53 protein-coding genes, 2 tRNA genes and 1 other RNA gene (1 of these 56 running past the window's edge) are annotated in these 57,671 nt (G+C 29.6%); 12 read left to right on the forward strand and 44 right to left on the reverse strand.

Translation table 11 applies throughout. From position 1 onward, the window contains the following. The 12 genes from obgE to RWQ73_RS01630 all read right to left on the reverse strand — a co-directional run. Positions 1-1,048: GTPase ObgE (gene obgE, locus RWQ73_RS01575; RefSeq protein ID WP_314406379.1), on the reverse strand; the 1,048-nt coding region annotated here is incomplete at its 3' end. A 179-nt stretch (positions 1,049-1,227) separates the two neighbouring features. Continuing rightward, positions 1,228-1,301, reverse strand: a tRNA-Asn gene (locus tag RWQ73_RS01580). A gap of 20 nt (positions 1,302-1,321) precedes the next feature. Next, a tRNA-Gly gene (locus RWQ73_RS01585) sits at positions 1,322-1,395 on the reverse strand. Between the two features lie 625 nt (positions 1,396-2,020). Next, on the reverse strand, positions 2,021-2,395 hold the full coding sequence (locus RWQ73_RS01590; protein WP_314406380.1) for a protein-export chaperone SecB: 375 nt from the start codon (positions 2,393-2,395) through the stop codon (positions 2,021-2,023). Positions 2,396-2,408: 13 nt separating this feature from the next. Continuing rightward, a complete protein-coding gene (locus RWQ73_RS01595) occupies positions 2,409-2,891 on the reverse strand; it encodes a hypothetical protein (protein WP_314406381.1) in 483 nt (160 codons plus the stop codon). After that, entirely contained in the window at positions 2,888-3,427 is a 540-nt protein-coding gene (locus RWQ73_RS01600) for a hypothetical protein (protein ID WP_314406382.1), read from the reverse strand. Before RWQ73_RS01600 ends, RWQ73_RS01595 begins: the two co-directional genes overlap by 4 nt. 740 nt (positions 3,428-4,167) lie before the next feature. Continuing rightward, entirely contained in the window at positions 4,168-4,329 is a 162-nt protein-coding gene (locus RWQ73_RS01605; RefSeq protein WP_314406383.1) for a hypothetical protein, read from the reverse strand. 54 nt (positions 4,330-4,383) lie between these two features. After that, entirely contained in the window at positions 4,384-5,067 is a 684-nt protein-coding gene (locus tag RWQ73_RS01610) for a hypothetical protein (RefSeq protein ID WP_314406384.1), read from the reverse strand. A gap of 461 nt (positions 5,068-5,528) precedes the next feature. Further along, the gene (locus RWQ73_RS01615) at positions 5,529-8,084 is read right to left on the reverse strand and encodes a phage/plasmid primase, P4 family (protein ID WP_314406385.1); all 2,556 of its coding nucleotides are present in this window, start codon (positions 8,082-8,084) and stop codon (positions 5,529-5,531) included. A 1-nt stretch (position 8,085) separates the two neighbouring features. Further along, entirely contained in the window at positions 8,086-8,328 is a 243-nt protein-coding gene (locus RWQ73_RS01620) for a hypothetical protein (protein ID WP_314406386.1), read from the reverse strand. Between the two features lie 87 nt (positions 8,329-8,415). Then, positions 8,416-8,661: a helix-turn-helix domain-containing protein gene (locus RWQ73_RS01625; protein WP_314406387.1), complete on the reverse strand. Its 246-nt coding sequence runs from the start codon at positions 8,659-8,661 to the stop codon at positions 8,416-8,418. Between the two features lie 257 nt (positions 8,662-8,918). Next, positions 8,919-9,128, reverse strand: coding sequence for a transcriptional regulator (locus RWQ73_RS01630; protein ID WP_314406388.1), 210 nt, complete (start codon positions 9,126-9,128; stop codon positions 8,919-8,921). A gap of 188 nt (positions 9,129-9,316) precedes the next feature. Here RWQ73_RS01630 and RWQ73_RS01635 point away from each other — a divergent pair, with 188 nt between their 5' ends. From RWQ73_RS01635 to RWQ73_RS01645, 3 genes are all read left to right on the forward strand, one after another. Continuing rightward, positions 9,317-10,207 carry a helix-turn-helix transcriptional regulator gene (locus tag RWQ73_RS01635; RefSeq protein ID WP_314406389.1) on the forward strand — a complete coding sequence of 297 codons (891 nt, stop codon included), beginning with the start codon at positions 9,317-9,319 and terminating at the stop codon, positions 10,205-10,207. 67 nt (positions 10,208-10,274) lie between these two features. Continuing rightward, positions 10,275-11,321: an SAP domain-containing protein gene (locus tag RWQ73_RS01640; protein ID WP_314406390.1), complete on the forward strand. Its 1,047-nt coding sequence runs from the start codon at positions 10,275-10,277 to the stop codon at positions 11,319-11,321. A 326-nt stretch (positions 11,322-11,647) separates the two neighbouring features. Beyond that, the gene (locus RWQ73_RS01645) at positions 11,648-12,796 is read left to right on the forward strand and encodes a tyrosine-type recombinase/integrase (protein ID WP_314406391.1); all 1,149 of its coding nucleotides are present in this window, start codon (positions 11,648-11,650) and stop codon (positions 12,794-12,796) included. Between the two features lie 90 nt (positions 12,797-12,886). Here RWQ73_RS01645 and rpmG read toward each other — a convergent pair whose 3' ends face one another. After that, positions 12,887-13,036 carry a 50S ribosomal protein L33 gene (gene rpmG, locus RWQ73_RS01650; protein ID WP_003145675.1) on the reverse strand — a complete coding sequence of 50 codons (150 nt, stop codon included), beginning with the start codon at positions 13,034-13,036 and terminating at the stop codon, positions 12,887-12,889. A 151-nt stretch (positions 13,037-13,187) separates the two neighbouring features. Continuing rightward, on the reverse strand, positions 13,188-13,841 hold the full coding sequence (gene fsa / locus RWQ73_RS01655; protein ID WP_314406392.1) for a fructose-6-phosphate aldolase: 654 nt from the start codon (positions 13,839-13,841) through the stop codon (positions 13,188-13,190). 146 nt (positions 13,842-13,987) lie between these two features. On the opposite strand from fsa, the gene RWQ73_RS01660 reads away from it, so the two are divergent. Next, positions 13,988-14,347: a hypothetical protein gene (locus tag RWQ73_RS01660; RefSeq protein ID WP_314085105.1), complete on the forward strand. Its 360-nt coding sequence runs from the start codon at positions 13,988-13,990 to the stop codon at positions 14,345-14,347. A 105-nt stretch (positions 14,348-14,452) separates the two neighbouring features. Here the strand turns inward: RWQ73_RS01660 and RWQ73_RS01665 are convergent, their stop codons facing one another. From RWQ73_RS01665 to RWQ73_RS01755, 19 genes are all read right to left on the reverse strand, one after another. Then, positions 14,453-15,295, reverse strand: coding sequence for a DegV family protein (locus tag RWQ73_RS01665; RefSeq protein ID WP_314406393.1), 843 nt, complete (start codon positions 15,293-15,295; stop codon positions 14,453-14,455). 21 nt (positions 15,296-15,316) lie between these two features. After that, on the reverse strand, positions 15,317-15,745 hold the full coding sequence (locus tag RWQ73_RS01670) for a DUF1836 domain-containing protein (RefSeq protein ID WP_314406394.1): 429 nt from the start codon (positions 15,743-15,745) through the stop codon (positions 15,317-15,319). Between the two features lie 248 nt (positions 15,746-15,993). Beyond that, positions 15,994-17,355, reverse strand: coding sequence for an MATE family efflux transporter (locus RWQ73_RS01675; protein WP_314406396.1), 1,362 nt, complete (start codon positions 17,353-17,355; stop codon positions 15,994-15,996). An 83-nt stretch (positions 17,356-17,438) separates the two neighbouring features. Continuing rightward, an RNA gene (gene ffs, locus RWQ73_RS01680) (signal recognition particle sRNA large type) lies at positions 17,439-17,703 on the reverse strand. Positions 17,704-17,984: 281 nt separating this feature from the next. Continuing rightward, the gene (locus RWQ73_RS01685; protein WP_314406397.1) at positions 17,985-18,245 is read right to left on the reverse strand and encodes a hypothetical protein; all 261 of its coding nucleotides are present in this window, start codon (positions 18,243-18,245) and stop codon (positions 17,985-17,987) included. A gap of 52 nt (positions 18,246-18,297) precedes the next feature. Beyond that, a complete protein-coding gene (locus RWQ73_RS01690; protein ID WP_314406398.1) occupies positions 18,298-18,747 on the reverse strand; it encodes a threonine/serine exporter family protein in 450 nt (149 codons plus the stop codon). Between the two features lie 10 nt (positions 18,748-18,757). Continuing rightward, a complete protein-coding gene (locus RWQ73_RS01695) occupies positions 18,758-19,528 on the reverse strand; it encodes a threonine/serine exporter family protein (protein WP_314406399.1) in 771 nt (256 codons plus the stop codon). A gap of 27 nt (positions 19,529-19,555) precedes the next feature. Beyond that, positions 19,556-20,236, reverse strand: a complete 681-nt coding sequence (locus tag RWQ73_RS01700; protein WP_314406400.1) for a tRNA (adenine(22)-N(1))-methyltransferase TrmK — start codon at positions 20,234-20,236, stop codon at positions 19,556-19,558. An 18-nt stretch (positions 20,237-20,254) separates the two neighbouring features. Next, the gene (locus RWQ73_RS01705) at positions 20,255-21,463 is read right to left on the reverse strand and encodes a DNA polymerase IV (protein ID WP_314406401.1); all 1,209 of its coding nucleotides are present in this window, start codon (positions 21,461-21,463) and stop codon (positions 20,255-20,257) included. A 272-nt stretch (positions 21,464-21,735) separates the two neighbouring features. After that, positions 21,736-23,595, reverse strand: a complete 1,860-nt coding sequence (locus RWQ73_RS01710; protein ID WP_314406402.1) for a ribonuclease J — start codon at positions 23,593-23,595, stop codon at positions 21,736-21,738. Beyond that, a complete protein-coding gene (locus tag RWQ73_RS01715; RefSeq protein ID WP_314406403.1) occupies positions 23,592-24,365 on the reverse strand; it encodes a ribonuclease HII in 774 nt (257 codons plus the stop codon). The genes RWQ73_RS01710 and RWQ73_RS01715 overlap by 4 nt, the downstream gene beginning before the upstream one ends. Next, positions 24,355-25,233, reverse strand: a complete 879-nt coding sequence (gene ylqF, locus RWQ73_RS01720; protein ID WP_314406404.1) for a ribosome biogenesis GTPase YlqF — start codon at positions 25,231-25,233, stop codon at positions 24,355-24,357. Before ylqF ends, RWQ73_RS01715 begins: the two co-directional genes overlap by 11 nt. A 326-nt stretch (positions 25,234-25,559) precedes the next feature. Then, the gene (locus RWQ73_RS01725) at positions 25,560-26,222 is read right to left on the reverse strand and encodes a methionine ABC transporter permease (protein WP_314406406.1); all 663 of its coding nucleotides are present in this window, start codon (positions 26,220-26,222) and stop codon (positions 25,560-25,562) included. Continuing rightward, positions 26,222-27,235, reverse strand: coding sequence for an ATP-binding cassette domain-containing protein (locus RWQ73_RS01730; protein ID WP_314406407.1), 1,014 nt, complete (start codon positions 27,233-27,235; stop codon positions 26,222-26,224). The genes RWQ73_RS01725 and RWQ73_RS01730 overlap by 1 nt, the downstream gene beginning before the upstream one ends. A gap of 354 nt (positions 27,236-27,589) precedes the next feature. Further along, positions 27,590-28,582 carry a bifunctional oligoribonuclease/PAP phosphatase NrnA gene (locus tag RWQ73_RS01735; RefSeq protein ID WP_314406408.1) on the reverse strand — a complete coding sequence of 331 codons (993 nt, stop codon included), beginning with the start codon at positions 28,580-28,582 and terminating at the stop codon, positions 27,590-27,592. A gap of 16 nt (positions 28,583-28,598) precedes the next feature. After that, positions 28,599-29,906 carry a DRTGG domain-containing protein gene (locus RWQ73_RS01740; RefSeq protein ID WP_314406409.1) on the reverse strand — a complete coding sequence of 436 codons (1,308 nt, stop codon included), beginning with the start codon at positions 29,904-29,906 and terminating at the stop codon, positions 28,599-28,601. 262 nt (positions 29,907-30,168) lie between these two features. After that, positions 30,169-31,551: a bifunctional UDP-N-acetylglucosamine diphosphorylase/glucosamine-1-phosphate N-acetyltransferase GlmU gene (gene glmU, locus RWQ73_RS01745; protein WP_314406410.1), complete on the reverse strand. Its 1,383-nt coding sequence runs from the start codon at positions 31,549-31,551 to the stop codon at positions 30,169-30,171. Next, positions 31,544-32,398, reverse strand: coding sequence for a pur operon repressor (gene purR / locus RWQ73_RS01750; RefSeq protein ID WP_314406411.1), 855 nt, complete (start codon positions 32,396-32,398; stop codon positions 31,544-31,546). Before purR ends, glmU begins: the two co-directional genes overlap by 8 nt. 213 nt (positions 32,399-32,611) lie before the next feature. Then, positions 32,612-33,913, reverse strand: coding sequence for a hemolysin family protein (locus RWQ73_RS01755; protein WP_314406412.1), 1,302 nt, complete (start codon positions 33,911-33,913; stop codon positions 32,612-32,614). A 213-nt stretch (positions 33,914-34,126) separates the two neighbouring features. Between RWQ73_RS01755 and RWQ73_RS01760 the strand changes: the two genes are divergently transcribed. Next, on the forward strand, positions 34,127-35,053 hold the full coding sequence (locus RWQ73_RS01760; protein ID WP_314406413.1) for an alpha/beta fold hydrolase: 927 nt from the start codon (positions 34,127-34,129) through the stop codon (positions 35,051-35,053). 9 nt (positions 35,054-35,062) lie between these two features. Beyond that, positions 35,063-35,890 (forward strand): acetylxylan esterase, encoded by an 828-nt coding sequence (locus RWQ73_RS01765; RefSeq protein ID WP_314406414.1) that lies wholly within the window; start codon positions 35,063-35,065, stop codon positions 35,888-35,890. A gap of 48 nt (positions 35,891-35,938) precedes the next feature. On the opposite strand, the gene RWQ73_RS01770 is transcribed toward RWQ73_RS01765, so the two are convergent. The 4 genes from RWQ73_RS01770 to RWQ73_RS01785 all read right to left on the reverse strand — a co-directional run bounded on the left by RWQ73_RS01770 (position 35,939) and on the right by RWQ73_RS01785 (position 42,534). Beyond that, positions 35,939-37,198, reverse strand: coding sequence for a Glu/Leu/Phe/Val dehydrogenase (locus RWQ73_RS01770; protein ID WP_314406415.1), 1,260 nt, complete (start codon positions 37,196-37,198; stop codon positions 35,939-35,941). 354 nt (positions 37,199-37,552) lie between these two features. After that, on the reverse strand, positions 37,553-40,192 hold the full coding sequence (gene polA / locus RWQ73_RS01775) for a DNA polymerase I (protein ID WP_314406416.1): 2,640 nt from the start codon (positions 40,190-40,192) through the stop codon (positions 37,553-37,555). A gap of 178 nt (positions 40,193-40,370) precedes the next feature. Continuing rightward, positions 40,371-41,573, reverse strand: a complete 1,203-nt coding sequence (locus RWQ73_RS01780) for a glycosyltransferase family 4 protein (protein WP_314406417.1) — start codon at positions 41,571-41,573, stop codon at positions 40,371-40,373. A 232-nt stretch (positions 41,574-41,805) separates the two neighbouring features. Then, on the reverse strand, positions 41,806-42,534 hold the full coding sequence (locus RWQ73_RS01785) for a rhodanese-like domain-containing protein (protein ID WP_314406419.1): 729 nt from the start codon (positions 42,532-42,534) through the stop codon (positions 41,806-41,808). A gap of 146 nt (positions 42,535-42,680) precedes the next feature. Between RWQ73_RS01785 and RWQ73_RS01790 the strand changes: the two genes are divergently transcribed. Then, complete coding sequence (locus RWQ73_RS01790; protein WP_314406420.1) at positions 42,681-44,204, forward strand: chloride channel protein; 1,524 nt, start codon at positions 42,681-42,683, stop codon at positions 44,202-44,204. A gap of 79 nt (positions 44,205-44,283) precedes the next feature. Here the strand turns inward: RWQ73_RS01790 and RWQ73_RS01795 are convergent, their stop codons facing one another. Continuing rightward, positions 44,284-45,081: a Cof-type HAD-IIB family hydrolase gene (locus RWQ73_RS01795; RefSeq protein ID WP_314406421.1), complete on the reverse strand. Its 798-nt coding sequence runs from the start codon at positions 45,079-45,081 to the stop codon at positions 44,284-44,286. 2 nt (positions 45,082-45,083) lie between these two features. Further along, positions 45,084-46,088, reverse strand: a complete 1,005-nt coding sequence (locus RWQ73_RS01800) for a LacI family DNA-binding transcriptional regulator (RefSeq protein WP_314406422.1) — start codon at positions 46,086-46,088, stop codon at positions 45,084-45,086. A 431-nt stretch (positions 46,089-46,519) separates the two neighbouring features. Between RWQ73_RS01800 and RWQ73_RS01805 the strand changes: the two genes are divergently transcribed. From RWQ73_RS01805 to RWQ73_RS01820, 4 genes are all read left to right on the forward strand, one after another. Further along, positions 46,520-47,254, forward strand: coding sequence for an ATP-binding cassette domain-containing protein (locus tag RWQ73_RS01805; protein ID WP_314406423.1), 735 nt, complete (start codon positions 46,520-46,522; stop codon positions 47,252-47,254). Beyond that, positions 47,247-47,918 carry a methionine ABC transporter permease gene (locus tag RWQ73_RS01810; protein WP_314406424.1) on the forward strand — a complete coding sequence of 224 codons (672 nt, stop codon included), beginning with the start codon at positions 47,247-47,249 and terminating at the stop codon, positions 47,916-47,918. Before RWQ73_RS01805 ends, RWQ73_RS01810 begins: the two co-directional genes overlap by 8 nt. A gap of 5 nt (positions 47,919-47,923) precedes the next feature. After that, positions 47,924-48,748, forward strand: coding sequence for a MetQ/NlpA family ABC transporter substrate-binding protein (locus RWQ73_RS01815; RefSeq protein ID WP_314406425.1), 825 nt, complete (start codon positions 47,924-47,926; stop codon positions 48,746-48,748). A gap of 97 nt (positions 48,749-48,845) precedes the next feature. Next, complete coding sequence (locus tag RWQ73_RS01820; RefSeq protein WP_314406426.1) at positions 48,846-49,676, forward strand: MetQ/NlpA family ABC transporter substrate-binding protein; 831 nt, start codon at positions 48,846-48,848, stop codon at positions 49,674-49,676. A 240-nt stretch (positions 49,677-49,916) separates the two neighbouring features. Here the strand turns inward: RWQ73_RS01820 and RWQ73_RS01825 are convergent, their stop codons facing one another. From RWQ73_RS01825 to malQ, 4 genes are read right to left on the reverse strand one after another with little or no spacing between them, the layout of a single operon-like run. Then, on the reverse strand, positions 49,917-51,503 hold the full coding sequence (locus RWQ73_RS01825; RefSeq protein ID WP_314406427.1) for an alpha-glucoside-specific PTS transporter subunit IIBC: 1,587 nt from the start codon (positions 51,501-51,503) through the stop codon (positions 49,917-49,919). Positions 51,504-51,522: 19 nt separating this feature from the next. Beyond that, on the reverse strand, positions 51,523-52,317 hold the full coding sequence (locus RWQ73_RS01830) for an endonuclease/exonuclease/phosphatase family protein (protein WP_314406428.1): 795 nt from the start codon (positions 52,315-52,317) through the stop codon (positions 51,523-51,525). Between the two features lie 18 nt (positions 52,318-52,335). Continuing rightward, positions 52,336-54,591 carry a glycogen/starch/alpha-glucan family phosphorylase gene (gene glgP, locus RWQ73_RS01835; RefSeq protein ID WP_314406429.1) on the reverse strand — a complete coding sequence of 752 codons (2,256 nt, stop codon included), beginning with the start codon at positions 54,589-54,591 and terminating at the stop codon, positions 52,336-52,338. A 1-nt stretch (position 54,592) separates the two neighbouring features. Then, the gene (gene malQ / locus RWQ73_RS01840) at positions 54,593-56,083 is read right to left on the reverse strand and encodes a 4-alpha-glucanotransferase (protein WP_314406430.1); all 1,491 of its coding nucleotides are present in this window, start codon (positions 56,081-56,083) and stop codon (positions 54,593-54,595) included. A 240-nt stretch (positions 56,084-56,323) separates the two neighbouring features. On the opposite strand from malQ, the gene RWQ73_RS01845 reads away from it, so the two are divergent. Then, complete coding sequence (locus RWQ73_RS01845) at positions 56,324-57,031, forward strand: UTRA domain-containing protein (protein ID WP_314406431.1); 708 nt, start codon at positions 56,324-56,326, stop codon at positions 57,029-57,031. A gap of 501 nt (positions 57,032-57,532) precedes the next feature. Here the strand turns inward: RWQ73_RS01845 and RWQ73_RS01850 are convergent. Next, positions 57,533-57,671, reverse strand: the 3' portion of a protein-coding gene (locus tag RWQ73_RS01850) for a glucose-6-phosphate isomerase (protein WP_314406432.1). Its footprint extends 1,211 nt past the window's final position; only the last 139 of its 1,350 coding nucleotides appear in the window; the start codon falls outside the window, past its right edge; the stop codon is at positions 57,533-57,535.

A 57,671-nucleotide genomic window follows, 5' to 3' on the forward strand; every position in this document is an offset into this window, starting at 1 on the left:
CCATACTTTCTTCTTCAGTATCAAGTTCATATAACATATTTGGATCTGTATTATCAAGTATATCACTTACTTTATAAAGTAAATTATCTATATTACTACGTGTAAATGCAGAAATTTCAACGATATCTACTTCTTCACTGTCATTTTCTAAGCGTTTTTTAAACTCTTTAAGATTGTCACTAGCTACTGGAATATCCATCTTATTGGCTACTACTACTTGAGGTCTTTCTAAAAGTCTCATGTTGTACTCTGCTAACTCTTTATTTATAATTTTATAATCTTCATACGGATCACGTCCATCAGTTGCAGACATATCTACTACGTGAACAATAACTTTCGTTCTTTCAATGTGACGTAAGAACTGATGTCCAAGTCCTACCCCATGACTAGCACCTTCAATTAATCCTGGAAGATCAGCCATAACAAAACTTCTGTGATCTTTCGTTTCTACAACTCCAAGATTTGGCGCTAATGTTGTAAAGTGATAATCAGCAATTTTTGGTTTTGCTTTTGATGTTATTGATAATAATGTTGATTTACCAACAGAAGGGAATCCAACAAGACCTACATCAGCCATAAGTTTTAATTCTAATGTAAGATTTCTTTCTTCTCCTGGTTCACCATTTTCAGCAATTTCCGGCGCTGGGTTTGAAGGTGTTGCGAAACGACAGTTTCCACGTCCTCCACGTCCTCCACGAGCTACTACTACTTCTTGCTCATGTTCTACTAAGTCTGCTAATACTTCTCCAGTATCAGTATCACGAATTACTGTTCCCGGTGGTACTTTTAAGTATAAATCCTTAGATTTTCTACCGTGCATACCTTTACTCATCCCGTTCTCACCATTAGGTGCTATGAATTTCTTTTGGTAACGATAATCCATGAAGGTTCTTAAACCTTCATCAACTATAAATACAACGTTTGCTCCACGTCCACCGTCTCCTCCTGCTGGTCCACCTTTTGGAACATACTTCTCTCTTCTAAATGCTACTAATCCATTCCCACCATCACCTGATCGGACGAATATTTTTACCTCATCTAAAAACATAAAAATCTCCTATAAAATTCTCTTTATTTTTCTTAAACTTCAACTTTAAACTATATAAAATTCAACTCGATAAAAGTTCATATACCATGAACTATTATAACATAATTTTTCCTACTATAATAATATTTAGCGAGATTTTAAACAAAAAAATATACGGCTGCATACACAGCCGTACTTTACTCCACAGGCAGGACTCGAACCTGCGACCCTCTGATTAACAGTCAGATGCTACTACCAACTGAGCTACTGTGGAAAAATCTCTAAATAAAAAAATGGAGCGGGTGATGAGAATCGAACTCACAACATCAGTTTGGAAGACTGAGGTTTTACCACTAAACTACACCCGCATAAATATTTGTTATTAACTTATGTATTAATTATATAATAGATATTATAGTTTGTCAATAACTTTTTTAATTTTTTTAAAATTTCTTTTGTTTTTCTAATTTTGTTAGCTTTACTAAAGAATATTCTCTAGAAGATTAGACAATAGCAAACAATCTTTTATTAGATAATATATAGTATAATATTAATTCTATAAAAAGTAAAGACCTTTTTCAAATAATTATTTTCTACTTTCAATCTTTCTTATATTTAGGGAATGAGATTACATATTCTTTGCATAGATAAATTTGCTAAATTTATGGCTTTATAAAAATTACATTGTCAAAGCATTGTCAAAAGACAAAACAAAAAGCCTTAAACGTTGATACTTTAAGGCTTCTCTAACTTTATTATTTAGTTTCTCTGTTTTAGCTTATATACTTTGCTATACACCAGTACAGGATAACACTTGTTAAATTAAGGTTTTATAAAATCTTTCTCCCTGTATCCCTCTATAATATTTTAAATAACATTGTCAAAACATTGTCAACATCTAGCACATATCAAAGGAATTAAGGAATGTAATATAAAATAACTAACTTAGAAATTAAGTCAGTTATTTATTTATTTTTCCTTTAAAAAGAAGTTTTATTTTTTTAAGAAGATATTTGTATTTACTGTTGGTAAGATGATTGCAGATAGATTATCTTGTGTAGTAACGGTAGAGATGATAGCTCTAATATAAGGGTAAAGGATAGCTGTACCATTAACAGCTAGTATCTGTTCTTTATTTTTTATATCGCCGAGACCAAAAAATCCTAAAACTACGGCCTTTACCATTCTTTTATTTTTAATGTCACAGGCTGTAACAGAAATTCTAACTTGTCCCTTACTTTCATCATCTGATACAGCTGTTCCTACCGCTACTTCAAGGTCACTTTCATCTTTATCAGAAACGTCAAAATCCCCTTTATAGATTAACTCAATTATTTTATATCCGTTAAATTCTAAAATTGCTTTCATATTTATAATGCTCCTAAGCTCCAATTTCTTCTTTGTGTTTATTTGGTTCAAATGTATTATCTAAACCGAATAACATACCTTTAGAATTATTAAAGGTATTTCTAATGTTAGGCATTTCATATTTGTATGTTTTGACTTTAGGTTTAGACCGAAACGAATTAACTTTATATTTTTTTATTAAATATAATAATAAGGTATTTAATTGTTGAGATTCATTATTTGTATATGGTTTGATTATGCTCTTAAATTCAGTTGGCATATCTTCAGATGTTTTAATTACATTCTCCATATTTAAAATTGTTGAAAAATTCTCCTGAAAAATATCCTCATTGAGTAGTAGAGGTGGATTATTTATTAAAAAATGATTATCTGAAAATGCTTGTTCAGCTTTTTTTATATTGGCATATTCAAACATCATTCTTATATCATCATCTGTTATATGTTCCTCTATAGATTTTATAAACTCTTCTTTTGTAAAATAAGAATCTAATCTCATAATATCACTTCTTTCATTTCTTTTATAATACTTTCATTTTTTATACAATACTCAGTACCATTCGCAACTAGAGACTTTTCTGATGTACTAACTTGAGTTACAGTCATAGCAATTACACAATCTATAGAAATGTCCTTTATCCTTTTTAGATGAAGCAGAAATAGTTCAATAATAGCTCCCTCAAAACTAGACTGGGCAAAAGAATTTTTAAAATTCTCTTTATTTATTTTATATACTTCTTTATTTTTAATGTCATTTTTAAACCTGTTGAAATAATTGAGATTTACTTCATCACGAAAATCAAGAGTATTTTCATCAGATAATAAGATATCACAACTAAGCATTTTAAAATTTTTTAATTTTTCTTCCCCGTACTGCTTGCACAGATCTTTATCTGAAAAGCCATAAAATCCATAGCCAAGACTCCCCGGATTTTTATTTTTATTAAAATCAATTTTTTTTGTCTTTACACTTTTACTTTCTAGTATATTGTTTAAACAAGTTTCAACTGTAGAATGATATATCGTTGTTTCCATATTAAAGATTCTAAAAATAAATATTTTAATAAATAATTACTTTTATTGTAACTACCCCTTTCTTTATCTTTATATCATTTTACTTCATTTTCCCATAAATTTCAACGAAAAAACATAAAAATTACGAAAATTTCATACTTACTTAATTATGGCATAATATTATGAAAAAATTAAATTAATATATTTTTTATAATTACCCCTTAGTATACTCTTTTTAGAGGAATAGAAATATTGGGTTACCTTTTTTAGGGGTTGGAAATGTTGGTATATTCTTTTTAGTGTCTCCAGTTTCTCCATATTGTTTTTTTAAAACTGCAAGTGTTGTTGATTATTTTGAATATACACGTTGTATTTTACGTTCTAAGCGTTCTGATTATACTTTCCCTTGTGATTATACCCCTTGACCTCTTACAAGGAGAATAAACGCTACTATATTCTCTTTTTTAGGGCCGCCGAAAGTGCCGAATACTTTTAACTTTCTCGGGCTTCGCTCGGAGTTCAACTAAATATTACATCTTTTTAGGGGGGCTGAAAAGGCTGGATAGTTTTTTATTTTCTCATTTTCACTCTTTGTTCGCTCTTGGTTCAACCGCTTCTAAGGATAAATAAAAAAGACACCTATTAATAGATGTCCTTTACTTTTTAGGTTCTCCCGAATGTCCTTTTTTAATATATCACCTTTGTAACCCTTTATATTATGAATTTAGAGACCTCATTTTTCTCTTGATCCTAATCAATAGCTAAAAATTAAGATCTTCAAATTTATCACTCCATAAATTATTAAGCTCTTCAAGATTACGAACCCATTGTTTATCAAGTTCTTCAAAGTCAATGCTTTCATCAATCTCCTTAAGACTTTCTTCTACGTTTATTTCTTTAAGCATTTTTTTCATTTCATCCATGTGTATTTTATCCTTTCTAAATTGCTTAAATTTTATAGCTATACAGAAGCGGTATTATAGTTCAATAAAGTATAAATAGCTATTGTGAAAGATTAATATGCTGTTAAGAGGTTGATTTAATTTATTAGATATTTCTTCCCAACTCTCAAGATGTATGTATCTTCTTTTGAAAATATCTTTCGTAAGCTCATCTGTACACTGCATATTAATAATAGCTTTTAGTATGTTCTGTTTCGCTTGTTCAATCTTAATAAGTAGTCTTTTTCTTCTTCTCTCTAACTCTTCTATCTCAGATATTATATTAAGACTAAAATCAATACTAGCTTTAATACCTTGTACATTCTCCTTTGAATAGTCAACGGCTTTAATACTATTCTTATACTTTAACTTTTCTTTAAGCACTTCAATTTTTACGTTTATCAATCCTACATCTTCTGTAAGTCGTTTATATAGCTCTAACTTGTATATTTTTACTTCTTTTTCATCCTGTTTCTTTCCTAAAACTCCATTTTCTACAAGTAAATTATACATGTTAGCTTTATGCTTTTCTATCCGTTGCCTTTGCCTTTGGCTTTTAATCTCTTTTTCAAATTTGAAATAAATACTTATCAATTCTTCACGATCAGAATCGGTCAAACTTGATAAGTATTCATCTATCAACTTAATAGCTTCTACTGGTCTGCTTTCATCTTCTATGTACCAGTCTAATCGGTTACTCTCTGAAGCTGTTAACTGCATTTAGATAACCTTTCCTATATGTAAAGTAGTTTCTCTTTCATCAGAGAAACAAAATATAGGTATAACTCTAGTAATTTTATACATCTTCTAATCTCCTTTAATTAAATTCTACTGGTAACCAAAGTAACCTTTAGGTTACCTTTTGGGTTACCGTCCTAACTCCAATTATATCAACACTTTTAACCCTCAAGGGAGCAGGTAACCTTAACATCAATGTTATTTTATATTTACATGTGATACCTATATATTTTTTATATAATCTTTCTAAATATAAATATTTAGGTTACTAGGTTACCTTATAATCAATAAACCTTTATATGAAGCGGTTTTAAATGGTAACCTAAACTGAATAATTAGGTTACTTATTCTTTTGAAAATATATCCGTTAAACGTTGCTATAATAACTTTTCTTTAAAGGTAACCCAAACAATAATCAAGGTTACCTTTAACAATCCTTAAAATCATTGTATTTTCACTATACAATGTACTAAGTTATCTGGTATATTTTGACGTTCCACTGGCGGTAAATATTCAACTAACTTCCCACGGTCTTCAACTCTAATTTTTGAACGCTCTACTTTATACTTATATCCTACTTCTTTATAAATGTTATTAAGGTGTACAGCTAGGTCTTTTCCTAAACTACTAGTGATTTTTAAATCATAATAGTTTGCTGTTAAATAATGTCTAAACATATCTTTTATTAAAGGTACTGGTACACGCTCAACTTCATGAAGTTTTTTTTCTGCATACCAATCTTTTGTAAAACTGTATAAATAATCATTGTCTTCTTTATATTCTTCTAACATTTCATCACTTGCTTTAGTAGTAGAGAACTTTTCAAAGTTTAGGTGTAAAGCCTTATATAAAATGTATTCCAGTACGATTTCATTTTTTAAATATTCTTCTTTTATACGTCTATCTTGTACTTTTCCGTTAAAATCTGCATTAAACGGAATTATTAAAAAACGTCTGTAAGCACCTTGGCTCTTATTTCTAATCTTAGGTAGCCTATTAGCACTAAAGATATTCAATAGCTTTAAAACTGCTGATATTACACTTTTACCTTTCCTATTTATTAGTATTGGATCTCCAGTAATTATACTCATTAAATTACTTATATCATCTAAATACTTGTTACTAATATCATCACCAATATTACAAACCTTACCTAATAACATCTCTAGCTTAAATTCTCCACTAAAATCTTGAGGGGTTAAGGTGCTTATATTTTCTATACCGATTAAATTAGTAAGCATTGCTTGAAAACTACCTTTACCGTTATTTCCCTCACCGTAAAGTATTACCATTTTCTCTCTTGTATGATTAGGGTTTACAGCTTCATTTACTATTTCCCAAAGTAATTTAACTATCTCTTCATCACCGTTTGCAATAGATAGAAACCATTTATCAACATCAAAATATGTATCTTTAATAGCTTCATAGTTCTCTATAGCATGTATATTATACTTTATAGCTAATTTCGAGGTTATAAAGTAAGTAGGATTAAATGGCTCAAGCCGTTTTCCTTTATTGTTAAAAACTCCATTATTTACTGCGATTAAGTTCTTACTTTCTAATCTAGGTAAAAATGGTAATTGAGTTTTTAAAAACTTGTAAACTTGTGTATATTTTCTAGGATCAAACCTAAATTCAAGTTTTGCAATTGCTCTATTAATATAGGCTTCTTGACCTGTATATATTCCCTCACTAAAGTTGTAACTATAGATAATAGATGTATCTTCTGTTTCTCCAGTTAACTTCATAGGTATATGCTTTTTTAACATACTGCTAATAATGTTAAAATTCATTACAGGTACTTTTTCGTTTCCGTCCTTATCAATTTTCGTATTTTCCACTCTCCACTGTTCACCAGTAGTAAATAACCTCCAGTGAAGCTCTCCAGTGCTTAAAATAGGTTTATTTAGCTTATATCGTACTAAATATGAAAAGTTCTTGTCTTTCTCATTCCCAACTATCTCAAATCTTTGTAACATTGAATAACTTTTCTCATTATCAAAATAATTAGGGTTATTTTGCCAACTCTTGATAGCGTGGTTTATTTTGTCTTGGTTCTCTTCGCGGTATTTTTCGGGGTCTCTTCCTATGTTTGCTAATAAGTCAGAACACTCACAAGCAACATCATAGCTTATTATGTTGAAACAAAAATCATAGGTTATTGATAACAATATCCCTAAGGCTCGGTTATAGTTGTTATCATCTTCAGTGTTGATATTTTCATAATCTAACTCTAAATACCTGTTAAACATCTTTGTATAGTCTTCATCTGAAATACTAACCCTCTTATCAACGTTATAAAAAGCGGTTTTCTTTTTCTTTTTAACCGCTTCTTGTACTGGATATGGTTCACCATGGTTTATTATAGGTTCATAATCACCACCATTTACTATTAATGGGAGCCCTTGTATTTGATTATAAGTAAAACTTGCTGGGTCGGGGTCAAGTCCTATTAAGTCAACAATACTTTTCAATGTTGCGAGGTTTTCACCCTCGTTCATTTCCCGACTAGTATCTACTATAACCCTAAACCTTGGGTGTACTTCAGTATATGATACTGATTTATATATCATATATGAGTATTTAGACAATTTAGAGCGAATAAGCTCGTAAAATTCTTCTGTATCTACAGATAAGTATTCATAATCTAATACTGCAAGGTACTTATAAACAAAGCCTGTTTTTAACGTTGATATTTCGCCGTTAACTTTATCAAATTTACCTATTAAAAAGTATTCCGCTTCTTTCTTTATCTCATTACATTGAGTAAGATAATGATAGTCTTCATCAGTGTATTTTAAAGTAAAGTTCACGTCTTCTGCCTTTTTAATATAATGCTGTTTACATTCTTCTACCTTTTCATCAGTTACAATAGGTAAATCAAAGTTTTTAGGTTGATATCTCGTTAAAATATCAAATGGTGTAAAATCTACTTGTATTTCTTCCCTACCTTTTTTAGCATTAAAGCCTGTTTGTTTATAAAAGTAGTATTCTCTCAAATTACATCACCTCATTTTGTTCTAAACTATGAAGTAAATCGTCAACATCTTCAAAAAACACTTCTTCAAGTACTGGTATCATCTCACTAATAGATGTTACAAAGTCCTCTTTAAACTGGTCTAATAACTCAACATCATTAGGTACTTGTTCAGCATAATTCTTTAATACACTAAGGTTTATAACTGCACTTCTTACTTTGCTTTCAATCTCTTTTAGTTTTTTAATTTGGTCTTGCTTTTCCATTGTCTTATTATCTCCTGTCTTTATTTTAAGAAGCGGTACTATAACCGCCTTTATTAATTTCTTTGATATGTGCTAGATATCTACTTTTTAAATAGTGTTTTCTCTTAAAAACTTGTTTACTTCACTTTCAAGATAAATATACTGCCTACCTACTTTAGTAGGTCTTAAACCGCGTCTATTAAGGTCTGATAAGGTTTCTAACCCTATACCTAAGTTTTCACATAGTTCTGTTTGATTGTATCGTTTATCTTGCTTTATTTCATCCTGTAAAATGTCTTTGACTATCTCACGAACCGCCTTAATCATTTCTTGTTCAAATTCTTCACTAAACATATAATCACGCTCCTTTAATAAATGCTGTCCATTAGCATAGCTAGTATATAAATAAATGCTGTTATGAATGGTATAAATACCACTGCACAACAAAAAGTATTAATGTATAGATCTTTGTTTTCCATTTTGTTAAGTCCTTTCTTATGATATAATGTAAGAAAGTATTTTTGTTAAATACTTCCTTTGAAACCTTTTAAGTAGTCTAGTTGGTAGCTTGGTACTTGAAAGGTTTTTTCGAAACTTTCGTAACTTTAAAGTTAAAAAAAAATACTTTCTAAAGTCTCATTAGGAAAACTTTCCTTAAAGTAGTTAGTAAGTATAACTTTTTCACTATCGGAAAATCTCTGTTTACGTTCCTTTTTACAATAAGTTCCTTGAGATATATTCAAATAATTAGCCATTTCAGACTGACTTTTATTTAAAGCCTCTCTTAGCGCTTTTATTTTATTAATTTTAACCACGCTCATATAATCCACTCCTTTCATAATATTTAAAAAGTAACTTTCGTAACCTTTTGATTAAATTTTATCACCTGTATTTTAGTTTGTCAATAACAAAAATGAATTTTTTAGTAACTTTCGTAACCTTTTTATTCCGTTTTTAGCAAATATATTGTATAATGATAACAAGAAAAAATCCGAAGGGTGAATAATATATGAAATATAATATAAACAAACTCAAAGTAAGTGAACGTATATTTAGAATAAGAAATAGTCTAAAATTAACATTAGAGCAGTTCGGAAAACTTGATAATTTGAATGCTTCTAAAAGTATTGTTTTACGTTGGGAAAATGGAACATCATTACCTAATCGATCAAGATTAGAAATAATTGCTAAAAAAGGAAATATTACTGTTAATGAGTTGTTATACGGTTCTATTGATGAATTCTTAGAAAACAATTTAGAAAACTTTATATTAAATAATTCTAATATTGCAACTGACTTCCTTTGTTTTGATTTTCTAGAGATTACTAAAAAATATCTTAAAAGTAAATCAAAAACAATTAATGATATATCTGACATCATTAACTTACTTGAAAAGGACTTTGACAAAATACTAGACTATGCACTAGATGACTATATACAATCTAATTTATTTTTATTAGAGAAATATAATCATTTAGTTTTAAATATTTTAGATGATGAACCTGCATTGAAACATGCTATTTATGATATTAGTAAAGATGATACAAGCAAATTAAGTATATATCAAAATGTATTATTAGATGAAAATATACCATATAACTTTACTGAATTACCAAAAGACTTTGATTATTATAAGGCGTTATTAAGTATTTTAAAAGGTGATAATATTAGCAATAAATACCAAATTCTCCCTTTTTTCACTGACTTAATAGACACTATAAAATACCGATTAAGGTTAACTTACAGTAATGATAAAATGTATCAAGAAATACAGGATACTATTGAAAAGGTATTAGAAAATAATGGTGTATTTGAAATACCTTATAAAGAAGCGGTAATAAATAACTTAACTACTGCAATTATAGACAAAGTAATAGAAATAACTGAAGCTAACAATTAATAGTTAGAAGTTTCCCTTATTACTTAAATAAGATATTTCTTAAAACAAAAGAAAGGAACTAACTACTATGAAAGATATAATCGGAACTGATGTTCTTATATTACATTATATTAATAAAAATAGCCGTGCTTCTGAACTTAACCAAAACTTTTGGAAAGAAAAATACTATAACGATAATGAAAAATCATTACAAAGACTTTTAGACGGTGGATATATTGAGTATAGAGAAGATTGCTTCACTTCCTTAAATAAATTAAAGGTAGACGAACTAAAAAATATACTTCAATTAGAAGATTTAAAGACTACTGGAAGAAAAACAGAATTAATAGAACGTATAATAAATATCGCTTCTTTAAACAATTATCAAGAATTCATAAAAAAAGAACGTGTTATAACTTCTAAAGGTTCTAAAATAGTAAATAGTACTGATTTTGTATATTTGTTACATAATTACAATGTAGGTTATCCATGTGATGTATATAACTGTTACTTATCGAATAAAGAACTAAATAAGGTGGATCTAGTTATAAAATTTATTGAAAGTAAATGTACTTTCGAAAGAGAAATATACACAAATTCTAATCATGCTTTTATCTACAGTCAACTCGCAGAAGTATTAATAAAGTATAGTGATGAAAATAAAGCCTTATATTATTTGTTAAAAAGTTGTTTTGAGTACCTTTCTAATGAATTGCTAGACTATTCAACAAATACTTTAAAATCTTTCAAAGAACAAGTAAACGGAATAGATTTTTATGCTAATAAAATTAAAATTTTATTACAAGCCAATTCTGATTTAAAGAATAATTTAACTTTATACTATCAAGAGCTAACAAACCTATATACATTACACTATTTCACTAATGAAGAAATAGAAAGCCTGATTACTGCTTTTGCTTTAAAAAACTCTCATGGGGTTGATAGTATCATAAATAGAATTTACAAAAGGAATAAAGAACAAGGAAAATTAAAAAATCCTTATGAAGAGTTAGACAAAAACTTAGAATTATACAGACAAAAAAAAGAAGAAAAATTATTATTAGAGAATAAAAATAAAGAAAAGAAAAAAGGTTTCTTTAATTCTTTAATGAATTTCATTTTAAAAGAAAAGTGATTAATCTATATTAAGCTAAAGTAGGAATTTAAAAAGCACCAGTAAAAATTACCAGTGCTTAAAAATTGTATAAAATACTTTGATAAATAGTTTCTGTATTAAAGAATATAATAGCATTATACCATATAAACGCTGTTATATCAAGGTTTCCGCTTCTCACTTAAAATTACAAGCCATTTAAACCGCTTCTAAGCGTTCTAATTATCAAGAGGTGTAATTACTTACCTAATCTTTAAAAGTCTCACCACACCCATTATATGATGTGGTTTTACCTAATCATTTATTGATTTCTTTGATATGTGCTAGATAGAAAGGAAATGATAAAAATGATTAAACAATATACAAAAAAATCAGACAGAAAAAAGTACTATACTGTACATATTTATCTTGGAAAAGATGAGATTACTGGAAAAGATAGATATACAACTAGACGCGGTTTTAAAACTAAAAAAGAAGCTCTACTATGTGAAGCTAAGATTAAAACTGAAATAGCTACTAATGGCTTATTAAATACAGATGTTACAACATTTAAAGAAATATATGAATTATGGTATGAGGGTTACCAACATACTATTAAAGAAAGTACTTTAGTTGTAAACTCATACGTGTTTAAACTATTACTTGATAAATTAGAACATGTTCAACTAAAAAAGATAACATTGCCTTTTTGTCAAAAAATCATTACTAATTACAGTAAAAAATTTTCATTATCAACACTTAAAAAAATCAAAATATATGGCGGTATGATTTTTGATTATGCTGTTAAAATGAAAGTTATCTACAGTAACCCTATGAAAGATGTATTACTACCAAAAAAGCAAGTTGATATTACTAGCAATGATAAGGATTTATATTACTCTAAAGATGAATTAAATCACTTTCTAAAACTAGTAGATAGTACAAACGATATAAAGCTTTCTGCAATGTTTAGGGTGCTAGCTTATACTGGTATTCGTAAAGGTGAGTTACAGGCTCTTGAATGGTCTGATATTGACTTTACCAACAATACTATAAACATCAATAAGACTTTAGCTATAAGTAGTGAGTATAAGATAAAAGTTCAGACACCTAAAAGTAAAAGTAGTATAAGAAAAATTAGTATTGATGAAGAAACTAAGCTAATACTTAAACGTTGGAAAGCTAAACAAAGAGAATTGTTTTTCTCTCTAGGTACTAGAGTAAAGAAAAATCAACTATGCTTTACCAACGATATCACAAATGATTATTTATATCTTAACTTTACCAATGATAAATTAAGTAAGATATGCAAGAAACACAAGTTTAAAGAAATAAAGATACATGGCTTTAGGCATACACATTGTAGTTTACTTTTTGAAAGTGGCTTTACTATTCAAGAAGTACAAGATAGATTAGGTCACTCTGACTTAAAAACAACAATGAGTGTTTATGCTCACGTAACGGAAAAACAACGAGATAATATGGCTGACAAATTTGCTAAATTTATGGCTTTATAAAAATATGGCATTCAAATGGCATTCAAATGGCATTCAAGTGGCAAAACAAAAAGCCTTAAACGTTGATACTTTAAGGCTTCTCTAACTTTATTATTTAGTTTCTCTGTGTAAAGTCACTTTTTTTAATCTTGGACAGTATTTTTTAAGTTCAATACGGTCTGGATTATTTCTTTTGTTCTTTTTAGTAATGTAGTTTCTGTCACCACATTCTGTACAAGCTAATGTTACATTTACGCGCATTAATATAACCTCCTATAAAATTTAATCTTAACAACTTTTTCATACAACAAAATATATTATAACATTACTTTATAAATATTTCTAGTATAAAATACAAAATTTTTAAATTTTTTTAAAGAAAAATATTTTTGACGTAAAAGCCCTCTACTGATTATTCACCAAATACTTTATAATAATCTTGCTTAAATTTTTCAATACCTATGTCTGTTAAAGGGTGTTTAATCATTTGCTTAATTACACTATAAGGAACTGTAGCAATATCACATCCCAATTTAGCACATTCTGTAACATGAATTGGATTTCTCACACTCGCTGCAATAATTTGTGTATCAATATCATTATTCGCAAAAATTTCCACTATTTCTTCGATTAATAATAGTCCATTGTGAGCAATATCGTCTAATCTACCTAAAAATGGAGATACATAAGTTGCTCCTGCTCTTGCAGCTAGTAAAGCTTGAGTTGGGCTAAAGATTAACGTAACATTAGTTTTAATTCCCTCTTTTTTCAGTACATTCACCGCTTTTAGACCATCTTCTGTCATAGGAATTTTTACTACCATGTTAGGGTGGATTTTAGCAATTTCTCTTGCTTCATCTACCATATCTTTCCAATCAGTAGTAGTTGCTTTTACTTCCCCACTAATAGGTCCATTAACTATTGCTGTAATTTCTTTAATTACTTCTGTAAAATCTCTTCCTTCTTTTGCAATTAAAGATGGATTTGTAGTAACTCCACAAATTACACCTAAATCATTAGCACTTCTAATATCTTCTACATTTGCTGTATCGATAAAAAATTTCATTATGATATTCTCCTCTCGTTTGTTATTACACTTATAATATCACACTTTATAAGCGATTTCAATTCAACAGCGTATTACTTATATATTTGTTTATTGTTTTTTAACCCAATATATGATAGAATAACACTATAATTAGGAGGCAGATGATGAAGAAATTTTTAGAAAAAGTACCATATTTAATTTTTTCTTTCTTTTTATTTATAATACTCCCTCTGTGTTCTTATTTTATATCAAATAGATCAGGTATGATAATATTACTTTTAATTATTTTATACCCTGTTATTAGTTTTCTAATCTCATTTCTATATGCATATAACAAAGAAGACTTTAGCTATATTTTCTCATTTATTATAGGGATTTTTTATACAATATCTTGTTTAATCATATTAAACTTTGATATTCTTATATATGGTTTAGGGTATATATTCTTCAGCCTTTGTGGTCAAGGGACTGGTTTTTTAATTGGGAAATTTCGAAAACATAAAAAAAGAGCTAAACAGAGTTAGTTAAATTTTAAAAAGAGAAGAAGCCATTACATAACGTAAATAACTTCTTCTCTTTTACTATTTCTAAATACTATATTTTCATATGATACTATTAAGATCTCTTTCCTATATTTCGTATCCTAAAAGCATTCCGCCTTCTTCTCCATAAAAACTACAGATACCAGAAGTAGGAAGAATCATAAACTCTATATTTGAAAACTTTTCTCTTAATTTGTCTTGTATTTTTCTGCAAATATCTTCATTGTTTCTATGAGTGACAACAACTCTTCCACCTTTATATCCCGCTTTTATCATTTCGTCTACTACTGTAGAAATAGCCTTCTTCTCACCTCTGACTTTATGAAGTAAATGCAAAGTTCCTTCATTACTAGCTTCACCAACCATGCGCATATTTAATAATCCTACAACAGTAGCCGCAAGTTTGTTTAATCGGCCATTTTTCACCAAATTATCAACTTTTTCCAATACAAAAATAAGTTTAGAGTTTTCTTGATATTTCTTCATTTCTGATACTACTTCATCAAAAGACAACCCTTCTTTTATTAGCTCATTTATCTTAAGAAGGTATAAATCATTTTCTCCACCAGCAGAAAGAGTATCAATAATATGAATATTAACATCTTTATTTTCTTCTTTTAGCATCTTTTCACCAATAACAGCACTATTATAACTTCCAGACATTGCTCCAGTTAATGTAAGTACTATGACATTTTTAGCCCCTCTATAAGCAGCTAAATATGCCTCTGGACTAGGACAAGCTGATCTTGCTGGTTCTGAACTAGCATACATTTCTTCCATCATTTTATCGATATCTAAGTCTAATGTATCAACAAAAACTTTGTCTTCAATTTGTAGTGAAAATGGAACTCTTTCATAAATAACATTTTCTGCTTTGTTAGGTATTTCCCTAAAATCACAAGCAGTATCAACTACAATTTTCCACTCCATAATATACCTCCAAGTATTATTTTAAATTATTTTTTCTACTAAATCGTGTGTCTTTTTATATAATCTAACCGTGTCACAAGCTGAAACTATTACTTCTGGCAATCCATCTCTTTTTTCTTCGTTCATACACATTACAAAATTGTTGTACATTGTTTCAGAACTTTCTTCGATAGTCAAACTATTAATTGTTTTACTAATTTCTTGAATTGAAAAGACATTTTTTAAACATGTAATAACTATCAATCTTGCTAACTGTCTTCTATTATATTTTTTCTTAATCGGTTTCTCTAAATGACCATTTTTAACATAATTATTAATCATTGCCGAGGTTAGTCCTTTATCATCATCTACGATTGAACAGTTATCTAATTGATTAACATATAATAAAACCTGATCTAGATAAAGATCAATGTTAGGTAATTCTGACCATTTCGGATATACTTTGTTCAAATATATACCTCCCTATAATCTAGTTTTAATAACCATATTATATAGTCTTTTTAAAAAACAGTCAAGTTATTATGCAACTAAAAAAGGAACAGTTCGATAAAATCAATTTTATCAAACCGCTCCTACAAAGATTATATGACACCTAAAAAGCCCATATAAAGCAAATTCAGATATAAATAAATCACCGTATCAATGAATTTTTATATAAATTTTTTAAATTTAAACCTTTATTATCAGCATAATATTTATTAATTAGATAATTTTATTTTTTTCTTAATTTCTCTTCTCATAAAAAGATAATAGAATAGTACACCTAAGGCATAAACAGCAAGTCCAATTATCCAACCAATCCATAATCCTTCTATGCCAATTCCCATTTTGAAAACAAAATAATATGCACAAGGAATTCCAACTAGATAATAACCAACAAACATAACTATACATATTGGTACTACTTTTTTGTATCCGCGTAATACACCTGCTAATGCTGAAGCAAATGAATCACACATCGCAAAACCGATTGCAAATAATAACAACTCAGATGTTAAAGTAATTACACCAGTATCATTACTATATAAATAAGGGATTTTAGTATTAAATAACCAGACGATTAATCCAGCTATTGCAGACAAAATCATTCCCATAATTACTGTTAATTTTGTATACTCAGTTGCCAATTTATAATTCTTAGCTCCTACATGATAAGCTACTATAATAGTCGCAGTATTTGCTACACTAACTGGCAGAGTATATAAAAAACCAGAGAAATTCAACGAAGCTTGATGAGAAGCAATAATTGTCGTATCAAAACGCGACACCATTAATGACAATGTTGAAAAAACAACTGTTTCTAGTGCAGTAGCTATTGCTATTGGAATTCCTAGTTTAAAAATCTCCCACCATTTTTCAAATCTAACTTTTTCTTTCTCAAATATTTTATACTTATTAATTTTAGGGTTTGTTAGTACTATAAATAATGCAATAAAAAATAGTACTGTATATGTTACTGAAACAGAAATTGCATTTCCAGCTCCACCAAGTTCAGGCATACCAAATTTACCAAAAATGAAACTATACGCAAAAAATACATTTACAGGTACTGATATAATCATCATTATCATAGATAATCTAGTTAATCCTAAACTATCTATAAATGAACGTAAAACTACATATAGGAAGATTGACAGTACCCCAAAGCTTTCATAAAACAAATATTTCTTTGTTATTTCCGCGATATTACTATCCAAACCTAATTGATCAACTATTGGTGTAGCTAATGTATTTAGTCCAATAACAAGAATAATACTTATTATTAACGCTATATAAAGAAACTGTCTAACAACTGTAGGAATATCTTCTTCTTTATTTTTTCCTATTAATTGTGAAACTATTGGAATTAATGCTAAAACAATCGCATTTAAAGTGTACATAATTGGATTCCAAATATTAACACCCATACTAACACCCGCTAAGTCTGTAGGACTATAATGTCCCGCCATAAACGTTCCAATCATTCCTGATGAATACGAAATTACTTGATAAGCTAAAACAGGCAACAATAGGTTAATAAAAATACCTGCACGTTCAGAAAAGTTTTTTCCTTGATACATATGTTCTCTCCTTTATATATTTTTCTTTTTCACACAAAAAAAATCCAAAAGTTTATTACTTTTAGATATCATCGATTTATACTATATGCAACCGAGACTTGAATAGATTAAAAAACCGTTAGTCTAATCGCCAACTCAACCTCGACAAAAACTCACACCCACAATAGACTTACTTAATGCTGCTTCCTTCCGGACCTGACATGGTTCATAAGTATTGCGTCGTAAGGTGCCTTAGTCTCAACATTACGTGTTAAACTCGACATTCCCTATTCTACCCGCATCTCGGTATTCGGTCTTGCTAAAGCGGATTGCAAGTACAGGGCACCGCTAACTCCCCACCTAGCATTTTTTAATTATATCAAATTTATATGTAAAAATCAAGAAATAAATAATGTTTCGAGATTAAACACAAAATTACTTACCTTTATATACTATCTAGAGAGTGACTCAAAAATCATGATTTCTAAGAAACAAGATTTTGTCGAGTCACCCCCATGCAGTTTATTTGATATCTAAAAAGCTTTTATAAAGCCGATTTAGATATCAATAAATCACTGCATCTATAAGTTCTCATCTACACTTTGTTAAATTTAAGGACTTTTGGGTCAGCCCCTGAAATTTATTATTGTTTATCTTTTAATATTAGTTAGCCCGTCAATTTCTAATACACATTCACTTTCACTAATAACTAAACAAGGTATACCTATTTTCATATTACCCCTTATTCCTTCAAATTGTGAATATGTATCTCTAACATATAAGAATTCTTTAAAGTTTTTTAACGAAGACATAACTTCTATTTCTTTATATGTTATTTCTAATTCTGATAACTTTTCTTTAAATGGTGCTGTATCCGGACAACTTTCTGCATAATATAAAATATATTCCATAATACTACTTACTTCCTTTCATAAAATTTCTAATATCTCTATTATATCACTTTTATCTTTTTCTTTGAATTTTCACCCTTTGAATCGATGCTGAAAATACAGACGCCAATAATATCCCCATTGCAATTGCACCAGCTTGAAGAATCGTCTCTATTCCCACTTTTGAAGCTACTCCATAATTTTTAGTTACAATATTTTGCATAGTATTATACATTCCATAACCGGGAACTAAAGGAACCATTCCAGTATAAATGAATATCGTAGCCGGTAATTTTAACAATCTAGATGCATTAGTAGATAGAACCCCTACACAGACTGCTCCAAGAAAACTACTTACTACTACATCTGCTAATACTATGTTAGTTACCACTTGAATTAGCCAACCGATAGCCCCTATCAATCCACATGTTGGGAGAGATTTTTTTGGAGCATTGAAAAATATTGCAAAAGATAAACTGACAACAAAACCTGCTATAAATTGAATAAAAACACTGTTCTCCATAGTTTTCTCCTTACACTAATTTTAATCCCATAACAACTCCAAGAGCAATAGCCGTTGACACAAAAATTGCTGCTTGAATACCTATCATACCTGAAAGATAATCTCCAGCCATAAAGTCACGAACTGCATTTGTAACCTGAACTCCAGGAACTAGCGGCATTAAACTTACGATTATTATACTGAATGGGTTATAAATGAGTAAAATCTTACTCACAACCATTACTAGTAATGTTGTAATAAATGCACCTAGAAAATTACTAACAAAAGCTGTTACTTTATACTTTGCCGTATAGTTTATAAAAATAGCTTGTACTGCCATTATTAAAATTGCATATAAAGAATCCTTAAAGGTCCCACCGAACATTATAGCAAAAAATGGTGCTGACATCATTAAAGCAGATATCACAATATAGGCTGGATACCTTCTTTTAGCTTTAATTTCTCTCATTTTTTTAAATGCATAATCTAATGTGCAACCACCCATTACCATTTTTCTAGATATATCATTCAAAAGTGCAATTTTTTCTAAATCACGATCTCCTAAGACAACCCTACGCATCGCTGTATATGTGTTATCATTATATATGAATGATACAATAACAAAATTATACGTAACTAAACTATTTGCTGCCTTAATGTTATCAAATGATTTATAAATTCTATTCACTGTATCTTCGACTCTATAAACCTCTGCACCATAAGATAACATACTCTTCGCTATCTTCACACTAAAATTTAATAACTTTTTAGCTTCCCTTTCATCCTGTAGAGATTGTAACATTCCTTCCCCTCCTTTTTAATCGCAATATTAAGAAATAATTTCTAATATTTTTGCATATCTACTTTTAAATTCAGTAATCTTGTTCTCTTGAACTTCATTTGCTTTTTCTAATTGATTTAAGATATATTCAATCTTCGATAGTTCTTGTTTTTGTTTTTTTACAAACAATTCATTCTTTTCTGCCATCAAATACTTTCCAAAATTAACCTCATCCTCAGATAAACTCATCTCACCTGATTTTGCAACGATAATTTCATAAATATGCCCATCTTCTTCAATTATATTCTCTGCTGTTATCTTATATCCTAATTGTTGCAATTTTTCTCTAACAAAGTTCTCTCCAACATTAGGCTGCAGTACTAAATTTGGTTTATTAGCTAGTTTCTCTTTTCCTTTTTCTAAAATCTCTGCAATTAACTTTCCACCCATACCACAAATTGTAATCACTTCTATATTATCCGCTAATTCTATGGCATCTAACCCTGCTGCCTTGCGACAATCTATAGTACCGACTAAATTCTCTTCTATAACATTTTTTATCGATACTTTATGCGGACCTTCAACTATCTCTCCAGCTACTGCATAATCAATTTTATCCTTTTTAGCTAAATAGATAGGTAAATATGCATGATCACTACCAATATCTGCTAATCTTCTATTTTCTACATACTCAGCCACTAATTGTAATCTTTTATTAATTGCTAACATCTTATCTCCTTCTTTATTTTAGTCTAAAAAATCTTTACTAAAACTTGTCGTAATTACTGTCTTCCCTCTGTTATCAAAATTCTCAAAATCAGTTATTATATTATCACCAAATTCAGCTTTTAATTTTTTAGAGAGTTTTCTATATTTCTCTTCTTCTTTATAATCTTTTTTGTCAAAAATATCGAGTTGAACTTTTAATTCTTTAGATCTTTTAATGTCATTCAATGATACTCCTAAAAGTCTAACTCCTTGACTGAAATCATAATGTTCAAGCAAAAGATCCCATGCATAATTAAAAATATCATTCGCACTAGAAATAAATTCTGGAATCTTCTTAGATCTAGTAATTGTCTTAAAATCACTAAATCTAACCATTATCGAGATATTATTCCCTACATAATTTCTAGATTGAACTCTTAAACTGACCTTCTCGCTCAATTTTTTAATTTCTTTTAAAATATCATCTTCTTCTATTAAATCACTAGAAAATGTTTTTGAATTCCCAATAGACTTTCTATCAACTGTATATTTAAGCTCATTATTTCCTTCTCCATTAGCTTTATTCTTAAGCCTTAACCCTTGAACACCTAATACACTATGAAGAATTACCTCATTAGCTTCTGCAATATCACCAATTGTATTTATCCCTATTTTTTTCAATTTTTTAGTTGAAGCTTTCCCACAACCATGCATCTCACCTATATCTAAATTCCAAAGAATATCTTTATAGTTTTTTTTATTAATAATGGAAAAACCAAGTGGCTTTTTTAAATTAGATCCCATTTTCGCAAAAAATTTATTAAATGAGACACCTACTGAAGAAGGCATTCCTAGTTGCTTATAAATCCTTCTTTGAATAGTAGCTATAACTTTTATAGGTTCTGAAAAATCAGTCAAATCAATATATGCCTCATCTACAGAAACTATCTCAATTTTATCCGTATATTCTCGTACCAAATCAAAAATCAACTTCGACTCTTGTTGGTATTTAGGCATATCAGGGCGAAGAATTTTTATATTTGGACAAATTTTCCTAGCATCTCCTACACGCATGGTTGTTTTTATTCCTAATTTTCTAGCCTCATAATTAGAAGTTACTATTATTCCATGCCTTGTTTTCACTTCTCCTGCTATTGCTAAAGGTTTTCCTTTTAGTTCAGAGTTATATTTTTCTTCTACGCTAGCATAAAAGCAATTCATATCAATATGAGCAATAACTTTTGACATTCTTTCACCCCTTTAAAATAGACTAAAAACGGGAACAATATAGAACAATTCAAAACGGGAGTGACTCTAAAATAGCGATTTCGAAGAAATCGATTTTGTCGAGTCACCCCCGCAAAGTTTATTAGATATCTAAAAAGCTTTTATAAAGCGAATTTAGATATAAATAAACTACTGCATCTATGAGATTTCATATACACTTTGTTAAAATTTAAGACTTTTGGGGCAGCCCCTTTGAGATGTTCCCTATTCTGATTTCCCGTTATATTTCATTACTAAATTAATGAAAAGTTAATTATTATTATTGGTTTTCTCTTAGTATTATCATACAGTAAGCTTGAAAGCATACTTCTAATCTCAGCTTTTACGGCCGCACACTCTCTAATACTCTTAATTGGATTGTTTTCTAAGTACTCGATTACTTTTTCTTCCGCTTCTTTAATTAGTTCCATACTCTTCTTAACATAGACAAAACCTTTAGTTTGAATAACTGGCCTTCCAACTAGAGTTTTCTCTTTCTTACTAATTGCATATGAAGCAACGAAGATTCCATCATTTGATAATAGTTTTCTATCTTTTAATACACTATCTTCTACATCTCCAATACCACGTCCATCAACCAGTATATTTCCAATTGGTATGTTATTTTGTAATGTTTTAGATTTATTACCACTTAACTCTAGAGTAGTTCCTTTTGCTAAAATATGAATGTTCTCAGCAACTACCCCTGTCTCTGCTGCAATCTCAGCATGTTTACGAAGATTTCTAAATTCTCCTTGAACTGGAATAAAGTGTTTTGGCAAAAGCATATTTAACATCATTTTCAATTCTTCTTTTGTTGCATGGCTAGCAGCGTGAAGACGTTTAGAAGCTGTCACTACATTTGCCCCAAGTTTAACTAATAAGTTAAGAGTTTGGAATAACATCACTTCCATATTTGGTGAAGGTGTAGCTGCAATCATAATAGTGTCTCCAGATTCGATTTGAATACCTTCTATTTTCTTCTCAGCAATATTTTTCATAGCTTCTATCGGTTCACCTTGATCACCTGAAGAAAGAATACATACTTCATTTTGTGGATAGTTTTTTAACTCTTCAATAGAAATTAAATTACTATCTTCAATTTGTAAATAATTCATATTTCTAGCAGTATTAATAGAGGCTTTAATAGCTTGCCCTAAAAGTAAAATCTTTCTATTCTGTACTAATGCAGCTCTTACTATATGAGAAATTGTTAAAAAGTTAGACGCATAACACGTAACTATAATACGTTTATTAGCTTGATAAAATGCATTATCAATTTGTTCAGCCGCTTCATTCTCAGGAACATTATAACCTTTAACATTGGCATTACTTGAGTCACTCAGTAAAGCAAGAACACCTTTTTGACCTAATGTACTAATTTTTACTATATCAGACTTATATTCTTTACTTACTGATTGATCAAATTTAAACTCACCAGTATATACAATATTTCCTTGACTTGTTTCAATACAAATACCTAAAGAGTCTGGCATTGAGTATGTAGTTTTGAAGAATGTTACACTTGCATTGTTGAAATCATACTTATTATTATCTTTTACATAATAAAACTTAATTCTTCTTTTAATACCTAGTTGCTTAAGATGATTTTTCAATAAATCAATAGTTAATTTAGAACCATAAACAGGACATTTTAATTTATCTATAATATATGGCACAGCTCCCATTGAGCTCACATGCCCATTAGATAAAAATATACCTTTAATTTTTTGTCTATTACGTACTAAATAACTAATATCAGGTATAACTGCATCGATACCAATCATCTCTGTTTCAGGAAACATTAACCCTGCATCAAGAACATAAATCTCGTCCCCAATTTCAACCATGTACATGTTTTTTGCTACTTCTTCTACTCCTCCTAATGGAGTTATACGAATCTTAGCTAACTTTTTAGATTTATTTTGTTGAATTTTAGCTTTATTTGTATTATTTATATTCTTAACTACTTGTTTTTTATTTCTTTGTTCTTTTGTTACTACTTTGTTTGTATTTATAGATTTATTATTACTTTTCTTACTTTGCTGAGCATTATTTTTCTTATTATTTTTTTGTATATTTTTAGCAATACTTATTCCATTATTATTACTCATTTTTTTCCTCCTTGTATCATTGATTTTATTGGCTCAAAATCTCTTCTATGAATCGGTGTAACACCATGTTCTTTTAAACCGTCTAAATGTTTTTTTGTTCCATACCCAGCATTATTTTCAAAATCATAATGCGGATATTTTTTTGCATATTCTTTCATTAAATTATCTCGATAAACCTTAGCAATCACCGAAGCTGCTGCAATAGAAACACTTTTCTCATCACCTTTTACCATACTAAAATTCGGTATTGGATAATTCTCAAATGGCATAGCATCTATAAGTAAGAAATCTGGTTTAACAGCTAGCTTTTCTACTGCCCTTTGCATTGCAATACGAGCTGCATTATAAATATTGTATTTTTCTATTTCAATATTATCAACTTCACAAACTGCATATGCTACTGCTTCTTTTTTTATCTGTTCATATAATTCTTCACGTTTTTTCTCTGATAATTTTTTTGAATCATTTAATCCTTCGAAATAGCTATCTTGTTTTAAAATTACAGCTGCAGCGACTACTGGTCCTGCAAGTGGTCCTCTTCCTACCTCATCTATTCCACAAATATACTTACACCCACTATTATAACATTTATTTTCATAAAATGATTTTTTTTCATACTCTTTTTTATAAAAAAGTTTTTTTTCTTGTTTTTTAGTATAGCTTACAAGTAATTTCTGAACTCCGCTTCTTTCATCTTTTTTTAACTCAGTTAATATTTCTTCGGAAATATTTTCCTGATTCAAGAGTTCTTTTACCTCACTAATTTTCATCTTGTCCCTCTTTTTTTAATAAATCACTGTAATTATCTAGTGTAATAAGTCCGAATTTTTGTGTTCTAAAATCTTGAATCAACAACTTAATTGTCGAATCATAATCATAGTCACCGCCAATTTTTTTAAATCTCTTTTCGGCTACTTTTTCCATAATAGTTACATTTTCGTCATCACTAGTAACATTTATTTTATAAAGATTATTTAAATTCTCTAAATAACTTTGTTTTAACAACTCTATTAAATATAAACTTACATCATCAAGCGGTGTAATATCATCCTTTATAGAACCAATTAGGCTTAATTTTTTCCCAATCTCTTGATTATCAAACTTAGGCATAAGAATACCTGGTGTATCTAATAATTCTATATCTTTATTTAGCTTCAACCACTGTTGTTTTTTAGTAACACCCGGCTTATTAGCTGTATTAGCTACATTTTTCTTAATTAGTTTATTGATAAATGTTGATTTTCCAACATTAGGAACACCGATTACCATTGATCTAATCGCTCTTGGTTTTATTCCTTTAGCTACTTGACGTGCTATTTTTTCTGCAAGTTCTTCTTTAGCTTTATCGATAACTTTATTCAGATTATTACTATTTTTTGCATCAGTATAAACTACTGTATATCCTTTACTCTCAAAATAACTTTTCCATTTTGCCGTCTCAGCTTTATCACATAAGTCAATTTTATTAAATATAATTATTTTTTTCTTATCTTTTACCACTTCATCTAAGTACATATTATGTGAAGAAAGTGGGCAACGTGCATCTACTAATTCAAAAACTATATCTACTAGTTTTAACTTTTCTTTAACTTCTCTTGTTGCCTTAGCCATATGACCTGGAAACCATTGAATAACCATAAATCCAACTCCTTATCTTCTTATTTTTTTAAATTTTTCTTATTTTAAACAGTCTTTATTATTTTACCACATTTTTAAATATTTTTAACCTATTTTGTCATCAATTATTCGTAAAACGTTAATATTCTCAAATTTTTAACTAGTGTTACATAAAATATCTCAAATTAAAAAAATACTATATTCAGACTATGTGTAGGTGGCTCTACAATATCAATTTCTCCAAGATCATATCTTAAAGCTACTTCCTTTCATTCAAATACTTTTTTAAATATTCCCTTTTTTAATAAAAAAGAACAAGATAGCTTTTCCTACCTTGTTCATTAATTTTATCTCTTATCTACTTTCTTAACAATCGTATCTCCAAGTATTTGAACAGCAAATACGATGATTAAAATTAACACTGTCGCAACAAATGTTAAAGTACTATTATTACGTTGGAACCCATCTAAATAAGCTAAGTTACCAAGACCTCCAGCTCCAATAACACCTGCCATAGCTGTAGAACCAACTAAAGCGATAGCTGTAACAGTTAGCCCTGAGATTATCGCTGGTAAACTCTCTGGAATTAAAACTTTTGTAATAATCGTAGTATTTTTTGCTCCCATTGCACGAGCAGCTTCGATTACCCCTTTATCTACTTCACGTAAACCAATCTCTACTAAACGAGCATAGAATGGTGCTGCAGAAATAATAAGTGCAGGAATCGCTGCTTGAACTCCAATAATTGTACCAACTAAAGCCTTTGTAAATGGAATTAATAATACAATTAAGATGATAAACGGAATTGCACGAAATATATTAACTATTGCAGTAACAACAGCGTAAAAACCACGTCCAAAAGTACTCTTACTATTAGATGTTAAATATAATAATAACCCTAAAAATAATCCTACTACAAACACCGCAATCAATGACTCAAAAGTCATAATAAGTGTTTCAATTGTTTTATCTTGTACTTTAATCCAATTAACTCTTGAAAAATCAAACATTATAACACCTCCGTTAAGATACCTAGTTCATTTAGTCTAGAAATTGCTTTATCAGTATTCTCTTTAGATCCAATTAATTGAACAAATAACGTACCAATATTAGCATTCGCCGTTTTATCAATATGTCCATTAATTATATTAAAATCAAAATCTATTTCTCGTACTAATGTACTAAGAATTGGTTTTTTCGATGTATTATTATCAAAGGTAAATTTAATAATAACTCCATCAGTAAATACTTTTTTCCACTCTTCAATATTTTCTCTTTCTTCAAACTCTGATGCGAATGATGTTTGCGATAAGAATTTTTTCGTAACTTCTTGTGTTGGATGATAGAAAACTTCAGAAACCAATCCATCCTCAGCGATTGTTCCACCATCTATTACAGCTACTTTTGTACAAATTGTCTTAATAACATTCATTTCATGTGTAATTAAAACGACTGTAATATTTGTTTTGTGGTGTATTTCCTTTATTAAATTTAATACCTCAGCTGTTGTTTCTGGATCAAGGGCACTCGTAGCTTCATCACAAAGTAAAATTGAAGGATTACCTGCCAGTGCACGTGCAATACCTACTCTTTGTTTTTGTCCCCCAGAAAGTTGAGACGGATAAGCATTTAATCTGTCTTCTAAACCTACTAATTTTGCCAATTCCTCTACTCTTGCTTTAATTTCAGCTTTTGATTTCCCAAGAATTTCTAATGGAAATGCAATATTTTCAGCAACTGTTCTACTCCATAATAAATTAAAGTGTTGGAAAATCATTCCAATTCTTTGACGTTTTAAACGACGTTGCTCTTCAGTTATTTTATTAAAGTCATCACCCTCAATGATTACCTCACCATCTGTTGCAACCTCAAGTCCGTTTAACAGCCTTACTAACGTACTTTTTCCAGCTCCAGAATAACCGATAATTCCGTAAATATCACCTTTTTCAACTTTTAAATTAATATCTTTTAGAGCATGAACTTTATTATTATATATCTTATTAACTTTTTTTAATTCAATCATGTCTATCTCCTTTCTCTTTTTGAAAATAAAAAACACCCTTACTCTGATATCCAGAATAAGGGCGTCATACGCGGTACCACCTTATATTTTACTTGTTACAACTACTAACATAGTCTATCCTATAACGTGGACCACCGAACAAAGTTTACAATTTAGTTTACCTTATTAACCACTCGAACCATCTTCATAAATTTCATAATATACCTTCACAGCTCACGGTACTCTCTTAAAAAATTCCATCTATTACTTATACGAGTATTGGTTTCTATTAATTTCTAATTAGTATAACACTATATTTTTCTTGTGTCAAGCGGAATTTTTGAAAACATTTTGAAAAATTCTGAAAATAACATCCTAGTTTTCGATTTTAATCTCATTCTCTCTTAAATATTTTGCTACCACATTAGCCATATCATCTAGTAAATCATCCAGTTCTTCCCAATTTTTCACTGTTGCCCCACTGGCTAATGGATGACCTCCACCAGCATATTTTTCAGCAAGAGTATTGATTACAGGACCTTTAGAGCGGATACGAACACGTACTTTATTACCTTCATCAATAGCAAAACACCACGCGTATAAATCTTTTAGACTTCTAAGTAAGTTAACTCCTGTAGATACTTCTCCTGGATCAACCCCATATTTATCCATATCTTCCTTAGTAATTTTAAGATATGCAACACCATCTTGATAAACATCATATTTTTCAAAAATAAATGCTCTAAAACGCATAATATTTTCACCAATTATTTCCATCTTATCTAAAAGAGCACTCATATTAAAATCATATTTTATTAATTCCGAAGCTACCCTTAAAGTGTCATTAGAAGTATTTGGGAATAAAAATCTTCCTGTATCACCTACGATGCCAAGATACAATAATTTAGCTGCTTCATCATTTAACTTTATATCATAATTACTATTTAAATATTCATAAAAATTATATATTAATTCGCTGCACGATGAAACTTCTGTATTCACCAAATTTATACATCCATAATTATCTAATGGTGGATGGTGATCTATTTTTATAAGAAAGTTGTTTTTTGTAAATAGTTTCCCATCTATTCTTGGGAAGTTAGCTGTATCCGTAACTATTACTAACGTATCCTTATAATCATCTTCTGTTACTTCTGAATTTTTAAATAAGAAATCCAACGATGGAGAATCTTTACCTACAGTAATTACTTTTTTTTCGGGAAAATTTTCCTTAATAAGTTGATACATAGCACCTTGTGATCCATAAGCATCTGGGTCTGGTCTTTCATGTCTATGTATAATAATACTATCATTTTCCTTTATCTTTTGAAAAATCTCCTCATATAACTTTTCGTAGTTTGTACTCATTTAATTTCTTCTTTCTCTAATTTCTTTGGAATACTTGGCAAGTTACCATAGCTTTTGCAACTAACTCTGTCTTATCATATACTTCTACATCGAACTTAGCTGTTTTACGTCCAATATCTAAAATATTGACTTTTGTAGTAATTGTTCTATCTAAAGGAACAGATTTCAAGAAGTAAAGTGTAGTATTTTGCATCAACACTTCGCTTCTATTGTAATTGTAGCTAGTTATATGAATAGATTCATCTATTATACTTAATAATGCCGAGCTTGAAAATGTCCCAAACTGATCTAACATTTGAGGAATAACCTTAACCTGCAAACCATCAGCTCTTGGAACTATTCCTTTTCTCATGATTTCATCAAATGTATCATTATTATGTCCTTCTTGGAATCTATTATTCGTTAACAATGAATTAATAACGAGTTTTCTAGTTACTAATCCTAATAGTGTATTTTTAGAATCTATAACAGGCATCAATTCATATCCTTCAGATAACATCGTGTTAGCTACTGATGATATTGGTGTATCTATAGTTGTAGTAGCAACTTTTCTTTCCATTACTTCTTTTATTAATGCATCTTTATCTTGTAAAAATACATCACGTGCTGTTATTATACCTACTAATTTTCCATACTCATTAACTACAGGATACCTAGTATGTCCGACTTCTAACTGAAGATCATACCAATCTTTTACAGTATTATTTAAATTAATTGTATATAAACTTTCTACTTTTATATAAATACTTTCAACTGTAATAATATCTCTTTTAATAATTTGGTCATTTGTTACACGATTAATTAAATGCGTTACTGAAAATGTATCATGTGGTGTTATAATCAATGGTAAATTTTTGCTGTCAGCTAAAGCTTTTATAGAATCATTAGGAACATATCCTCCTGTTACTAAAATAGCACATCCTTTTTCTAAAGACATCTCAATAATTTTCGGGCGGTTACCTATTATTAATAGTGTTCCTTTTCTAATATGTTGACCTACTTGTTCTGAATCCATTGCCCCAATCGCAAAATCCTGAACAATTTCATGGACTCCTCCACGACCAGCAATTAATTGTCCACTTACTATATTTACGATCTCAGAATACGATAGTTTCTCAACATTATCTCTCTCTTTTTTCTGAATTCTAACTGTTCCTACACGCTCTATAGATGAAACAAACCCACGATTTTCAGATTCTTTAATTGCTCGATATGCAGTTCCTTCACTAACTTTTAATTCTTTAGCAACTTGTCTAACTGATATTTTACTTCCAATAGGTAAGCTCTTTATATATTCTAATATTTTTTGGTGCTTTGATTTCATAATTCTTCCTCCTTGTATTTTTATTATAATACAAACATTTTATTTATAACACATTCTTTACATATGTAATTATATACTTTTTACTTAACTATTTCAAGACAAAAAAAGATGAAAGATAAGTTATTTTACTTACCTTTCATCTATTCCTATATAATTTTAAAAGTAATGTAATAAAATAAAGTTCTTTTAACTAATTTATTGATACAGTTTCTTTTTAATTTTTTTTACTATAACAATTATTAATATATTACACTTTAATATTTTACGATTTTCTTCCAGCAGGCATTTTTTTTGCATAACCTACTTTATTTTCTTGTTTAACACGAGCTATTACTAATGCATCATCTGGTGCGTTTTCTGTTACAGTAGTTCCTGCAGCAACAACAGCACCATCTCCTATTTCTAGTGGGGCTATCAAGTTCGAGTTACACCCGATAAATGCATCACTACCAATTTTTGTTTTATATTTATTTTTTCCATCATAATTAACAGTAATTGTTCCACAACCTATATTTGTGTTACTTCCAACTTCAGTGTCACCAAGATAACTTAAGTGAGCTGTTTTAGATCCATCTCCATAAGTTGTATTTTTCAATTCAACAAAATTCCCAACTCTAACATTTTTTCCTAATTCACAATTATTTCTAATATGTGAATATGGTCCTACACTTGTATAATCACCAATTTTCGAATCACTAATTGTTGAGGAAATTACTTTTACACCATTTCCTATTTGTACATTTTCTAAATATGAATTAGGCTTAATTTGACAATCTTCTCCAATAATAGTATTTGATTTAATTGTTACATTTGGATAAATAGTTGTATCACGACCAATAACTGCATTCGGTGCAATATAGGTATTCGTAGGATCAACTAAAGTTACCCCTGCTAACATATGTTTAGTGTTTATTCTATTTCTCATTACATTTTCAGCATAAGCTAAGGCTACTCTATCATTAACACCGAAAGTTTCATCGAAATCATCACAAAGATACGTTTCAATTATTTCTTTTTGCTCACGAATTAAACCAAGAACATCAGGAAGATAATATTCACCTTGATTATTATCATTTTTTACTTTTTCTAGCATTTCAAATAAAAGTTTATTATCAAAACAGTAAATACCTGAATTGATTTCTTTTATTTTTCTCTCTTGTTCAGTAGCATCTTTTTCTTCAACAATCTTAACTAAATTACCATTTACATCACGAATTATACGTCCATAAGCGAATGGGTTATCAGCTATTGCTGTTAAAACTGTTGCTTTAGCATTCATTTTTTCATGATGATCTAACATATTATTAATAGTCTCCGAGCGAATTAATGGAGTATCACCATACATTACTATAGTAGTACCTTCTTTATCCTTTAATTCATCCTTTGCAACTTTTACTGCATGAGCAGTACCTAATTGTTCCGCTTGAAGAACAAATTTAGTTCTATCCCCTAGCACTTCTTTTACTCTTTCAGCACCGTGCCCAACTACAGTAATTACCTCTTGCATTTCTAAATCACTAAGACTATCCAATACAAGCTCAACCATAGTTCTATCACATACCTTATGTAGAACTTTATATAGTTTAGACTGCATTCTCGTCCCTTTACCTGCTGCTAATATTACTGCATATCTATTATTACTCATTCTCAACATCCTCTTTTTCTACTTGACGTAATTTTTCTATAACATTCCCCAGTTTAACATCAAAAGTTCCTTTGAACTCATCAATATTTTCTATTTTTGATAAATACAGATAATCATCTTCATGTTCTCTTGGCGAATCAAAACACTGTGTAATAATTACTTTACCTACTACATCAACATCGAATTCATTCATCAGACTTTCCATACCTGTTAAAACCCCGCCTCCACGCATGAAATCATCAACTAATAGAACTTTTGACCCTGTATTTAAACTGCGTTTTGACAAAATCATTGTTTCTATTTTCTTTGTAGATCCAGAAACATAATTAATCGCAACTGTAGTTCCTTCTGTAACCTTATTATCTCTTCTAATAATTATCACAGGTTTATTTAAAATTGAAGCTATCGCATACGCAACAGGAATTCCTTTCGTAGCAACTGTCACTACTGCATCAACTTCTTTATTCTTATATACAGTAGCTACTACTCTTCCTAGTTTATTCATTAAACTAGGATCACCTATTATATCAGACATAAAAATATATCCACCTGCTAATAAACGATTACCATCATTAATTTTCACCATAAAATCATTAAGAATTTTCTTGGCATCATCTTCTACCAAAGTTGGTGTGAAAATAACTCCACCACTTACTCCAGCTAAAGTTTTTACTTCACCGATGTTTTCTTCTTTAAAACCTGTTTTTATTATGTGTATATCTTCACTTATTGAAGATTTGGCCTGATTAAATTTTGAAACAAAATATGTTAATGGAATTAATTTATTAGGATTATTTAATAAATATTCCGTCATTACTACTATTCTTTCACTTCTCTTTAACTTCATCTTATACTCCTTACATAGCATATTTGGCAAATTACCACACTATATACATTCAATATATTTATTCGTATATTATATGTATATAATACCACTATTGTTCGGAATAGTAAAGATAAACCATGAAGTTTTAAGTACATTTAAAGTAACTTATAATTATTATTCACATTGAAAATTAAAGAAGAGATAGCTTTTTCTTTCTATCTCTTCCTTTTTTGTCTATTTCTCTTTCCAAACTTCTAAAGTTCGTATTTGATTTTCTTCAACCTTTCTTACTACAAAAGTCAACTTATCAATTGAATACACTGCCCCAACTTTCGCTTCATATTTTACTAAATAAACATAAGCACCAATCGTATCAACTTCCTCATGAGGTAATTGAACGTGGAATAAAGCATTCACATCTTGAATAGGCACCCATCCATCAATTAAATAATGTCCATTTTTAAGTTTTTTTACTAAACTTTGTTCATCTTCATCAAACTCATCACGAATTTCACCAGTTATTTCCTCAACTATATCTTCTAAAGTAACGACTCCACTAGTTCCTCCATACTCATCGGTAATAACAATCATATGTTCTCTATTTTGCTTTATAGTTGCTAATACTTGTGAAATAGGTGTGTGTTCAAAAATTTTTATAGCTGGCGTAATATATTCTTCTAAGTCTTTTGTGTTTTCAAGAGGCTTATCAGCAAATAATAATTTTTTAACGTTTAATATACCTAGAATTTGGTCTTTATCACCGTCTTCTATTACCGGATATCTAGTATATTCTTCTTGCTTTAATTGTCTCATAATTATCGCCAATGAATCACTCATATCAATAGCTTCCACCTCTGTTCTAGGTGTCATGATTTCTTTAGCAATTTTATTATCGAATTCAAAGACTCTTTCTACATAACGATACTCTACATCGTTAATTTGACCATGAGCTCTTGAAGACTTCATAATTGTTCTTAGTTCTTGTTCACTATGAATATCATCATGTTCAGAAGCTGGTTCAAATCCAAACATTTTCGCTATAACATTAGCTAATGAATTAAGTAGCCAAACTAATGGACGCATTACTTTATCAAACATATACATTGGCCAAGCTACACGTAAACAAGTTTTTTCTGCAGATTGAATAGCTATTGTCTTAGGAACCAATTCTCCTAGAACCACATGCAGTAGTGTCATAAATCCAAATGATACTACTAAAGATATTGTATGAGTTATCGCTTCATTAAGATTTAATAAAGAAAATATCGGATTAAACATCGAATGAAATGTAGCCTCACCAATCCAACCTAAACCTAAAGAAACAATCGTTATACCTAACTGAGTAGCAGATAAGTAATGATCTAATTGTTCTACCATTACAACCAAAATTTTAGCTGTCTTATTTCCTGATTCTACTAATTCATTTACTCTTGTAGGTCTAAGTTTAACAAGAGCAAATTCAAACATTACAAATATTGCCGAGGCAATAAGTAACAATACTATTATTAATATTTTAATTAAGATACTGAGATCCATATAGTTTTAATTTAACCTCTTTCCTTATTTTTTAGTCATTAATAAATAATTTTACTACATATAAACTTTTTTTTCAATTGTTATACTATCTATACTATGTCCAACTTCTTTTAAGATAAATCTAAATAATACCCTATTAAAATTCTTATTAATGGAAATTTCACTTGCTAGATGATACTATAAATATATGAAAACGTTAAACTGGAGATGCTTATGGATAAAATACTTGAATTTAAAAATTTTTGGGATGAAAAGGTAAAATATATTGATACTATTCAACTTTGTTATGAATTAGAAAAAACTTCATTTTCAAAATTTGAAGATATTGAATTTTATCATTTATCATTTCGTAGTTATGATAATTCAAAAATCTACGCTAAATACATAAAAAATATAAAATATAGAACTCTATACCCAAACAAAAACATACCTGTCTTATTTTACTTCCACGGTTATCCAGCATCAAATAGAAACTGGCTGGAAAAATCAACATTTTCATCTTTGGGTTACGATGTAGTTGCTATAGATTTTAGAAATCAAGGGGGATTAAGTAAAGACAAAAGTAATTCTTCTCCTTCAGTTTTTGGGCATCTAAGCATTGGAATTGATGAAGATGTAGAAGATATGATTTTCTTTAAAAATATACTAGATACTCTAATTCTTTCTAGAATTATTTCAACATTTGATAGAGTAAATTCACAAAATTTCATTAGCTACGGTGCTTCTCAAGGTGGAGCTTTTTCTATAATGTTTGCTGCATTAAACAAAAATGTTACAAAATGCATTAGTCTTTATCCTTTCCTTTCTAACTTTGAATATATTTATGAAAAAGATAACAGGAACAACGCATATTCAGAATTTACTCATCATGGACGTTGGTTTAATACCAAAGGACAAAATACTAAATATTTTTTAAATAATCTTTATTACATAGATACTTTAAACTTTGCTAAACTTTTAAAATGCGATACTTTATTCGGTATTTCTAATCTCGATGAAGATTGTCCAAAAGAAACCCAACAAAAAGTGTTTAATAATATTAACTGTAGAAAGAAAGCATGTATTTACAAAAAGTACTATCACGAGAATATTCCAAATTTCAATGACGAAATAGTTAACTTCTTACAAAAAGAGATATAGGAGCAAAAAATGAAATTAGAAAAATATAGAAAATTAAACTTTGAAGAAAAAATAGTAAATATTTCACATTCATTTGTTCAGTATAAGAAAATAAAATTCTTTGGGAAAGATAATTCAAAAATTGAATTAGACGTAGTCATACCAAGCTCTAATATTAAAGGAGTTATCGTCGATTTCCCTGAATATAAAGTTAAAAATAAAGATTTTCTAAATCTATCAAAATATAGTATGTTAAACTACGCACTAGTATCACTTCATATTAGAGGTCAAGCTGGTAACAGTGAAAACAATACACCTTGTTCTCATTTCCCATTTCTAGATTGTAACAACGAGATTCCCTACTATAATCTAGTATTTCAAGATGCATTAGATACTATCCATATTACTGAGATGATGTTTCCAAAAAAAGATATAATTTTAACAGGTCTTGGCCAAGGTGCTGCGATTAGCTTAGTTTGTGCTAAGTATTTTAATTCAGTTATAGAACTTTTTATAGAAGATTGTTCACTTTGCGATATAAAAAATACTTATATTCAAAACAAAAAAAATCCAATATTTAAAAAGTTACATAATTTTGAAATTGATTTTCCAGAAAAAATTAGTTATCTATATAACGTACTAGACTTGATTGATATACTTAATATTAGCAACCTCATTAAACAAAAAGTTCACTATGCACTCTCATATCTAAGTCCTAAAACACCTCTTGAGGCTCAATTTAAATTAGTCGAATCACTTAAAAATGTCACAGTTCAACATTATAAATTTTTGGATAATAAAAAAATATTTCAACACCAATTCGATGATTACATACTTGAAACCCTAGCAACTAAATAGTAAAAAAGAATCAACACGAGATATCTCATGTCGATTCTTTATTTGTTATTAGCTTAATTTACCTTTTAGCTTCATATTTTTAACAATTTTTTCAATAGAGTTCACATAAGCAGCTTTTCTCATCGGGATATCAAATCTTTCTTTTACTTCCCAAATATCATTAAATGCTTTTGTCATTACTCTTGCTTGTTTTTCAACTACTTCCTCTTCAGTCCAGTAGTATCCTTGTAGGTTTTGGACCCATTCAAAGTAAGATACAGTTACACCACCACTATTTGCAAGAATATCAGGAATTACTACAACACCTTTTTCTCGTAACGCTTTATCACCTTCTAATGTTGCAGGACCATTAGCTCCCTCTGAAATAACAGGAGCTTTAATTAAGTTTGCTTCTTTAGCATCAATAGCATTCTCCAAAGCACATGGACAAAGTACATCTACATCTAAAGCCCAGAACTCATCTAAAGTTAGACGTTTTGTATTTGGCAATGTGTGGAATCTAACTTTTTTATCTTTACATTCTTGAAGTTCAGCATAAGATAATCCATCTTCACGGTAAACTGCATATTGTACACCATCATCATCACGTTCAGTTACTGCAACAACTGTTGCACCAAATTTAACGGCAGTATCCACAGTATAACTTCCTACATTACCAAATCCTTGAACAGCAAATTTAGCACCTTGTGTCATTTTCCCTAATTTTTCTAATGCTAATTTCGCAGCAAGTGCAACTCCATATCCAGTTGCTTGTGTTCTTCCTAATGAACCACCTAATTCTAATGGCTTACCTGTTAAAGTACCAATACCTTGTTCTCCTGTAAGGACATTATATTCATCAATCATCCAAGACATAATTTGACCATTTGTATTTACATCTGGTGCAGGGACATCTTGTTTTTCACCTAGATATTTGTATAATCCTCTAATATATCCTCTAGAAAGTCTTTCTAACTCACCTTTCGATAAATCTTTCGGATCTACGATAATACCACCTTTACCTCCACCATATGGTAGATTAGCAACCGCACATTTAAACGTCATCCAAATTGACAATGCTTTTACTTCGTCTGCTGTTACAAGTGGGTGAAATCTTAATCCCCCTTTTGTAGGACCAATCGCATCGTTATGTTGTGATCGGAAACCTTTGAAGTATTTTACCTCACCATTATCCATTCTAACTGGAATTGAAATCTCAATAAATCTTTGAGGATCTTTTAATGATTCGTATACTTCTTCTTTATAACCTAATACTTCACAAGCACCTTTTATTTGTTCTCTTGCGTTAACCAATGGATTATTATTCATAGCTACATCTCCTTAGAATGTTAATTTTACATTTATAATGTAATTTTATTTACCCTAATTATATCAAATATACCTCTATTTTGTAAACTTAAATTTATAAGAACTTTTTTATATATTTATTTTTATTACGTCAACTTTTTATAAAATATAAAACATCAAAAAAAGTTAATTTTATAACCATTAATATGGTTCAAAATTAACTTTTCTTAAAAACAAATTAAGAATACCAAAGAATATCATACTACTTTTATAAGCTATTTAAGTCAGACATTATGTAGAATAGTCGGGAAATTGTTTTAAATATTGTATTTTTTTATTCTTTTTTTCTGATTTTATCTTTAATTTTCAGAAAAATTACTTTGCATCATACCATGATGCTCCACTACTAGCCTCCACTTTTAGTTGAACATCCAGATTAGCCGCTTCTTCCATAATTTTAATCATTTCTTTTGTAAACTCTTCTTCTATTTCTTTATTTACATCAAAGATTAATTCATCATGTACTTGTAATAATAATTTTGCATCTACATTTGTTTTTTCCAAGTACTCAAATACATTAACCATAGCTATCTTAATAATATCCGCAGCAGTTCCTTGAATTGGTGAATTCATAGCAATACGTGCATTTAAGTTTGCAACAATTTTATTCTTAGCATTAATATCTGGTAATGCTCTTCTTCTATTGAATAAAGTTTCAACATAACCATGTTCTTTCGCAAAATCTACAATATCAGTCATATATTTATTAACACCTTTAAATGTTTCTAAATATTTGTCGATAAATTCTTTCGCACGTTTTCTAGTAATACCTAAATTGTTAGATAGCCCAAAATCAGAAATTCCATAAACAATACCAAAGTTAACAGCTTTAGCTTCTCTACGCATTGAAGAAGTTACTTCATCAAGACTAACTCCATTAACATCACTAGCTGTTTTAGTATGAATATCTACATCATGTTTAAATGCATCTATCATTCCTGCATCTTGAGCAATATGAGCTAATACTCGAAGCTCTATTTGAGAATAGTCGATTGACAAAATCACTCTATCTTCAGAAGATGGAATAAATGCTTTTCTAATTTTTTTCCCCTCTTCAATTCTCGTTGGAATATTTTGTAGATTTGGATTTACAGAAGATAGACGTCCAGTTTGAGCCAATGTTTGTTCATAACGTGTATGAATTTTACCTTCACGAGTAATATCTTTCACTAATCCTTTTGCATACGTTGAGTTTAATTTTGTAATTGTTCTATACTCCATAATCAACGGAATAATCTCATGACTATGTTGAAGTTGTTCTAATACCTCTACCGCTGTAGAATATCCAGTTTTCGTCTTCTTGATCGGTGGCAGTCCTAAATCCTCAAATAACACAACTCCTAACTGTTTAGGTGAAGCTATATTAAACTCTGATCCAGCAAGCTCGTATATGCTAGATTCTAAAGTTTTTATTCTTTCATCAAACTCAACACTCATATCTTCAAGAGCCTTTTTACTAACATGTATCCCTTCGAATTCCATATTAGCTAACACTTTTGCAACTTTAATCTCTATATTTTTATAAAGGTCTGTCATATTTTCTTCAGCAAGTTTTTGTTCCATTAACGGCTTAATAAGTGAGATTGCCTCTGCAACTTCAGCTATATATGGATTAATAACTTCTTGAGATGGTAAAGTTCTCTTTGCCCCTTTACCATATATTTCTTCGTCGCTACTTATTATTTTTCCAAGATAGTTAAATACAATTTTATCAATTTCAGTTTTTGCATTCACATCAATTAGATAAGATACTATTTTTGTATCAAAAACTTCTCCATTAATATCTACTCCATTTCTCATAGCTATAAATAATATCTTCTTAAAATCGTAAACAATTTTTTCTAGTTCACTTTGTAGATAATCCTCTACAAATTCATTAGTAAAAAATTGTTCTTCACTAAAAATATAAGTTACACCTTCTTTATATACTGCTACTCCAACCACGTCTGAATTTTGATAATCTTCTGTATAGCACTCAACATGTAAAACACTATCAACAAAATCTATTTTTGTATTTTTATCTGCTAAAACAATATTAATTTCTTTTTTAGATGTAACAGTCTCTTCAACAGCTGTCCCTAACTCTCCAGTAGAATTTTCTTCAGACAATTTTCTTAAAAATGAAACAAATTCAAGCTTTTCAAACAGTTTTCTTTTAAGATCTATATTCTCACTATATGTTAAATCTTTCAACTTATTATCAACTGGTACTTCTGTATAAATAGTTGCCAGCTTCTTACTTAACAGTGCATCATCGCGTCCTTCTGTTAGACGTTCTTTAAGTTTTTTTCCACTAATATTATCTATATTTTCCAGTACATTCTCTACAGTTTTATATTCAGCCAATAATTTTATAGCAGTTTTTTCACCCACTCCTTCTACACCAGGAATATTATCGCTCTTATCTCCCATAAGACCCTTCATATCAACGATTTGCTCAGGAGTTAAACCATATTTCTCAGCAATAAATTCAGGTGTATAATAATCTATATCCGTTACACCTCGTTTTGTATAATGAATAGTAATATTCTTACTAGCTAGCTGCGTTAAGTCTTTATCTCCAGTTACTATTATTACTTCTAGCCCTTCTTTTTCAGCGATCTTAGCATAGCTTCCAATAATATCATCCGCTTCATAATCAAAATGTTCTTCATACTTAATTCCATAAGAATCTAAAAGTTCTCTAACATAACCAAATTGTTCAACTAACTCACTAGGTGTTTTATCTCTAGTTCCTTTATACGCCTCATAACTCTTGTGCCTAAACGTTTGTTTTCCCTTATCAAAAGCAACTAACGCATATTTCGGATTAGTATCTGCTAATATCTTTTCTAACATTAATGTAAAGCCATATACACTATTTGTATATAAACCTTTTTTATTTTTTAAAGCTGGCATAGCGTAAAAAGCACGATAACTCAAACTATTTCCATCTATTAGTATTATCTTATCCATTGTATTCTCCTAATTTTTATTCTAAACACTAAAACATAAAAAGATACAACTCAAAAATCACGATTTCAAAAATGATTTTTGAGTCGTTCAGTACATTTTATTTTATATATTAAAATTCTAATAAACCATGTTTAATATATAGCAAGTAAACGCCAAATATTATCTATAGTCATTTATTTTACAACAATTCATAAATAATTTCTATTTTCTTCTTCCAAGAATGGCGTTCTATCTCTTCTAGTAAATCAACAGGAATTTCACGATTTTCTCTTGTTCTTCCTATCATTAATTCCAAAGCCTCTACAATCCTTTTTATGAACGCAGGCTTCTCTTCTTCTACCGCTTTATCTGTATCATAAATTGTAGGCATTTTGATATACTCAATTATCTCAGAGCTATTTATCTTTTCTCCAAGAAATTCAATAAGCCCCTCTATCTCAGTAGCAACCACTCTTAGACCACTACCTAAGGCTTCTACTGCGATTAATCCTAGTCCCTCAAAGTAAGACGGTAATATAAATACATCTTTATGTCTCATAATTTCACCTAAATGAACTTGATCTACAGCATTATAAATTCTAATCTTTGTTGAATCTCCAACTAATTCCTCAACTCTCGGTCTATCCTCTTGTTTCAAATTTCCTATTAATTCTAATTCCACATTATCATCTTTTTCTTCTAATAATCTAAACGCCTTAATCAATTCATAGAAACCTTTCGACTCATCAAACTTTCCTGCATACAAAATTTTAACATTATCGTGTTTTGCATATTTTTTCACAGGGTAAAAAATCTTCTCATTATATCCAGCACCAATATTTACGATTCTTTCCTTAGGATAATTATAAATATTTGAAATTTCTTCTATAACACTACTACTTAAAGCTAATATCTTATTCAACTTCCCTAGACTTTTAACATAGCTATCTTTCATAGTTCGATTCTTCTCAGATTGCCTAATATCCGTATTATGACAAACACCTATTACCTTTTCATCTTCGAATACATCACAAACTATAGAACTTAAAACCCATAAATGATGTGTAATAATTACATCCGGCTTAAATTCATCTTTGGCTGCTTCTAACTTCTTGCGAAATGCATTTTGCCATTCTTCCATCATGTCACATGTCATATTTTTATATAAAGTATTTTCATATGGCATAATATCGCTCATTCCAACAATAGGGAAACTTATATCCTTACCTTGAAATTCAACTTCATATTTTTCATCAACAAAATTAAAATTATACTCCGGAGTTGTTGCATAAACCGCTGCTTGTTTAACATCAAACTGTTTTAAACCTTCAATAACATTTGTGAAATATACACCACTGCCAGTTTTAATTGGTAATTGAGCTAACACATGTAAAATTCTCATAATAACCATCCTCTATTTCATATTTTCCATCACTTATATTATAACCCAAAGTACACTATTTTTATAGTAAACATATTAAATTAAAGCATATAAAAATCACTCAAAGACATTTCTCCAAGTGATTTTTCAAATTTTTATTCTCTTATCTAGACTACATAGGCTGTAACTAAAAAGTCTTTATACACAGAATTTTATTATAAACGATAACCTATCGTTTTTTTATTTTCTATCCTCAAGCACTACAAGTCGCAGCTTCTTTCTCATCTTGACTTTCAATATAATCATTTTTGTTATAAAATGCATTTCTATAACTAGTAGTATTAAACGGTTCTATCAAATTAATAATATTATAACCAGCTACTCCTAGTTTCTTACATACTTCTTTACTTTGTTCTGGTTTATCACTATAAACAAAAATATCTGAAGATTTATCTAATCTATCTAATACACTATCTATTTCTTCAGGTGAGACTCTAATTTCATCATCACTTAAAATTTCACTACCTAGATTTAAAAATTGTTTATTCTTACTAGCAGAAATACGATATTTAAACTCCGATAACAGCGCATTACTATAAATTGCATTTCCATAGTTATACTGTTTTATACCATCACCTATGTGAAGTTTAGTAAATCCTCGTTCTCTCAACAATTTTTCTGTATTACGTGAAGTAACATCAACAACACAATATAAAATTATATCCTTATCTTTATAATCATCCAGTACATCACTACCGTTTTTAAAAAGCTTAATCGGTAAGTTTACAGCATTTATCGCATGCCCTCTAGCATACTCTTTTCGCCAACGAACATCCACTACTAAAGCTTCTTCAAATGTTTTTTTCTCTACATCAGCTCCAGCTATTCTTCCTGGTTTACCTTTTAGTAATTTAAGCCAAAAAGCATATAATGCAAAAATAATAATTAATAATACTATTATAATAATTAAAAATATATTCATTTCGTTTACTCCTTTCATCATATAATTATATTTTAGCACACATTTTGTATTTTTAATAATAAATTGTATCATAAATTATTTTGATTTTTTTTGTAAATAGGAGTAAAATGTTCTTATGGAATAAACTTATCAAAAAGGAGAGCTACATGAAAATTTCCAAAATTAGTAAGATCGATAATAAGAATTTCAAACTTGAAACTTCACTACTCTTCGATGGAATTTTAGTAGGATTAGCTGCTGGTATTGTCGGAGCAAGCTACAGGCTTCTTATCGGTTACAGCGAAAAACTCGTTCACTATACTGCAGACTTTATCAAAACCGGTTTTATTTATAAAATAGCACTCTTACTTATATTAATAATACTTGCATTATTTTCAGGTTTCTTATTAAAACGAGAACCCATGGCTAGTGGAAGTGGAATCCCTCAAGTTTCTGCAGAAATTACCGGTAGACTAAATTCAAATCCACTACGAGTTCTTATTTATAAAATAATAGGTGGTTTAACAGCAAGTCTCGGTGGTTTATCACTTGGACGTGAAGGACCTTCAATTCAACTTGGCGCAATGAGTGGAAAACTCGTATCTAGAATACTAAAAAAGAATAATATTAAAGAAAAATACTTAATTACATGTGGAGCGAGTGCTGGCCTATCAATTGCTTTTGGTGCTCCACTTGCAGGAGTATTATTTTCTATAGAAGAAGTCCATAAGCAAATTACAAAAAAAATAGTAATCTGTTGTTTTAGTGCTGCTGTGATAGCAAATATTGTTGGTCAATATATTTTCGGACTTACAGCTATCTTTAAATTTCCAGATATACCTTATGTCGAAGTAAGTATTTATCCTTGGGTTGCTTTACTAGGGATACTATTAGGATTATTTGGGACATTTTACAATGTTACTATAAAAATACTTTTTAAAATTTATGAAGCTCTAAAACTTAATATAGTATTCAGACCACAAGTAGCTTTCCTTATTTCATTTATACTATTTATTTTTTATCCAATAGTACTAGGAAGTGGTCATAGCTTAGTAGAATTTCTAATAGAAAATAAATTTAGTTTTATGTTTCTATTAACCTTATACTTTATAAAAACAATATTCTCCCTTGTATCATTTACATCAGGTGTTGCTGGAGGTATATTCTTACCTATATTAATCCAAGGTGCAATACTAGGGACACTATTTAGTAACTTCTTTGACGCCAAATATACTGCATTATTTGTAATATTATCAATGTCTGGGTACTTAACTGCAATTGTAAGAAGTCCTATTACATCTATCATACTACTATTTGAAATGACACAAAAACTAAACTATTTCCTACCTATAGCACTTTGTTGTCTATTCTCATACATGACTGCAAATATTCTTGGTACAAAACCAGTATACGAATATTTACTAGACCGTATATTAACAAGTAATAAACTAGAAGATAACGAATTAGAAATGGAAGTAGAGATTTTAACTACAATATCAAATGATAGTTCATTAATAGGAAAACAAATACGTGAAATTGACTGGACAAAAGGGGCACTTGTTTCTCAAATCGAACGTTCCGGTAGAGAAATAGTACCAAAAGGAACAACTGTCTTAGAAGCAAATGATAAACTTACTGTCATTATGCCGAAAAAATGCGTTGATTTATTTTTAAAACAATTTAGTGAATAAAAAGAAAACTAGGGGATGACTCGACAAAATCGATTTCTACGAAATCATGATTTTTGAGTTCACCCCCTAGTTTTTAATTTTATAGTACATTAAAATGTTTTAAGGCATTTGTTATTCCATCATCATCTACGCTTGTAGTAATATAATCAGCAATTCCTTTTACATTTTCTCCGGCATTCCCCATTGCTACACCGATTCCCGCATGTTTCAACATATCAATGTCATTACCACCATCTCCAAATGCCATAGTTTCTTCTAATTTAATACCAAAATAAGCTATAACAGCATCAATTCCAGTATTTTTTCCACCATCTTTTGGAATAACATCTGTAAAGTGGTTAGTCCAACGAGCTGCTTTTGAATTAGGCATATAAGCTAAGAATCCCGCTTCTTCCTCTTCAGATACAAATACATTAAGCTGATATATTTTTTCGCTAATAGCCTTATCATACGCTAAAGGATCTTCCTTAAAACGATCAGGATCTCCTAATTCATCTTCAAGCCACTTAACTCGTGAATTTTTAAGATTCATAAATGCCCCATCCAATAAAGCAAAATCACATGCTATATTATTCTCTTTAAAATAAGGAAGAACATTTTTTATATCTTCTTGAGATAATATCTTATCATTTAAAACTTCACCCGTCTCCAAGTAACAATACTGACCATTTATTGTCACATAGCCATCAAATTTAAAATCCAATAGATCATTTAAAAATGTAGTGTGAAATGGAGCTCTTCCTGTCGCAATAAATATTTTAATTCCTTTTTCTTTTAATCTTTTTAAAGTATTTGCTGTATTCTCTGGAATTGACTTAGTTTTAAAACTTCGTATTGTTCCATCAATATCAAAAAAAATCGCTTTTATATTCGTCATTATTATTCTCCATTTCCATCTAATTTAATAACACTATGTCTCGTTTTTAAATCGTAGCCAATTAATAGCTTTATGTCTGTCTCTTCTTTTCTAATTACGCTAAGAAGCATATTAACCGTCTGCTTAGCTGCATCTTCTAAATCAAATTTTATCGTAGTTAATGGAGATTTCAGCAAAGCTGAAGATGTATAATCTCCAAATGCAGCAACTGAATAGTTCTCCCCAACATTTAATCCCGCTTCTTCTAATGCTTTTATAGCTCCATAAGCCAAATTATCCGTAGCACAAATTAGACAGCTGTCTTCTTTTAGTTTTTCAATATTTCCTTTTACGGTTGAATATCCCTCTTCCATACCAAAATTCGTAATTAGTACATTTCCAGGCGATAGATTATACTTTTCTAATGTCCTAATAACACCTAATTTTCTATAATATCCTACTGCAATGTCTTCTTCACTTACACCTAAATAAGCTATTCTCTTATGACCTTGAGCTAATACATAATTCGTTAAATCTCTAGCAGCATTAAAATCATTGTACTCAACACTGTATGTGTATTCTCCTTCTTGACCAAGCATTACAACAGGAACATCTATAGATTTTATCGTACTTTCGTATGTTTTACTCATTGTAGTCGGTAGTAAAATTATTCCATCAACATTCATTCTTGCCAATTTTTTTATATATTCTAGTTGTTTATTCTCATCAAAATTAGCATTCATAATTAATGTCTCGTAATTATTATTTTTCAATTCTTTATCAAGATATTTTAGAGTATTCCCACTAACATACGAGTGTAAGCATGGAACTATTACCCCAATAATCTTACTATCTATACTTTTTAATGCTTTTGCAAAAGTATTCGGCGTATAATTATACTTGTCTACTATTTCTTTAATTCGCTTATGTGTTTCTTCCTTTAAATTTCCACCATTAAAATATCTAGAGACAGTAGTAGTTCCTACTCCAGCCATACGTGCTATATCTACTATTGTCAGTTTTTTCATAGATTACCTCCTTAAATCACATCCTTAATTATATACGATTAGAGAGAATAAATAAAGAATTATATAAGAACAATTTTAGAAAATATTTAAACTAAAATTTTATTAAAATACAACGATACATATTTTAGACATTAAAAGTTTACTTATTATATTTTTGGACTTATTGTAATACAATTTATTAAAAAAATATATGATTATTCTAGTAAAAACCATTATGATAATAGTAACCCTTACTGTTTAATAGAATATTCATTTACTTATATATCTACACTCCTAAACTGTATCATCACAGAGTAAGTAAATTTAAACAACAGATTTACAAATACTATCAAACAAGCATAGAACAATATGAACAATTATTCCTAAAAAATTTAAACAAACCCCTTGAAATCCTTTCCTAAAAGTGGTATAGTTTTCCTTGGAGGTATATTATGATAGTTCAATTAAAAAACGTATCAAAACAATATAAAGATGCTAACTTCAAACTTGAAAATATATCGTTTGATATTAATAAAAAAGAAGTTATTGGAATAATCGGTAGAAATGGTACAGGAAAAAGTACAATTCTAAAGATGATTAATGGTATTGTTTCATATGATAGTGGAGATATTCTTTATAAAAACTCTTCTATTAAATCTATGGATGCAAGTACCCTTAGAAAAACTAGAAAAAATCTAGCATATATATTCCAACACTCAAATCTTATTGATAATAAAACTGTATATTATCACTTGAGCTTAGTATACAAACTAAATAAGGTTTCAGTTGATAAAAAGAAAATAGATGATATTCTTGAATTCATGAATATTACAAGACTAAAAAATAGTCTTTGTGGTAGTTTAAGTGGTGGTGAACAACAAAAAGTCGCCATTGCTATGGCTCTACTTCAAGAACCAGAAGTTCTACTTTGTGATGAAATTAGTTCTGCTTTAGATACTAATAGTGAAAAAGAAATCTTTGCACTATTGAATAAATTGCGAACTACAACTGATATTTCAATTGTTATGATTTCACATAGTCTTTCATTACTTAAGAACTTTTGTGACAGAGTAGTAGTTATCGATGATTCTACTATAAAAGATATTGTCGTACCTAATAAAAATGCAAAAGATGATTACGACAGTAATTACTATAACTACGTAAAGGAGTTTTTACTAAATGATTGATTTATTTAAAGCCAATTACGATGGTATTATGAAAGCATTTTGGGAAACAAACTATATGATGATTTACTCAATGTTAACAGTATTTTTTATTTCCCTACCACTAGGTATTATGCTTTTTTCTTTCAGTCGTGATTATTTATTAAAAAATAGAGCAGTTTATGAAGGACTTAGCATTGCACTTAATGCCCTACGTAGTGTTCCATTTTTAATTTTTGTATTCATACTAATTCCTGTAAATAGATTTTTATTTAAAACATCTTTTGGGAATATTGCAGCAATCTTGCCACTTACTCTTGTTGGTGTAAGTATTTATGCTCGTTTTGTTGAACAAGCACTAATCAACGTTCCTAAAAAAATCGTTGATAGAGCTATTAGTATGGGAGCTACAAAAGTTCAAATTATTAGGTATTTCCTATTACCAGCTACAATGGATAACTTAATTTTATCATTCACCTACACTACAATTAGTTTATTAGCTTATACTACTGTAATGGGAGTTATTGGAGCCGGTGGTCTTGGTGAATTTGCATTCAGATATGGATACCAAGAATATAATTATGATTTAATGTACCTAATCGTAATAATATTTATAATCTATGTATTTATTATTCAATCAATAGGTTATGGATTAGCTAAACGTTTTACAAACAAGAAGGAGAAATAAAACCAATGAAAAAATTATTATCATTTGTTGCTAGCCTTTTAGCGCTTGTACTTGTATTAACTGCATGTTCTAGCAAAACTAGCGATAAAAAAGAAGAAAAACAAGAAAACAAAACAATTAAAGTTGCTGCTCATGTCCCACCATTTACTGACATGTTAGAATTAGTTAAAGAAGATTTACAAAAAGAAGGATACACTCTTGAAATTGTAAAAGTATCTGATAACGTTCAAGCTAATGTTGCTTTAGCAAATAAAGAAATCGATGCTAACTTCTTCCAACATGAACCATTCATGAAACAATACAATGAAAAAAATAAAACTAACTTAGTAGCTGTGGCAAAAGTTTATAACTCTATTCCAGCATTCTACTCAAAAACAGTTAAAAATATTAAAGATCTTAAAGATGGTGCTGATGTAGCAATTCCATCAGATGCATCAAACATGGCTCGTGCATTAAGATTATTAGCTCACGGTGGATTAATCACATTAAATGATCCAAACAGCTATAATGTAACTGTAAAAGATATTAAAGATAATCCTAAACACCTTAAATTCACTGAAGTTGGACTTTTAAACTTAAGTGATGCCTATGCAGAAAAAGATTTAGTTTTTAACTACCCAACTTACATTGCTAAATTAAACCTTACACCAATGAAAGATGGACTTCTAATGGAAGACAAAGCTGACTTTACATATGCTGGAGTACTTGCTGCTCGTGAAGATAACAAAGACGACGCTAAAATCCAAGCAGTTAAAAAAGCTTTAACTAGCCAAAAAGTTAAAGACTTCTTACAAAAGAATTTCGAAGGTAAAGCTACTGCAGCTTTCTAAAATATTAATTTTAACTAATCTATAATCTAAAAATAATCAACGAACTTACCTCTAAATAAAAAATATACATTTAAAATATATTCACAGGAGACAAACAATGAAAAAAATAATTTCATTTATTGCCAGCTTAACAGCTTTATTATTAATCCTAACAGCATGTTCAAGTAAAACTGAACCTAAAAAAGAAGAGAAAAAAGAACCTGTTACTGTAAAAGTAGCTTCTCACACTTCTCCAATGACAGATATGTTAGAAATGATTAAAGAAGATCTTAAAAAAGACGGTTACAACTTAGAGATCGTTAAAGTTTCTGATAACGTTCAAGCTAACGTTGCGTTAAACAATAAAGAAGTTGACGCTAACTTCTTCCAACACAAACCATTCATGGAACAATTTAACCAAAAAAATAACGCTAAACTTGTAGCTGTTCAACCTATTTACAACGCAACTGTATCATTCTACTCTAAAACTCTTAAAGATATTAAAGATCTTAAAGATGGTGCAGATGTAGCTATCCCTTCAGATCCAACAAACTTAGCTCGTGCTTTACGTTTATTAGATCACGCTAAAGTTATTACTCTTAAAGATCCAAATAGTTTCACAGTAACTGAAGCTGATATCAAAGATAATCCAAAACACCTTAAATTTACTAAAGTAAGCTTACTTAACCTAAACGAAGCATACAATGAAAAAGATTTAGTGTTTAACTACCCAACTTACATTTCTAAATTAGGATTAACTCCTGATAAAAATGGTCTAGCTCTTGAAAAAGCAGATGACTTAACATTCGCTATCTCACTTGTAGCTCGCGAAGATAACAAAGACGATGCTAAAGTAGCAGCTGTTAAGAAAGCATTAGCTAGTGAAAAAGTTAAAGAATACATCAACAAAGAACTTAAACCAAAAGGACACGCAACTCCTGCGTTCTAATATGAAGTAAAATACTTAGCAGACAATGTTTGCTAAGTATTTTTTACTTTACTATACCTTTATAACTAACTCTAATCACTCTATTTAACAATGTTCTATTAATTATATTTTTATGCTCTCAAATGCCAGTAGGCCCTCTCTTGAATAGACGGCAGAATAATATCTGATAACTTGCTAGCCCACCTATTCATAACAAAAAAAGAAACTGACTTTTACATCAGTTTCTTTTGATTAATTATCTTATTTGTGTAATTCTTTTTCGAAAGCTTCTCTAACTTGTCCTACAGAGAATCCGATGATTACTTGAATAGCTTTACCGTTACGAGCAACTCCAAGAGCTCCAGAACGTTTTAAGAATTCATCATCTTTTACTAAGCTTTCGTCTTTAACGTTAACACGTAATCTTGTTACACAGTTAGTAACATCTACGATGTTATCTTTACCACCTAAACCTTCTAAAATGATTACTGCTTGATCATCGTGAGTAGCTGCATCATCTCTAACTTCTGGTTTTGGTGCTTCTTTACCTTTTTCACGGTACTCTTGTTTAGAGTAAAGTTTTGTTTCAGCATCATCTGCTTCACGTCCAGGTGTGTTTAATTGGAATTTAAGGATTAAGAATCTAAATACGAAGAAGTAGATTACAGAAAATACTAATCCAATTACGATTTGAACGAATACTTGAGATGAGTGGTTTTTGAACATTGGTAACCAGTTAAGTGCTAAAAAGTCGATTAATCCACTTCCGAAGTTACCTACAACTCCAAATTGATACATAGTTGCTGACATTAATGCACCTAATACTGCGTGAGTCGCGAATAACATTGGTGCTGCGAATAAGAATGTGAACTCGATTGGTTCAGTGATTCCTGTTAAGAAACCAGTAAGTGCAGCTGGAACTAATAACCCTGCTACAACTTTTTTCTTGCTGTCTTTAGCTGTTACATACATAGCTAAAGCTGCTGCTGGTAAACCAAATACTTTTGAGTTACCGTGTAATGAGAATCCACCTTGAGGGAATAACTCTTTTAATGGAGTTGTGCTTTGAGAGAACTCTTGAATGTGTTGTACCCAGTAAGCTGTGATTCCATTTTCTACTACTGCTGGTCCAAACATGAATGGTCCATAGATAAAGTGGTGTAATCCTGTTGGGATTAAAATTCTTTCTAGGAATGTGTAAGTGAATACCCCTGCAACTCCAGAAACTTTTAAGAATCCTTGTAATGCAGCAATTCCTAGTTGAACTTTTGGCCATAATAAAGCTGTTAAGAATGCAGCTGGAATCATGATTAGGAACCCAACTAAGATAACGAATGTTGACCCTTGGAAAATTCCTAATAATTCAGGTAATTTTTTGTCAAAGTATCTGTTGTGGATCCATACTGAGATAGATGCAATAACGATAGAACCGATGATTGAAGTATCTAATGTAATTGCTCCAGCAATTCTTGTAATACCTGTAGGTAATTTAAGAGCTGGTGTTACATCTACTCCAAAGAATTTGAATTGAGTTAAGAATCCATTGATGAAGTAGTTGAAAACCATGTAGATTAAGAACGCTTCTAATGCAGCACGACCGTTTGCTTTTTTAGCAAGACCGATTGGAATACCAAGTGCGAACACTACTGGCATTTGATTAAAGATTGTCCATCCTCCTTGTTCAACTACGAACCAGAAGTTATACCAAAGTGTTCCTTCTGTCGCGATGCTCCCTACTAAGTTAGGGTTTTTAAAAATTGAAGTTAATCCAACTACTAATCCGAAGAATGCGAAAATAATAGATGGCATTAACATAGCGCCTCCAAAACGCTGAATCTTTTGTAACATAACATTTTCCTCCTTATAATTATTTTTCTGCTAATGTTACTTCTAAGCCATTATGATCAGAAATAATTGGATAATTATCGTCATTAAATATAACAAAACTTTCTTTTACATTCAACTTTCTATTTATAAATACATAATCCAATTTTTTCTGACACATAGAATCTTCCCAACCACTTATATTTTTATATACAGTAACTCCCCCATCTTTTTTCTCGGCTAATTCATAAGTATCGTATAATCCTTTATCAAGTATGTTTTTGTAGTCATCTACTTGATGGAAATAATCCGTATTGAAATCTCCCATGAAAACTTTAAGATTTTTGTTATCTGTATAATTAATTAGGTTGCTAAGATTTTGATCTATGTCTTCTCCTTTACAAGTCGGCAAATTCATATGACAACTGTAAAATTCTACGATCTCATCATTTACTTTAAGATCGACTTTTAAAATTTTTCTTGATTCAATAGAAGTTACAGTTTGTTGTGCCGTACAGTAGAAATCCTCTACGGCAACAACTTCACCCTTAGCTAATATAGCTAATCCTTCTTCGAATTTATCAAATCCTATGTGAGAATATGTCCAGTAATAGCTGTATCCATCCTCTCCATATTCCTTAATTTTATCTAATAATAATTTTCCGAAGTTATCTGTTTTTATCCCTTGTTGAACATCTTCACTATTAATCAATTGATTTACTTCTTGCATGGCAACCACGTCATAATTTTTTTCTACAATTACCTTAGCTAAAATATTTAATTTTTCAAGTTGATTTTCTTCTAACCAACTATGTACATTAATCGTTAATAGTTTCATATTATGTTCCCCTTTTCTTTATTTATTCCAAATATCTTCATTGTATTGAGCAATTGTACGGTCAGATGAGAAGAACCCTGCTTTTGCAATATTTACGATAACTTTCTTCATCCATAATTCACGGTTTTCGTAGTCTGCTAACATTTCTTCTTTCTTAGCGTAATATTCCTCAAAATCAATAAGTGTCATGAACCAATCTTTATTAAGTAGTTCGCTGTATAATCTTTCTAATCTTTCTTTGTTTCCAAGTTTTACTAATTCTTTAGAAACGATGAAGTCTACAACTTCTTTAACACCATCTTTTTCATAGTATTCTTTAGAAACATATCCTGCAGTTTCGTAAAGTTTAATGATTTCATCACTTTCTTTACCAAAGATGTAGATATTTTCACGTCCAACTAGTTCATCGATTTCTACGTTAGCTCCATCTAATGTTCCTAGAGTTAAAGCTCCGTTTAACATAAATTTCATGTTACCAGTTCCACTTGCTTCTTTAGAAGCTAACGAAATTTGTTCAGAAATATCAGTTGCCGGAATTAATTTTTCTGCAACACTTACGTTATAGTTTTCAACTAGGAATACATTTAAGTATTTGTTTACTTCTGGATCATTGTTAATTAATTCTGATAGACATAGAATTAAGTGAATGATATCTTGAGCTATAATATAAGCTGGTGCTGCTTTCCCACCAAAGAATACAGTAATTTTTCTTTCTGGTAATTTACCATTTTTAATATCTAAGTATTTTTTGATTACATATAAAGCGTTCATTTGTTGACGTTTATATTCGTGAAATCTCTTGATTTGTGTATCAATAATACTGTTTTCATCTAATTCGATACCTTGAGTTTCTTTTAGGTATTCTTTAAGAACAAGTTTATTCTCATGTTTAATTTCTTCTAATTTAGCTGCTACTTCTTTACTATCAACAAATGCTAATAATTTTTCTAATTTAGTTGCATCTGTTAAATATTCATCTCCAATTAGATCTTTTAAGTATGCTGCTAACGATCTGTTAGAGAACTCTAACCAACGTCTGAATGTAATACCATTTGTTTTGTTATTAAATTTCTCTGGGTATAACTCATAGAAGTGTTTTAACTCAGAGTTTTTAAGAATTTCAGTGTGTAGGTATGCAACCCCATTTACACTGTTAGAGAAGTGAATATCCATGTTTGCCATGTGTACTCTGTCATCTTTATCGATGATTTGAATATCTTCACCTTCATATTTTTCTCTAATTACAGCATCTAATTGTTTGATGATTGTTACTAGGTGTGGTACCACTTCTTCTAAATATGCTAATGGCCATTTTTCTAGAGCCTCAGCTAAGATAGTGTGGTTTGTGTAACCAGTCATTTTTTGAACGATTGTGTAAGCTTCTTCAAATTCAATTCCGTGTTTTTCAGTTAATAATCTGATTAATTCAGGAATTACCATACTTGGGTGAGTATCGTTAATTTGAATATATGCATACTCATATAAGTCGTGTACATTACTTCCTTTAGCAATTGCTTCATCTAAAATTAATTGAGCTGCATTTGACACCATGAAGTATTGTTGATAAATACGTAGTAATTCACCATTTTTATCACTATCATCTGGATATAAGAATAATGTTAAGTTCTTCTCAATTTCAGTTTTATCGAAACTAATACCATTTTCAATGATACTGCTATCTACTGATTCAATATCAAATAGGTTTAGATAGTTTTTAGTATCTTTTTTATATCCTAATACGTCAATTCTTTTTAGAGTTGAAGTTAGGTTGAAGTTTTTAAATGGCACTGTATATTTAACATCAGTATCTCTTAACCATGAAGAATCTTCAATCCAGAAGTTTGGTTCAGCATGTTGTTCATTTTTAACAAATACTTGTCTGAATAATCCACAGTGGTAGTTTAAACCTACACCGTCTCCGTTAATTCCTAGTGATGAAATTGAATCGATGAAACAAGATGCAAGACGTCCAAGACCTCCGTTACCAAGTGATGGTTCTAATTCTGCTTCCTCAACATCACTAAGACGTTTGTTAGCTGCGTTTAATTCTTTTTCAATTTCTTCATAGATTCCTAAGTTAATTAGGTTATTTGATAATAGTTTACCAATTAAAAATTCTGCTGAAATGTAGTAAACTTTTTTCTTATCATTATTTTGAGCTTTCTTGTCAGCTTCTTCTTTTACATAGTTTAATAGTTGTTTATAAATTTCTTTGTTATCTAAAGTACTTAGTTCTTTACTTGTATTATCTAATACATATTTACTAAATGACATTTTATACCCTCTCTCTTGAATATCTTACTGTAATATTTCTTAAAAATTCTTTTCTTTCTTCAGTTAAATCTTCTGCAAGCATTCTCCACTCCCAGTTTCCTCCAACTGTTGATGGAACGTTCATTCTACTTGTTGCATCTTTATCTAACAAATCTTGCATTGTTACGATTGCATAATCACTTACTGAAGAATAGATTCCTCTAATCATTGCTTCTGTGATTTTCTCATCATCACGACGATTTAGATAGTCAGAAACTAATTTTCTTTCTGATTCGCTAAGTTTTTCATACCATCCATTAACTACATCATTATCATGTGTTCCTGTATAAGCAACACTGTTTTGTGTGTAATGATGTGGACGATCTAAATTATCTTCTCCTGGGAAAGCAAATTGAAGAATCTTCATACCTGGATACCCAGAATCATCTAATAATTTTTCTGCTTTTTCATCAATAAACCCTAGATTTTCTGCGATAATCGGTAAATCTCCTAATTGCTCTTTAATTTTTTGGAATAATTCAATTCCCGGTCCAGCTTCCCAAGTACCGTTAACTGCATTTTCAGCATCTCTATCGATTTGCCAGAAATCAGAGAATCCTTTGAAATGGTCTATACGAAGCACATCATAGATTTTGAAACTTTCTTGAACTCGATAAATCCACCATGAGAATTCTTGTTCTTTATGTTTTTTCCAATCATATATTGGATTACCCCAAAGTTGTCCTGTAGGGCTGAAATCATCTGCTGGACAACCGGCTACATAAAGTGGTTCATTGTTTTCATCAACTTTGAACAATTCAGGCATAGTCCACATTTCAACACTATCAGCACTTACATAAATTGGCATATCTCCAATAATTTTAACTCCTTTACTATTAGCATATTCCTTTAATGCTAACCATTGTTTAAAGAAGAAATATTGTGTAACTGTATAGTATCTTATACTATCTTGAAGTTCAGTACGATATTTTTCACGTGCAGTTTTATCCGCTCTTTTTATTTCTTCATCCCAGTGAATAAAACTCTTATATCCAAAACTTTCTTTTATCGCCATATATTCAGCATAATCAGCTAACCAACTTGAATTCTCAGCTTCAAATTTTTCAATCTCAGTTAATACTTTACTATTTTTAATTGTGTTAGCAACTGCTTTTTCTAGAATAGGTCTTCTAGCTTCAAATAATAGTGCATAATCAACTTTTTCAGGATTTTCTCCAAAGTTAACACCTGCATAATCACTTTCTTCTAATAATCCATCTTCTTTTAATAATGAAAAATCAATTAGATTTAAGTTCCCTGCAACTGCTGAAAAACTTTGATAAGGTGAATCTCCATAACTTGTAGTTGTTAGTGGTAAAATTTGCCAATATGTTTGTTTTGTTTCTTCTAAAAAGTCTACAAAATCATATGCACTTTTACCAAATGTTCCTATTCCAAATTGTCCTGGTAATGATGTGATATGCATCAAAACACCACTTGAACGTTTTGTCATTCTTTTTTTCCTCCGTTATTATTTATAACTTGTCTTTACAAAATAAGTTTTTATTACTTAACAATAATTATTATAATAAAACACTTTCACTTTGTCAACAACATTTATGTAATTCTTTTTCTTTTCTTCTTGAACATATACGTAAATGTCTCGAAACGCATAAAAGATAACTTTAATTCTTGCATTTTATATGAACTGCATTTATAATTAAGTAGATAAATTTTGCGAGGAAAACAATATATGAGTAAATACAAAAAAGTCTATACGGACTTAAAAGAAAAAATAGATACTCGTTTTTATAAGCGTAATACTGAATTACCAAGTGAAAATGAGCTAGTTAAAGAATATGGTTATTCTAAAGATACGATAAGAAAAGCCTTATCTTTACTTGAAATCAATGGTTATATACAAAAAATAAAAGGAAAAAACTCCTTAATTCTTGGACATGGAAGAATAAAAAATAATTATCTCGGTAATATAAAAACTTCTTCAGAATTAAATATTGATGGAAAATATGAAATTAAAACTACCCTTGAATCTTTATATATAATTCAAGGAGATAAAAAAATAATGGATATTTTTGGAGCTAACGAAAATAATGATTTTTATAGAGTTAGTCGTAGTAGAATAATAAATGGTGAACGTCTTGAATATGAAGTATCATATTTCGACCGCAAGCTTGTTCCATTCATTAACAAAGACATAGCAGAATCTTCTATTTATAAATATTTAGAAAAAGAATTAGGCTTAAATATTACGCACTCAAGACGCGAAATATCTTTTAGATATGCAACAGAAGAAGAAAAACAGCATATGGACTTAGGTGAATATAATATGGTAGCCGTTGTTGAAAGTATCACTTATCTATCAAACGGAAATATTCTCCAATATGGAATATTAAGCTACAGACCTGACAAATTCACATTTGTAACTATGGCGAAAAGATAATAACGACTCATAAATTACGATTTTATACAGATAAAATTTATAGAGTCGTTCTTTTTCTTGTTTTTAATTTTAAACTAAACTTACTGTTTTAGTTGTAGCTTGCGACACCTTCATATCTTTTGCTATCTCAAAAGGATATTCCGTTTAGAAAATAAGCCTGTAGTCTTATTTTCTCGCAGTGAAACACAAAAGTGTTTCACTTCAGCTACTACAAAACAGTAAATAATGCCTAATAATTAAGTTTTAAATATTATTAATTTTACTCAAATATTTTGAAATGGTGAAAATGGAACTTGGAAAGTTCCATCGGTAAAATTAAGACTAAAGGCTTAATTTTAAGGTGTAATATCCACTTTAATTGTCTAAATGACAATTAAAGTTAGATGGAACCATCCGCCACCTTACTTAAAATATTTGAATAGTAAAATTAAATTATCTAAATATACACAAAAAACTGATAAAGGAAAATTGTTCCTCTATCAGTTTTTATTTTATCCGAGATTATTTTAATCTTTCTTCTAATTCTGCTTTTAAGTCTTCAAATCCAGGTTTTCCAAGAAGTGCAAACATATTTTTCTTATACGCTTCTACTCCAGGTTGGTCAAATGGATTCAATCCTTGCATGTATCCAGAAATACCT

The organism is uncultured Gemella sp. (genome assembly GCF_963525875.1).
Classification (GTDB): Bacteria; Bacillota; Bacilli; order Staphylococcales; family Gemellaceae; genus Gemella.

Coding starts and splice junctions, on each gene's coding strand:
- RWQ73_RS01590 (WP_314406380.1), bottom strand. CDS start 2,395: ATGAAAGCAATTTTAGAATTTAACGGATATAAAATAATTGAGTTAATC.
- RWQ73_RS01595 (WP_314406381.1), bottom strand. CDS start 2,891: ATGAGATTAGATTCTTATTTTACAAAAGAAGAGTTTATAAAATCTATA.
- RWQ73_RS01600 (WP_314406382.1), bottom strand. CDS start 3,427: ATGGAAACAACGATATATCATTCTACAGTTGAAACTTGTTTAAACAAT.
- RWQ73_RS01605 (WP_314406383.1), bottom strand. CDS start 4,329: ATGGATGAAATGAAAAAAATGCTTAAAGAAATAAACGTAGAAGAAAGT.
- RWQ73_RS01610 (WP_314406384.1), bottom strand. CDS start 5,067: ATGCAGTTAACAGCTTCAGAGAGTAACCGATTAGACTGGTACATAGAA.
- RWQ73_RS01620 (WP_314406386.1), bottom strand. CDS start 8,328: ATGGAAAAGCAAGACCAAATTAAAAAACTAAAAGAGATTGAAAGCAAA.
- RWQ73_RS01625 (WP_314406387.1), bottom strand. CDS start 8,661: ATGTTTAGTGAAGAATTTGAACAAGAAATGATTAAGGCGGTTCGTGAG.
- RWQ73_RS01630 (WP_314406388.1), bottom strand. CDS start 9,128: ATGAGCGTGGTTAAAATTAATAAAATAAAAGCGCTAAGAGAGGCTTTA.
- RWQ73_RS01635 (WP_314406389.1), top strand. CDS start 9,317: ATGAAATATAATATAAACAAACTCAAAGTAAGTGAACGTATATTTAGA.
- RWQ73_RS01640 (WP_314406390.1), top strand. CDS start 10,275: ATGAAAGATATAATCGGAACTGATGTTCTTATATTACATTATATTAAT.
- RWQ73_RS01645 (WP_314406391.1), top strand. CDS start 11,648: ATGATTAAACAATATACAAAAAAATCAGACAGAAAAAAGTACTATACT.
- rpmG (WP_003145675.1), bottom strand. CDS start 13,036: ATGCGCGTAAATGTAACATTAGCTTGTACAGAATGTGGTGACAGAAAC.
- fsa (WP_314406392.1), bottom strand. CDS start 13,841: ATGAAATTTTTTATCGATACAGCAAATGTAGAAGATATTAGAAGTGCT.
- RWQ73_RS01660 (WP_314085105.1), top strand. CDS start 13,988: ATGAAGAAATTTTTAGAAAAAGTACCATATTTAATTTTTTCTTTCTTT.
- RWQ73_RS01665 (WP_314406393.1), bottom strand. CDS start 15,295: ATGGAGTGGAAAATTGTAGTTGATACTGCTTGTGATTTTAGGGAAATA.
- RWQ73_RS01675 (WP_314406396.1), bottom strand. CDS start 17,355: ATGTATCAAGGAAAAAACTTTTCTGAACGTGCAGGTATTTTTATTAAC.
- RWQ73_RS01685 (WP_314406397.1), bottom strand. CDS start 18,245: ATGGAATATATTTTATATTATGCAGAAAGTTGTCCGGATACAGCACCA.
- RWQ73_RS01690 (WP_314406398.1), bottom strand. CDS start 18,747: ATGGAGAACAGTGTTTTTATTCAATTTATAGCAGGTTTTGTTGTCAGT.
- RWQ73_RS01695 (WP_314406399.1), bottom strand. CDS start 19,528: ATGTTACAATCTCTACAGGATGAAAGGGAAGCTAAAAAGTTATTAAAT.
- RWQ73_RS01700 (WP_314406400.1), bottom strand. CDS start 20,236: ATGTTAGCAATTAATAAAAGATTACAATTAGTGGCTGAGTATGTAGAA.
- RWQ73_RS01705 (WP_314406401.1), bottom strand. CDS start 21,463: ATGTCAAAAGTTATTGCTCATATTGATATGAATTGCTTTTATGCTAGC.
- RWQ73_RS01710 (WP_314406402.1), bottom strand. CDS start 23,595: ATGAGTAATAATAATGGAATAAGTATTGCTAAAAATATACAAAAAAAT.
- RWQ73_RS01715 (WP_314406403.1), bottom strand. CDS start 24,365: ATGAAAATTAGTGAGGTAAAAGAACTCTTGAATCAGGAAAATATTTCC.
- ylqF (WP_314406404.1), bottom strand. CDS start 25,233: ATGGTTATTCAATGGTTTCCAGGTCATATGGCTAAGGCAACAAGAGAA.
- RWQ73_RS01725 (WP_314406406.1), bottom strand. CDS start 26,222: ATGTTTGATTTTTCAAGAGTTAATTGGATTAAAGTACAAGATAAAACA.
- RWQ73_RS01730 (WP_314406407.1), bottom strand. CDS start 27,235: ATGATTGAATTAAAAAAAGTTAATAAGATATATAATAATAAAGTTCAT.
- RWQ73_RS01735 (WP_314406408.1), bottom strand. CDS start 28,582: ATGAGTACAAACTACGAAAAGTTATATGAGGAGATTTTTCAAAAGATA.
- RWQ73_RS01740 (WP_314406409.1), bottom strand. CDS start 29,906: ATGAAATCAAAGCACCAAAAAATATTAGAATATATAAAGAGCTTACCT.
- glmU (WP_314406410.1), bottom strand. CDS start 31,551: ATGAGTAATAATAGATATGCAGTAATATTAGCAGCAGGTAAAGGGACG.
- purR (WP_314406411.1), bottom strand. CDS start 32,398: ATGAAGTTAAAGAGAAGTGAAAGAATAGTAGTAATGACGGAATATTTA.
- RWQ73_RS01755 (WP_314406412.1), bottom strand. CDS start 33,913: ATGGATCTCAGTATCTTAATTAAAATATTAATAATAGTATTGTTACTT.
- RWQ73_RS01760 (WP_314406413.1), top strand. CDS start 34,127: ATGGATAAAATACTTGAATTTAAAAATTTTTGGGATGAAAAGGTAAAA.
- RWQ73_RS01765 (WP_314406414.1), top strand. CDS start 35,063: ATGAAATTAGAAAAATATAGAAAATTAAACTTTGAAGAAAAAATAGTA.
- RWQ73_RS01770 (WP_314406415.1), bottom strand. CDS start 37,198: ATGAATAATAATCCATTGGTTAACGCAAGAGAACAAATAAAAGGTGCT.
- polA (WP_314406416.1), bottom strand. CDS start 40,192: ATGGATAAGATAATACTAATAGATGGAAATAGTTTGAGTTATCGTGCT.
- RWQ73_RS01780 (WP_314406417.1), bottom strand. CDS start 41,573: ATGAGAATTTTACATGTGTTAGCTCAATTACCAATTAAAACTGGCAGT.
- RWQ73_RS01785 (WP_314406419.1), bottom strand. CDS start 42,534: ATGAATATATTTTTAATTATTATAATAGTATTATTAATTATTATTTTT.
- RWQ73_RS01790 (WP_314406420.1), top strand. CDS start 42,681: ATGAAAATTTCCAAAATTAGTAAGATCGATAATAAGAATTTCAAACTT.
- RWQ73_RS01795 (WP_314406421.1), bottom strand. CDS start 45,081: ATGACGAATATAAAAGCGATTTTTTTTGATATTGATGGAACAATACGA.
- RWQ73_RS01800 (WP_314406422.1), bottom strand. CDS start 46,088: ATGAAAAAACTGACAATAGTAGATATAGCACGTATGGCTGGAGTAGGA.
- RWQ73_RS01805 (WP_314406423.1), top strand. CDS start 46,520: ATGATAGTTCAATTAAAAAACGTATCAAAACAATATAAAGATGCTAAC.
- RWQ73_RS01810 (WP_314406424.1), top strand. CDS start 47,247: ATGATTGATTTATTTAAAGCCAATTACGATGGTATTATGAAAGCATTT.
- RWQ73_RS01815 (WP_314406425.1), top strand. CDS start 47,924: ATGAAAAAATTATTATCATTTGTTGCTAGCCTTTTAGCGCTTGTACTT.
- RWQ73_RS01820 (WP_314406426.1), top strand. CDS start 48,846: ATGAAAAAAATAATTTCATTTATTGCCAGCTTAACAGCTTTATTATTA.
- RWQ73_RS01825 (WP_314406427.1), bottom strand. CDS start 51,503: ATGTTACAAAAGATTCAGCGTTTTGGAGGCGCTATGTTAATGCCATCT.
- RWQ73_RS01830 (WP_314406428.1), bottom strand. CDS start 52,317: ATGAAACTATTAACGATTAATGTACATAGTTGGTTAGAAGAAAATCAA.
- glgP (WP_314406429.1), bottom strand. CDS start 54,591: ATGTCATTTAGTAAATATGTATTAGATAATACAAGTAAAGAACTAAGT.
- malQ (WP_314406430.1), bottom strand. CDS start 56,083: ATGACAAAACGTTCAAGTGGTGTTTTGATGCATATCACATCATTACCA.
- RWQ73_RS01845 (WP_314406431.1), top strand. CDS start 56,324: ATGAGTAAATACAAAAAAGTCTATACGGACTTAAAAGAAAAAATAGAT.